General features: G+C 50.2%; 38 protein-coding genes and 2 tRNA genes. 17 read left to right on the forward strand and 23 right to left on the reverse strand.

Annotated elements, in window-relative coordinates:
• Positions 1-144: 144 nt before the first annotated feature.
• From DEF47_RS04365 to DEF47_RS04385, 5 genes are all read right to left on the reverse strand, one after another.
• Positions 145-220 (reverse strand) — tRNA-Thr (locus DEF47_RS04365).
• A 25-nt stretch (positions 221-245) separates the two neighbouring features.
• Positions 246-331: transfer RNA gene (locus tag DEF47_RS04370), tRNA-Tyr, on the reverse strand.
• A gap of 65 nt (positions 332-396) precedes the next feature.
• Positions 397-1,530, reverse strand: coding sequence for a pyridoxal phosphate-dependent aminotransferase (locus DEF47_RS04375; protein ID WP_012187677.1), 1,134 nt, complete (start codon positions 1,528-1,530; stop codon positions 397-399).
• Between the two features lie 11 nt (positions 1,531-1,541).
• On the reverse strand, positions 1,542-2,615 hold the full coding sequence (locus DEF47_RS04380; protein WP_012187676.1) for an STAS domain-containing protein: 1,074 nt from the start codon (positions 2,613-2,615) through the stop codon (positions 1,542-1,544).
• Positions 2,612-2,818: a hypothetical protein gene (locus DEF47_RS04385; protein ID WP_041303782.1), complete on the reverse strand. Its 207-nt coding sequence runs from the start codon at positions 2,816-2,818 to the stop codon at positions 2,612-2,614. The genes DEF47_RS04380 and DEF47_RS04385 overlap by 4 nt, the downstream gene beginning before the upstream one ends.
• A 432-nt stretch (positions 2,819-3,250) precedes the next feature.
• On the opposite strand from DEF47_RS04385, the gene DEF47_RS04390 reads away from it, so the two are divergent.
• Positions 3,251-4,756 (forward strand): carboxypeptidase M32, encoded by a 1,506-nt coding sequence (locus tag DEF47_RS04390; protein ID WP_012187675.1) that lies wholly within the window; start codon positions 3,251-3,253, stop codon positions 4,754-4,756.
• Between the two features lie 82 nt (positions 4,757-4,838).
• Positions 4,839-5,900, forward strand: a complete 1,062-nt coding sequence (locus tag DEF47_RS04395) for a TRM11 family SAM-dependent methyltransferase (protein WP_012187674.1) — start codon at positions 4,839-4,841, stop codon at positions 5,898-5,900.
• A 141-nt stretch (positions 5,901-6,041) separates the two neighbouring features.
• Here DEF47_RS04395 and DEF47_RS04400 read toward each other — a convergent pair whose 3' ends face one another.
• Positions 6,042-7,331 (reverse strand): DUF2087 domain-containing protein, encoded by a 1,290-nt coding sequence (locus DEF47_RS04400; RefSeq protein ID WP_012187673.1) that lies wholly within the window; start codon positions 7,329-7,331, stop codon positions 6,042-6,044.
• Between the two features lie 138 nt (positions 7,332-7,469).
• On the opposite strand from DEF47_RS04400, the gene DEF47_RS04405 reads away from it, so the two are divergent.
• From DEF47_RS04405 to DEF47_RS04420, 4 genes are all read left to right on the forward strand, one after another.
• Positions 7,470-7,829 carry an ArsR/SmtB family transcription factor gene (locus DEF47_RS04405; protein ID WP_012187672.1) on the forward strand — a complete coding sequence of 120 codons (360 nt, stop codon included), beginning with the start codon at positions 7,470-7,472 and terminating at the stop codon, positions 7,827-7,829.
• A gap of 55 nt (positions 7,830-7,884) precedes the next feature.
• Positions 7,885-8,307, forward strand: a complete 423-nt coding sequence (locus tag DEF47_RS04410; RefSeq protein ID WP_012187671.1) for a GNAT family N-acetyltransferase — start codon at positions 7,885-7,887, stop codon at positions 8,305-8,307.
• 45 nt (positions 8,308-8,352) lie between these two features.
• A complete protein-coding gene (gene arsM, locus DEF47_RS04415) occupies positions 8,353-9,177 on the forward strand; it encodes an arsenite methyltransferase (RefSeq protein ID WP_012187670.1) in 825 nt (274 codons plus the stop codon).
• Between the two features lie 86 nt (positions 9,178-9,263).
• Positions 9,264-11,084, forward strand: a complete 1,821-nt coding sequence (locus DEF47_RS04420) for a DUF8728 domain-containing protein (protein ID WP_012187669.1) — start codon at positions 9,264-9,266, stop codon at positions 11,082-11,084.
• A 48-nt stretch (positions 11,085-11,132) separates the two neighbouring features.
• Here DEF47_RS04420 and DEF47_RS04425 read toward each other — a convergent pair whose 3' ends face one another.
• The 5 genes from DEF47_RS04425 to coxB are packed head-to-tail and all read right to left on the reverse strand — an operon-like array spanning position 11,133 to position 15,931.
• On the reverse strand, positions 11,133-11,945 hold the full coding sequence (locus DEF47_RS04425; RefSeq protein ID WP_012187668.1) for a cytochrome c oxidase assembly protein: 813 nt from the start codon (positions 11,943-11,945) through the stop codon (positions 11,133-11,135).
• Between the two features lie 4 nt (positions 11,946-11,949).
• The gene (locus DEF47_RS04430; RefSeq protein WP_012187667.1) at positions 11,950-12,282 is read right to left on the reverse strand and encodes a cytochrome C oxidase subunit IV family protein; all 333 of its coding nucleotides are present in this window, start codon (positions 12,280-12,282) and stop codon (positions 11,950-11,952) included.
• A 25-nt stretch (positions 12,283-12,307) separates the two neighbouring features.
• The gene (locus DEF47_RS04435) at positions 12,308-12,934 is read right to left on the reverse strand and encodes a cytochrome c oxidase subunit 3 (protein WP_012187666.1); all 627 of its coding nucleotides are present in this window, start codon (positions 12,932-12,934) and stop codon (positions 12,308-12,310) included.
• Positions 12,935-12,994: 60 nt separating this feature from the next.
• Positions 12,995-14,842, reverse strand: a complete 1,848-nt coding sequence (gene ctaD / locus DEF47_RS04440) for a cytochrome c oxidase subunit I (RefSeq protein WP_012187665.1) — start codon at positions 14,840-14,842, stop codon at positions 12,995-12,997.
• A 9-nt stretch (positions 14,843-14,851) separates the two neighbouring features.
• On the reverse strand, positions 14,852-15,931 hold the full coding sequence (gene coxB, locus DEF47_RS04445; protein ID WP_012187664.1) for a cytochrome c oxidase subunit II: 1,080 nt from the start codon (positions 15,929-15,931) through the stop codon (positions 14,852-14,854).
• An 871-nt stretch (positions 15,932-16,802) separates the two neighbouring features.
• Here coxB and DEF47_RS04450 point away from each other — a divergent pair.
• From DEF47_RS04450 to gatB, 7 genes are all read left to right on the forward strand, one after another.
• Positions 16,803-20,432, forward strand: coding sequence for a WD40 domain-containing protein (locus DEF47_RS04450; RefSeq protein WP_012187663.1), 3,630 nt, complete (start codon positions 16,803-16,805; stop codon positions 20,430-20,432).
• A gap of 227 nt (positions 20,433-20,659) precedes the next feature.
• Positions 20,660-20,896: a hypothetical protein gene (locus tag DEF47_RS04455; protein WP_012187662.1), complete on the forward strand. Its 237-nt coding sequence runs from the start codon at positions 20,660-20,662 to the stop codon at positions 20,894-20,896.
• A 170-nt stretch (positions 20,897-21,066) separates the two neighbouring features.
• Positions 21,067-21,612 (forward strand): helix-hairpin-helix domain-containing protein, encoded by a 546-nt coding sequence (locus DEF47_RS04460; protein WP_012187661.1) that lies wholly within the window; start codon positions 21,067-21,069, stop codon positions 21,610-21,612.
• A gap of 8 nt (positions 21,613-21,620) precedes the next feature.
• The gene (locus DEF47_RS04465) at positions 21,621-22,943 is read left to right on the forward strand and encodes a DEAD/DEAH box helicase (protein WP_012187660.1); all 1,323 of its coding nucleotides are present in this window, start codon (positions 21,621-21,623) and stop codon (positions 22,941-22,943) included.
• Positions 22,944-23,253: 310 nt separating this feature from the next.
• Positions 23,254-24,756 (forward strand): DUF790 family protein, encoded by a 1,503-nt coding sequence (locus DEF47_RS04470; protein ID WP_012187659.1) that lies wholly within the window; start codon positions 23,254-23,256, stop codon positions 24,754-24,756.
• A gap of 247 nt (positions 24,757-25,003) precedes the next feature.
• Positions 25,004-25,975 carry a BtrH N-terminal domain-containing protein gene (locus DEF47_RS04475; protein WP_012187658.1) on the forward strand — a complete coding sequence of 324 codons (972 nt, stop codon included), beginning with the start codon at positions 25,004-25,006 and terminating at the stop codon, positions 25,973-25,975.
• 67 nt (positions 25,976-26,042) lie between these two features.
• Positions 26,043-27,494, forward strand: coding sequence for an Asp-tRNA(Asn)/Glu-tRNA(Gln) amidotransferase subunit GatB (gene gatB / locus DEF47_RS04480; RefSeq protein ID WP_012187657.1), 1,452 nt, complete (start codon positions 26,043-26,045; stop codon positions 27,492-27,494).
• 59 nt (positions 27,495-27,553) lie between these two features.
• On the opposite strand, the gene pulA is transcribed toward gatB, so the two are convergent.
• Complete coding sequence (gene pulA / locus DEF47_RS04485; RefSeq protein WP_012187656.1) at positions 27,554-30,229, reverse strand: pullulanase-type alpha-1,6-glucosidase; 2,676 nt, start codon at positions 30,227-30,229, stop codon at positions 27,554-27,556.
• Between the two features lie 68 nt (positions 30,230-30,297).
• Positions 30,298-31,044 carry a response regulator transcription factor gene (locus DEF47_RS04490; RefSeq protein ID WP_012187655.1) on the reverse strand — a complete coding sequence of 249 codons (747 nt, stop codon included), beginning with the start codon at positions 31,042-31,044 and terminating at the stop codon, positions 30,298-30,300.
• Positions 31,045-31,284: 240 nt separating this feature from the next.
• On the opposite strand from DEF47_RS04490, the gene DEF47_RS04495 reads away from it, so the two are divergent.
• The gene (locus DEF47_RS04495) at positions 31,285-32,313 is read left to right on the forward strand and encodes an N-acetylmuramoyl-L-alanine amidase (RefSeq protein ID WP_012187654.1); all 1,029 of its coding nucleotides are present in this window, start codon (positions 31,285-31,287) and stop codon (positions 32,311-32,313) included.
• A 253-nt stretch (positions 32,314-32,566) separates the two neighbouring features.
• On the opposite strand, the gene DEF47_RS04500 is transcribed toward DEF47_RS04495, so the two are convergent.
• From DEF47_RS04500 to DEF47_RS04525, 6 genes are all read right to left on the reverse strand, one after another.
• Positions 32,567-32,878, reverse strand: coding sequence for an AzlD domain-containing protein (locus tag DEF47_RS04500; protein ID WP_012187653.1), 312 nt, complete (start codon positions 32,876-32,878; stop codon positions 32,567-32,569).
• Complete coding sequence (locus DEF47_RS04505) at positions 32,875-33,561, reverse strand: AzlC family ABC transporter permease (RefSeq protein ID WP_012187652.1); 687 nt, start codon at positions 33,559-33,561, stop codon at positions 32,875-32,877. The genes DEF47_RS04500 and DEF47_RS04505 overlap by 4 nt, the downstream gene beginning before the upstream one ends.
• Before the next feature lie 82 nt (positions 33,562-33,643).
• Positions 33,644-34,480, reverse strand: a complete 837-nt coding sequence (locus DEF47_RS04510) for an AraC family transcriptional regulator (RefSeq protein WP_012187651.1) — start codon at positions 34,478-34,480, stop codon at positions 33,644-33,646.
• A gap of 98 nt (positions 34,481-34,578) precedes the next feature.
• Entirely contained in the window at positions 34,579-37,851 is a 3,273-nt protein-coding gene (locus tag DEF47_RS04515) for a tetratricopeptide repeat protein (protein WP_012187650.1), read from the reverse strand.
• Between the two features lie 103 nt (positions 37,852-37,954).
• Entirely contained in the window at positions 37,955-38,653 is a 699-nt protein-coding gene (locus DEF47_RS04520) for an ATP-binding protein (protein ID WP_287044992.1), read from the reverse strand.
• The gene (locus tag DEF47_RS04525; protein WP_012187648.1) at positions 38,628-39,353 is read right to left on the reverse strand and encodes a DnaD domain-containing protein; all 726 of its coding nucleotides are present in this window, start codon (positions 39,351-39,353) and stop codon (positions 38,628-38,630) included. The genes DEF47_RS04520 and DEF47_RS04525 overlap by 26 nt, the downstream gene beginning before the upstream one ends.
• Positions 39,354-39,668: 315 nt before the next feature.
• Between DEF47_RS04525 and DEF47_RS04530 the strand changes: the two genes are divergently transcribed.
• The 3 genes from DEF47_RS04530 (at position 39,669) to DEF47_RS04540 (ending at position 41,959) form a co-directional block, all read left to right on the forward strand.
• Entirely contained in the window at positions 39,669-40,400 is a 732-nt protein-coding gene (locus DEF47_RS04530; protein WP_012187647.1) for a hypothetical protein, read from the forward strand.
• Between the two features lie 12 nt (positions 40,401-40,412).
• Entirely contained in the window at positions 40,413-41,105 is a 693-nt protein-coding gene (locus DEF47_RS04535) for a hypothetical protein (RefSeq protein WP_012187646.1), read from the forward strand.
• 245 nt (positions 41,106-41,350) lie between these two features.
• A complete protein-coding gene (locus DEF47_RS04540; protein WP_012187645.1) occupies positions 41,351-41,959 on the forward strand; it encodes an FFLEELY motif protein in 609 nt (202 codons plus the stop codon).
• Here DEF47_RS04540 and DEF47_RS04545 read toward each other — a convergent pair.
• The 4 genes from DEF47_RS04545 to DEF47_RS04560 form a co-directional block, all read right to left on the reverse strand.
• The gene (locus DEF47_RS04545) at positions 41,944-43,488 is read right to left on the reverse strand and encodes a UDP-N-acetylmuramoyl-L-alanyl-D-glutamate--2,6-diaminopimelate ligase (RefSeq protein ID WP_012187644.1); all 1,545 of its coding nucleotides are present in this window, start codon (positions 43,486-43,488) and stop codon (positions 41,944-41,946) included. The genes DEF47_RS04540 and DEF47_RS04545 overlap by 16 nt on opposite strands.
• Positions 43,489-43,497: 9 nt before the next feature.
• On the reverse strand, positions 43,498-44,562 hold the full coding sequence (locus tag DEF47_RS04550) for a lipid II:glycine glycyltransferase FemX (RefSeq protein ID WP_012187643.1): 1,065 nt from the start codon (positions 44,560-44,562) through the stop codon (positions 43,498-43,500).
• A complete protein-coding gene (locus DEF47_RS04555) occupies positions 44,559-45,296 on the reverse strand; it encodes a PIG-L family deacetylase (protein WP_287044993.1) in 738 nt (245 codons plus the stop codon). Before DEF47_RS04555 ends, DEF47_RS04550 begins: the two co-directional genes overlap by 4 nt.
• A 452-nt stretch (positions 45,297-45,748) precedes the next feature.
• Positions 45,749-46,753: a HEAT repeat domain-containing protein gene (locus tag DEF47_RS04560; protein ID WP_012187641.1), complete on the reverse strand. Its 1,005-nt coding sequence runs from the start codon at positions 46,751-46,753 to the stop codon at positions 45,749-45,751.
• Between the last annotated feature and the right edge of the window lie 167 nt (positions 46,754-46,920).

Consider the following 46,920-nt stretch of genomic DNA (forward strand, 5'->3'; position numbering starts at 1 on the left):
GTCCCAATGTTGATGTGGGGCTTGTTCCGCTCGAACTTTTGCTTAGCCATTGAGTGTTAGTCCTCCTACAATCCCAAATGGGGTTTTGTAAGTTTCAATGAAAACGACCCGCACAAAGTGTCGGATCGTTTTCCAGCATAGGTATGGAGCCCTTGACGGAACTCGAATCCGTGACCTCACCCTTACCAAGGGTGTGCTCTGCCAACTGAGCTACAAGGGCATTGTCTGTGACATGGAAAACAAATTGGTGGGCAGGGAGGGATTCGAACCCCCGTAGGCGTAAGCCAGCGGATTTACAGTCCGCCCCATTTGGCCACTCTGGTACCTACCCGCTTTTTTTGTAAACCTGCCGTATTCCGACAGCGCAGCTGATTATAGCCGAAGATTGATTGCTTGTCAAATTGTAAGAATCTGAGCCAATTTTTGGATACCTGCTTGCCATTGGTGCGGTTCGGTCAAGGCCGAGAGCATAATCCGACAATCATCGATCCAATCGAAAAAGAAGCCTGGATGCACCAACACCCCTTGTTCGATCAAACGCACGACCAAGGCTTCATCATCGAATTCATCGCGTACTTGCAAAAATAAATAATAGCCACCATCTGGCTCGCTCCAAATCAAGCGTGGGTGCTGGGCTAAATGCTCACGGGCATAGGCAATATTCGCTCGCACTCGCTCAAGCATCTGATCGATAAACGGCGGCGCAGCATGCAACAAATCGGGCAGCATCGTCTGAATTAATGTGCTACAACTCAAAAAGGTATCGTTGATCAGTTCTAAACGCTCTGCATAGCCTTGAGCCGCTTGATTCAGCGCAATCCAGCCTAGTTTGAGGTCGGGCAAGGCTAAGAGCTTAGAAATGCCATTCAATTGAAATACGGGTACGTCGGGATGCAGCCCGCCTAATGCTGGCACATGCGATTTGGCCAACGCAAACGGCGCAAACACTTCATCGCAAATCAATGGAATTCCTAGTTGATTTAATGCGGCGATTGGCTCGCTAATAATTGCCCCAGTTGGATTATGCGGTGAAATTAATAAAATCGCCCGTGTGTTCTGATCAGCAGCGGCCAGCAACGAAGCCTGATCGATCACCCAATTGTTAGCAGGATCAAGCTCGTAGGTACGCAACTCAACGTGATGCAAATCGGCCAAATATTCAAACAATGGATAGGTGACATTTGGCCCAAGAATATTATCGCCTGGTGCGGTGAGCAACGAGAACAACAAACTATAGGCCTCGCTGGTGCTGGCAGTAATAAAAATATCATCAAGCGTTAGCGCCAAAGCTGGCCTGCGCTGAGCATAATAATCAATAATTGCCTGCCGAGTTGGCTCCAAACCGCGTGGATTTGGCTCGTAGCACCGTTGTGACCAATATTTTTGGGCGGCTTGCTCCAGCACATCGGGCGGAAAAAGCAAATCTTGCTGCGTTGGGTTACTACTGGTCAGATCAATAAAATGACCCGTCGCAGCGCGACGAGCCATTTCAATCCGGTTGGGCGTTAAATCAGTATCATCAAAAACCACAAGCCAAATTCCTAAATTGCAATATTCTTTTCAGCGATAATTTTGGCAATTCCATCACGCAACGAGCCAGCGGTGCGCAGGCCTTCCCAAGTAATCCCCAGTGCCACCAAGGTGCTCGCAACATGAGCGCGAATCCCGGTAATCACACATTCAGCGCCCAGCAAACGAATTGCGCGGGCTAGTTGAATTAAGTGCTGAGCAGTAGCCGTATCAACCACTGAAACCGCTGTGATATCCAGCAACACCGTGTGGGCACGCTCTTGTGAAACTCGATTCAGCAGCAATTCGGTCAAATTTTCCAGCCGTTTGCTTTCGAGGTGACCAACGATTGGCAACACCAACACACCATCGAGCACTGGAATAACTGGCGTTTCGAGGTCGCGCACCAATTCAAGCAAACGAGCTTGTTCAGCTGCTTGACGCTCGACCTGAGCCAAAGTTTTAGCTTGGGCTGCTTGAGCTTCTTCGGCAATTCGGCGGCGCTCATTGGCCTCGTTGAGTGATTGACGCAGCGTGTTGCTCAAACCAAGCAGCAACAAGGCAATCATCACAATCCCGCCGCCAATAAAGGCCGGAACCAACACTTTTGAAATTAGCAGGTTGAGGTGTAAATCATTCAGCCATTTTGGCGGAGTTTGTTCAACTCCATTCAAAATCGCAAAAATAATCGTAAAAATCACGCCAATCACTGCCGACCATGTGATTAATTCGTGGCGATCAGCGGTAACTGCATAGATACTGACCACACTCGTGACCGAAATTGCAATCAAATAGCCATTTTGGAAGAAAAGTGCAATTTCAAGTAATGCGACCATCGAGCTAATCAAGGCTGCCCATAAACGCCATTGAACAGGCTTGCTATTGGTATACCACAAAATCCCCGTTGAGCCAATCGATGAGATCGATAAGATCAACATTTGGACCCAAGCACTGTTGCCGCTAAAGAAATTGAAGAGAAAGAGGAAAAACAAGCTTAATGCAGTTGAGCCATTGACAAATATCCACACCAAATGGATGCGATCAAGCAAGGTTTTGCGGGCAGGAGATAGTTCGTTATCGTCGATGGCGGCGGGTAGCAAACTCATTCAGAACGCCCTTTCTTTCGAATGGTATCTTCTATGTCGTGGGCGGTGAGCGATACCATTGCCACTATTGATAACACGACAAAACCGAGCAAAGCCAGTGGTGCGATGGTTAAGGCTCCTGCATAGAGCAAGATAATGCCTAAAATCAACGTTGCAAAGGCAGCTACGCCAAGCTGTTTTGCAGATGGTAGTGATCGTTGCATAGTGAAAGACCCGTTGGGAAAAATGGTTATTCTTGAGTATGACATACTCGGTCGCTTCGCGCAACTAGAAATAACAGGACTATAGGACTTGATTTATGGGTTACCTAGGCAGTTTCGCTACCATCAAGGGATGAGTTCGCACCCCCTAATAGTACCAAGGGGTATCATACGTTTGGCCTATTTGAATCAACTGCAACTACGCTCAATTCTTGGCTCAGATCATTAGATTTGCCGGCTAGGGCTAAATAGTTGCTCATTTTAGCTGCTCAGGCATTCACCCATTCTAGATACTTGACTACTCACAAGGTTGAGGGCGCTCCAGATGATCGCTGCAATGCGTCAAACTGGTTCTCAGCTAGCGCTGAATTGAATTATAATGACTGAGCGAGTGTGCGCCGTTGCACAAGCGTACCACCTGTGTAGGAGAACAGAATGCAAGAACAATTAGCTGATTTGAAGGAAAAAATTGGGGTTGCTCAAGATTTATCGTATGCTAGCGCTGTGTTAAATTGGGATCAAAGCACCTACATGCCCGCTGGCGGGGCCGAAGCTCGTGGTCGCCAAATGGCCACGCTCAGCCGCTTAGCCCACGAGCATTCCACCGCGCCCGAAGTTGGTCGCTTGCTTGAACAGCTCGTGCCGTGGGCCGAACAACAAGATCCTGAATCGGACGACGCAGCCTTGGTCTTGGTGACCAAGCGCGATTATGACCAAGCGGTGCGCGTGCCCAGCGAGTTTATTGCTGAATTGTATTCGCACGTCGCCAAAACCTATACCGCCTGGACCCAAGCTCGCCCCAACAACGACTTCGCTTCAGTCGCCCCATTACTCGAAAAAACCCTTGACCTCAGCCGCCGCTATGCTGAATTTTTCGGCCCCAGCGAACATATTGCCGATCCACTGATCGATATGGCTGATCAAGGCATGACGGTGGCAAAAATTCGTGAGATTTTTGGACCCTTGCGCGAACAACTCGTGCCATTGGTCAAAACCATCACCGAGCAACCTGCCGCTGACGATAGCTGTTTGTTGCAACACTACCCCGAAGCTGAGCAATTGGCCTTTGGTGAAAGCCTCATTCGCGAAATTGGCTACGACTTCGAGCGCGGTCGCCAAGATAAAACCCACCATCCCTTCATGACCAAGTTCTCGATTGGTGATGTGCGGATCACCACCCGCTTCCGTGAAAACGATTTGAGCGATGGCCTGTTTAGCACAATTCACGAAACTGGCCATGCCGTCTATGAGTTGGGCGTAAATCCAGCCTACGAAAATACCCCATTGGCAAGCGGAGCTTCGGCAGGAACCCACGAATCACAATCACGCTTGTGGGAAAATGTGGTTGGTCGCAGCCGCGCCTTCTGGCAATATGCCTATCCCAAAGCTCAGGCCGCTTTCCCCAATCAACTGGGCAAGGTCGATTTAGATACCTTCTATCGGGCGATTAACAAAGTGCAGCGCTCGTTGATTCGCACCGATTCAGACGAAGTGACCTACAACTTGCACGTTATGATTCGCTTCGATTTGGAATTGGCCTTGCTCGAAGGTAAATTGGCAATTCGCGATTTGCCTGAAGCTTGGCACGAACGCTATCGCAGCGATTTGGGCATTACCGCACCCGATAATCGCGATGGTGTGCTGCAAGATGTCCACTGGTATGGTGGGATTATCGGTGGCTCGTTCCAAGGCTACACGTTGGGCAATATCCTCAGCGCTCAAGTTTTTGATGCTGCTGTGCGAGCCAATCCCAATATACCAACTGAAATTAGCCAAGGCCAATTTGCCAACCTGCACAATTGGCTGAAATCGAATATGTACGTTCATGGCCGCAAATATAGCGTACCAACCTTGATCCGCAAGGTTACAGGCCAAGACCTCAGCATTGAGCCGTATATTCGCTATCTCCGCACCAAATACGGCGAACTCTATTCGTTGTAAAATAAGCGTCTCGCACAGTAAACGTTTGTCGGGGTTGGTTGCACAAACCAGCCCCGCTTGAGAATTGTTCATGGGTGATTGCATGGATCGGTTGCTTTGGTTTCGCAAACCACGTTTGCTCAATCTTCTGGCTGGTTGGCGTGATCTCACAGCCCTCGTCGCACTCCGCGCTAGTATTCTTGCTACGACCTCGCACTTAGCCGATTATGCCGATGGGATCGCTGATCAGGCTGAGAGTGTCGCGTTTGATTATGCTTTTTTGCTTGGTGAGTTGCAGCAAATTAGCGAGGCCCAGACCCTCGAACGAGCGCATTACTATATCGAGCGGCTGGCTCGGAGCATTGCCACCGTGCGCACCACCGCGATCAACGATATTAACCTCAATCGTTGGAAGGAATACGACGATATTAACACTGATAGCCTGTGGATGATCGATCGCCGCGATGGCTCGGGAGTGCATTCGGCGGGCTATTGGGGCAATTTTGTACCGCAAATTCCCAATCAGCTGATGCGGCGTTATACCAAACAGGGCGATTGGGTAATTGATACCTTTGCAGGCTCAGGCACAACGTTAATCGAAGCCCAACGCTTGGGTCGCAATGTGCTGGGCGTTGAGTTACAGCCGCATATGGTCGAGTATGCCAACCAAGCCGTCGAGCGCGAGCCAAATCCGCTGGCGATTGTGGCGCGTTCAGTCCATGGCGATTGCACTACAATCAATTGGCAAGCACTTTTAGCAGATTATGGTCAGTGCCATGTACAGTTGGCGATTATGCACCCGCCCTATTTCGATATTATCAACTTCAGCGACGATGAACGCGATTTATCCAATGCACCTTCAGTCGAGGATTTTCTGGGCCAAATGGCGGCGGCGGTGGCTCAGGTTAAGCCTGTTTTGCAACGCGGTCGGCATCTGGCGGTAATTATCGGCGATAAATATATGCATGGCGAGTGGGTGGCTCTTGGATTTCGCACCATGGAAGTTGTACAGCAGCAAGGCTTTCAACTCAAAAGCATCATCGTCAAAAATTTTGAAGATACCACTGGCAAGCGCCATCAAAAAGAGCTATGGCGCTATCGCGCCTTGGTCGGCGGCTTTTATATCTTCAAGCACGAATATATTTTTCTATTTCGCAAGAAGTAATCAAGAGGTCAACAGAACATAGCGCATAAAAGACAACAATCGATTCCAAATTTATTTTTTCACCACGAAGAACACGAAGAACACGAAGGAGTTAGATATTAACATTACTTAGCGCTCTTCGCGCTCTTCGCGGTTAACACTCTACTCTTCCTTTTTGCGCCAATAGCGCGAGCCAGTCCCATCGCGCTCGAACAGTTTGACATCGATCAAGTAGCGGCGCAGGTTGGCTACATCGCTGCCAGTGTGCGGCTTGAGCAGCTCGTTAATTTCGCGTTCGCTATATTCACGGCCAAACTCAAATTGCTGGGCAAAATACTCCAAAATCGGAATCCGATCGATGTGTTTGCTAGGCCAAGTAACCATGCGCCCTTCACGATTGAAAAAGCGTTGAATGCTGGTTGGCACTGCTGATGCTGATTGAGCTGAGCTACTTGGGCTTGCGCTTGGTTGATTGAGCGTTTGCTCAAGCGCCGCCAAGGTTGCCCCGATGTGGCTTGTGACCAAGCGATAGCTCTTGGTTGCGCCGCCCGCCCGCCGCTCCTGCACAAAGCCAGCATTGCGCAAAATATTCAAATGGCGCGAAACGCTCGATTGCGGTAGTTGGGTTTGGCTAATAATTGCTTGAGCCGACAATTCGCCCTGCGCCAAAAGCTCCATAATTTGAATCCGCGCGGCATCGGCTAGCGCTTGCAAGCGAAATAATAACTCGTTGCGACTCACCACCCGTGGCTGAAGCTCGTTACTGATGCCAAAACCAATGCCAACCCACAAACGCTGGCGATCAGCCAAAAACGTGGTTAGGCTGCCATTTTGGGTCGCGGCAAACAGTACAATTTGGCGTTGTCCCTGCAATTGCTGCCACTCTTGATTAACTGCATAGCCCAAGCTTTGGCGAAAACCTTTGAGTGCGGCTTCATTGGGAACTTGGGCTTGGAGCTGGCGATTGAGTTGGCTGATTGCAGTTTGGGCTTGTTGCCACTCAGCTTGCAAGCAAAGTTGCCACATATGCTCAAGGTGTTGGCAAACCCGCGCCAACAATTGATCTGGTTGTTGCATCGCCGCCAAAAGTTCTTGTTGGGTCGCAAGTTCGCTATAAATGCCAGCATTGCGCAAGGCCTGCCACAGCCGTTCGCTGGTGAGCGGCCCAGCGCTCGCGCTCAGTTCGAGCAGGTGTTGTTGGAGTTGAGCGACCCATTGATTTGGCTCGCTGCTGCCTAGTTCGGCCAAAAAATCATCCATGGGTTGGCTAGGGTTTTGCGGTAATAAACCAAAGCCCAAGCTTGCCACCAATTGATTATCGGCCAATTGCTTGGCGCTAAGTGCCTGCGCCGTCCGTTGAACCCAAGCTGAAGCCCCACGAATTGTCGCTGCCCGATTGAGCAATTGCAGCGTGTTAAGGCTATCAGTGACCGCTGATGATTGAAGTTGCATATTATTTCTCACTAATTTATTCAATAATTGGATAATTGAATAATAAAATATTGAATAACTATGTAAATCAGTCTTACGATGGATTTCAATATTGAATTAATTCGATAAGTGTGCTATAGTGCTAGTGGAGGCTGAATTATGACTGGCATTATTGAACTGATTGCCCAAACTACTGGCTGTTGTGCGCCCGCCAGCGCTGGCTTGAACGAAACTGAAGCCGAGGCGATTAGCGCCGATTTTCAGGTGTTCGCACATCCGGTACGGGTGCAATTGCTGACGCTGCTGACCAACTCAACTGACGATGTTTGCGTCTGCGATCTGGAGGCAGCGGTCGCGGTCAAGCAGCCAACTGTCTCGTATCATCTTAAGTTGCTGCGCGAAGCTGGCTTGGTCAGTTGCGAACGGCGTGGGCCGTGGGCCTATTATCGGGTTGAACGCGAACGCCTTGCCAGCCTCAAAGCCCGCATCAACCGCCACTTGGATACTTGGAATCGCTAGCCTCAGGCTAGCTTTTTTTTAGCTTTTGAATTGAATTTTTTCAATAGGATGGCCTATGCAACTTGAATTAATCACTTCAGATCAACAGCCAACATTCGAGCATTTATTGAGCACAGTCGGGTTGGGTAACGAAGGTTTAGCCACGGCCCAAGCTTATGGCTGGTGGCAAGACGGCAAGCTACAAGCTGGTGGCGCACTTGAAATCTACGGCGAGCTTGGCTTATTGCGCTCAGTCGCAGTTAGACCAGATCAACAAAACCAAGGCTTAGGCGCGGCTTTGTTGGATGCTTTGGAGCAACAAGCCCGACAACTTGGCTTGCAAACACTCTATCTTTTGACTACCAGCGCCGCCAAATTTTTTGCCGCCCACGGCTACCAGCCAATCGAGCGAGCCGAAGCCGATTCGCGCTTGCATGCCTCGGTGCAGTGGGGCAGCATTTGCAGCAGCGCGACCTTGATGGTCAAACACTTAGTTTAATTTTTTTGCTAGCAAGATTGAATTTTTTCAATGGAGAAGTGAATCATGAACGATCAATCGATTAAAGCCAGCGTCCAAGCCTATTATGGTGAATGGGCTGAGCAAGTGCAGCAGGAGCAGCCAAAAACTAGTTGTTGCAGCAGCCATGATATTTCGCTAAGCAGCACGCTCTACCGTGATACAACAACCGCCGATTTGCCCGCAACCGCCGTCAACAGCACCCGTGGTTGTGGCAATCCAGTTGTGCGGGCCGCCTTGCAACTAGGCCAGGTCGTGCTTGATCTTGGCTCTGGTGGCGGTTTGGATGTGTTGCTTGCTGCCAAACAAGTTGGACCAAGCGGCTTTGTCTATGGAGTTGATATGACCGATGCCATGCTCGATTTGGCCCGCCAGAATGCGCATAAAGCCCAGATTGAGAATGTGGCTTTTTTGAAAGGCGATATTGAGCAACTGCCACTTGAGAATGAGCAAGTCGATGTAATTATCTCCAATTGCGTGATTAACCTCGCTCCCGATAAGGGCATGGCCTTGCGCGAGGCCTATCGTGTGCTCAAAGTTGGCGGCTATATGGCGATCTCCGATATTGTGATCGACGGCAGTTTGGCTGATTTTCCTTTGCCTGAAGCCAGTTTACGCGCGGCCATGAACTGGGCTGGTTGTGTAGCGGGTGCGCCAACGCGTGAACAATATCAACAATTTTTGGCGCAAGCAGGCTTTCAAGCGATTAGTTTCGAGGTAACCCATCGCTATAGCTTCGAGGATATTGGCGGCAAGTTGCCCGAGGAATTAGCCGGATTAAGCGATTTGCAAGGCCAACAATTGGCTGAACGCTTTACATCGTGCTTGATTCGTGCCCATAAACAAATTTGAGTTTCACTTAAAATTGCCTATAATAAGCCAAAACTCGTACCATTTAAGATCAATCCATTAGATGTTTCAATGCATTGAAACATCTAATGGATTTTTATGCAAAGGCTTGTATGGGCACATTTAAATTAACATCAATCAAAGATCGGTATATTATTGTATTTGGAACATTTTGTATATTTCTATGCTATGCACTATTTATCTTCAATTCTGATGTGGCTTATTTAGCCTTTACTCAACCTCAAGATGATTCGTTTTATTATTTCCTACCGGCCTGGAATTTCAAAGCCTATGGATTTTATACCTTTGACGGTTTGAATGAAACATACGGCTTTCAGCCATTATGGATGGTTTTACTAACCATAATGGCTTTTTTTATATCAAGTAAAATTCTATTTTTCAAGCTTTCGCTTCTAGTGGGATGCCTGTTCTATCTCTTAACTGGCTTAATTATCTACAAAATCAGCAAGTTATTGATCAGGCAACGGCTACTAACATTTATTCCATGGTTTGTTTGGGTTAGCAATATCTACTTATTACGTATATTTGCTTCAGGTAAAGAAAATTCACTCTCAGTTTTTTTATATGCACTGATTGCTTTAAGCCTTCTCAATATCCATTTTAAAAATCGCCAACAATCAAGCCTGTATGGGTTAATCGATGCTAGCTTTATGCTGGTTCGGATCAACAATCTGATGTTTGTTGGGCCAATTCTGCTCTATCGGCTCTATCATAATCGTCAGCAAAAATCCCAGATTGGATTCTATTTAGCAACCTTTAGTTTAGTATTAAGTCTATGGTTTGGCTATAGCTATGCTGCATTTGGTACGCTTTTTCCCAATAGTGGCAGCTTAAAGACAGTTATTTCTAAACCTTCAATCGTCTATTGGCTTAATCAACAAACTGGCGTTGAGCTGGGTGGCATGCTTAGCTCACAGGAACAATTACTCTTACAGCATCCTGAATTTTTAGATGTTCCGCGGGCGAATTTCTTCTGGCAATATCTTAGTCAAATTGTGCCCCAAAAAGTTACAGATATTTATTTTGATCAAAAATTCTCGTCAATAACGCTTGTTTCAACGCTCAATCAAGTTCTTTTGCTGAGTATTGGGCTTGGATTAATTGGATTTTTAGGTGGATTATGGCAACGAAGCATTACCATCAATCAACAACTAATCAAATTATTAAGCTATTGTGGCATCATTGCCTTAGCAAATAGCGTGGTTAATTGGCTATTTTTTCAACGTTACCTCAGCTTTACGATTTGGTATCCAGTACCAGAATTATTTTGGTTTAGCTTGGTATTGGGTTTATTAGTGGTAGCAAGTATCATTGGTTGGCAACAATTAAGCCAAATCAAACCCATCATTAAGCCAGTGCAATACATAATGTTGCTAGCAATTGGCATATTTTTATTAAGCCCATTGAGTCGTTTTCCACAGGAGCTATTACCGCAAAAAACCAGTGAACATTATCGTGGAACCTATCGATTTTTCTCGTATATTTGGCAGGATGAAGCACTCAAAGCCACTAGTTGGGCCAACCAAGCATTAGCGCCAAATACGACTATTGGTTCGTGGAATGCAGGGATTGTTGGCTATTTTTATGAAAATGGTTCGACGATTAATTTAGATGGCTTAGCAAACAGCCCAGCGTTTGTCGATGAGGTTTTACGCCAGAATATTTTATTTACACGTGGCTTAGCAAACGAAAATGTGCTATGGAACTATATTCAACACCAGGATATTCGCTATATTATTGATTCATGGTATAGCGGGGAAATGGGCAAAAGCAGATTTATTAATAGTATTCCACCAGAGCATTATGAAATTATCTACGAGGGTGCGGTTACGTTTTCAGATGGGAATCGGCCTGATCGAAGAATGTATGTATTGAAATTGAAGTATTAACAATCAATGCGGCTAAACAAGCAATCGCTTAGCCGCATTCGCCCAAACTTACTGGCGAGCCGCCGCTTTTTGGTCGGCAATGCTCGGTAGGCTTTGTTCTTCATCCTCGCGGTTCATCCATTTGAAGAAAGCGATGGTGATTGCTAGGATAAAAATCGAGCCACCAGGAATCCACATAATCAACGCACCAATTTGTTGATCGGCAATCGCGCTGATGCCCCAAATCCGTGGCGCTAGCTCGTAGGTTGGGTACAACACGCTATCAGCAAAGGTGATCAAGGCACCCAAAATCGTTGGGATAATTGAATTCACAAAGTAATAGAGCATCTGCACCGGATACGACGAGCGTAATTCGGGCAACGGAATTAGCGATGGTGCCCACAATAAAATTGCGCTGCCCATCATCATTTGATGTTCGAGAATGTGCACCAGTTCGTTGCGCAAGGCCAAATCGTAGAATTGGGGAAAGTGCCAGCCATTGAAGGAAATATTAAAGGCACTAAATGCCACGATTGGGTTGACGGCAAAACGCACAATACTATAAACCCATGGCAATTGCACCAAAGGCCGCAGTAGCCATTCGGGGATGCCAATTAACAACATTGGGGCACAAAACATGGTCAAAATCATATGTTGAACCATGTGCATGGTAAAAAGATAGCGATCAGCCCAAATGCCAATTGGCGACATGATCGACAAACCAAGCGCCAACAAGCCGCTTAAGAAGGCAACAGCCTTCCCGACTGGGAAGGCTGCTGGCCCGCCTAGGCGCTTGCGAGCTGGGCCAACTGCCCAGAGATAGCCAACTGTTGCGGCGATTAAGCCAAAAAGCAGCGGCCAATCAAGCGTCCAGTCATTCATTTGCTTACCATAATTCTGGTTGGAACAGGGCAAAGAAGCCCAACATCATCAACAGCACACACACAATTGGGAAGACAAACAGCGTCCCAAACATGCGGCGATCGCCTTTAAGGTGCATATAGAACATCATCACAATTGCGCCTTTGATTGTCATCAATCCAAGCAACAATGCGACTTCTAATTGTTTGGCCATAATCTCAGCTTTGTTGATGATCGGTAGGGCAATTTCAATCCCCGTCATCACCAACAAGACAAAGAAGATGATCACATACAACTTAGCATGGCTGTGATGAGCTTCGTGTTCGGTTGGGGCGTGTTCATCATGACCGTGGGCCATTATGTACTCCTTGGATAAATAATGGTTAGATCAGATAGATCACCGTAAAGATCAAGACCCACACTAAGTCTACAAAGTGCCAATACAAGCCGCCTAGCTCGACAGCCATATAATTGCCAGCATTGTAGCGCTCAGGGTGGCGAATTGCCGAAACCAATAATGATGTGAGCCAAACCACCCCAACTGCAACGTGGGTTCCGTGGAAGCCGGTTACAAAGAAGAAAGTCGAGCCAAACATCATATTTTTAATCGTCACACCTTCGTGGACAATGTGATAGAACTCGTAAACCTGACCACCCAAGAAGACCAAACCACAGGCGATGGTTGCTCCCAACCAGAAGCGGAAACGCTTTTGGTTGTTGGTTTTAACCCCATCCAGTGCCAACACCATTGTCAAACTACTGGTCAACAAGATGAAGGCTAGAATCGAGGTCAGCACATTATCGCCAAACAAATTACGAACTGCCGCAACATCATAATTGGCTTTGCTTGATGATGGTGCTACAACCCCGCGCATTGAGAGGTGAGTAACCACCAAAGCTCCGAAGAAAAAGACTTCTGAGCCAAGGAACGTCCACATGCCCAGTTTGCGTAAATCGAGGCCACGCCCAGGATCATTTTTATCGATATCGCGCACGACTGCCTGTGCCATAGATTCTCCCAAATAACTGGGCTCGATGCCGATCATGCAATCGACACCGAGCAAGGTTGTTTACAGCACCGGATCTTGGGCAATTTCGCCGACCCAGCGGTTCATGCCAACGAAGGCAATTGCCAAGGCCACCAAGATCAATGGAATCCCAATCAATGGCGCAGAGGCGAGGTTGAGCATGCCATAAGCTAGCACAAACAAGCCAAACGAGAAGATGATTGGGGCAAACGATGGCGGTGGCAAGTGGGGATGGAAATCATAATTGATCGTCATGCCTCGACCTTCGCCGCTATATTTGTTATCCCACAAGGGGCGACGGCTATGCACAATGTATTCCACATCGAAGTTGTGGGCTGGTGGTGGCGAGGTGGTCGCCCATTCCAGGGTTGCGGCATCCCATGGGTCGTTGCCCGCAGGAGCGCCCTTGCGCAAGCTGATAATAAAGTTGACGATAAAGACCAACGTACCCAAGGCGATACAAAATGCCCCAATCGTTGAAAGCAAGTTGTAGAAATCCCAGCCTTGGTTTTGTTGATACGTCCAGACCCGCCGTGGCATACCTTGCAGCCCAAGCATATGTTGCGGGAAGAAGGTCAAATTAAAGCCCAGCATTAAAATCCAGAAGTGCCATTTGCCGATGCGTTCGCTCATCATCTTGCCAGTAATTTTGGGGAACCAATAGTATGATGCACCAAACAAGGCAAAGACAGCGCCACCAAACAGCACATAGTGGAAGTGAGCAACCACAAAGTAGCTATCGGTAACTTGTAAGTCGAACGGCGCAGCCGCCAACGAAACCCCGGAAATCCCGCCGATCACGAACATGGCGATAAAGCCAAGGCTGAACAGCATTGGGGTTTTGAAGCGCAACTCACCGCGCCACAAGGTTGCTAGCCAGTTGAAGATTTTGACCCCCGTCGGGACAGAAATCAACATCGAAGCGGCAGCAAAGAAGGTGTCGGCAATCACGCCCAAGTTGGTGGCAAACATGTGGTGTGCCCACACGGTGAAGCCCAACACCCCGATTGCAACCCCAGAGTAGGCCACAAACTCGTAACCGAAAATCGGCTTGCGTGAGAAAACTGGCAACATTTCTGAAACCACACCGAAGGCGGGCAGAATCATAATGTACACTTCGGGGTGACCGAAGAACCAGAACAAATGTTGCCACAACAGTGGGTCGCCGCCAGCAGCAGGCAAGAAGAAGTTGGTACCAAAGTTGCGGTCAAAGAACAGCAAGGTGATCCCAACCGTGATGCTTGGCAAGGCAAAAATCAACAAGAATGAGGTAACGAAGCTCATCCAAACGAACAGCGGCATCCGATTAAAGCGCATGCCAGGTGCTCGTAGCCTGATGATTGTTACGATGATGTTGACCGAGCCAGCCAGCGAGGAAACCCCCAGCAGCTGCAAACCTAGCACCCAATAATCCATCCCTCGGGTAACCGAGTAGGTGGTTGAGGTGAGTGGAGCATAAGCAAACCAGCCAGCATCGGGAGCGCCGCCGCCGAACACAAAGCTGGAATACATGACAATCCCGCCGAACAACAAGAGCCAATAGCTCATGGCGTTCATGCGCGGGTAGGCCATATCGCCTGCGCCAATCATCAAGGGCACAAAATAGTTCATAAACCCAGCGTTGACAGGCATAATCGCCATAAACACCATGGTTGTGCCGTGCATCGTAAAGACTTGGTTATAAGCTTCGGGTGTCAGCAGCGTATTTTGGGGCGTACCAAGCTGCAAACGGATGAGCAACGCCTCAAGCCCACCGATCACAAAGAATAAAAAGGCAGTCACAGCATACATGATGCCAATTTTTTTATGATCGACAGTGGTGATCCATTCCAACCAACCCCGCCGTTGCTTAGCTGGGGCGTGATGGAGGGTACTTACGTCAGTTGCCATACGGCCCTCCTACTGCTGACCTTTAACACTGGTGCCAGGATTGAGGCTTTCCAGATAATCGACTAACTCGGTAATTTCTGCTTCGGTCAGGGTATCGGCCTTGATCGCGGTGGTCATAATGTTGCCACGTTTGACTGCATCAGGGTCGTCTAACCAGGCATAGAGATGTTCACGGGTGTTATCGGTCGTGCCAGCGGCAATCGTCATGCGGCCACCGAAGTGGGTCAAGTCGGGGCCGGTAATACCAGCGGCGTTGGTGCCACGCACCACGTGACAACCGATACAATTTTTGGTAAACGATTCGGGCAAGGTGGTGTTAACCGCCACTTGGCTTTGCTCGCTTGACCATTTTTGGAAGTCGGCAGGGCTGGCCACAACCACGCGCATTTTCATATAAGCATGTTGGCCACCACAGTATTCGGCGCATTGACCCCAAAATACTGCTGGCGAACCATCGGCCACGTCATCGGCTTTAAACCACAAGCCACTCTCGCGATTGGGCATCACGTCGCGCTTGCCAGCCAAGCCAGGAATCCAGAAGTCGTGGATTACGTCAACCGAGGTCATTTTCACGTCGATATAGCTTCCTGATGGAATCCATAGCTCGTTAGCAGTGACCAAAGGCTTACCGCTGGCATCCTTAATATCAGGATACTGGAACTCCCACCACCACTGATGGCCGATAACCTTAACATTTAAGGTATTGCCAGCGGCTTCGTCGGGCATAAACTCGATTTTGCGAATCGTGTCGAAGGTAAAGACGAAAATGACAATCGCAATAATTGCTGGCACGATTGTCCAAGCAATTTCAACCTTCGTATTGCCATGGATCTGTGTGGGAATCTGCGAACTATCTTTTTGCCGATACTTGATGATCGAAACGATCAACCAGGTTTGTACGATCAAAAAGACCACAACGCCCAACCAAAACAACAATTCCGAGAGATTGTAAATTGCGCGGGTGCTCTCGCTTGCTGGGTTCAGGGTCGTCTGAGGGGTCTTCTGACCGCACGCTGCCAGTACAACGCTTCCAAGCAACAGGGTTGCCGTAGGGCGCAGCAGAGCCTTGGCAGGCGAACGATTGGGCATCCATGCCTCCTTGCTAAGACCGTGTTCTCCAAATCGTCGTTGGCACCGCGAACATCCGCCACCAAGTCGAACGATTGGCCTTTCCAATACTACTAAATCAGAGTCAACTCCACTCAAACCGCCCACGCGCAATCTCGTGGTGGCATGAACTTGGAGTTGGGGGAGTTACTGGTTCGCTATCACCCCAATTGTACACTGTTATCGAAAACTCTCAAGTTGACATATGGCTGCGTACAGGCAGTGATTGATCGCTCAATGAGATAGTATCAAATCTTGTTGCTCGTGTCTAAATCTTTTACCTGCAATTTTGAGCCAAATATGCATGGTTTGGACTATTGGATTGCCCGAACACGCATTTTCAGTCACAGATTGGCCAAGATTTTCACGATTATGTTCTCCCAGCCCATGGCCCATAGCCAAAAACCTTGCATGCTCTGCGCCGCTGCATTGAATTTCATCTCTCATCCTTCCCCCTTCTGTTCGTTGTTCTATGTTCTATGTGTAATGGTTTATTAGGTTGGCAACTGTTCTCCTGTGCCCTCACCCCCAGCCCCTCTCCCACGGCGGCGGGCGAGGGGAGCACTCCTGGAGCGGTTCCCCCTCGCCTGCTGGGCGGGAGAGGGGGCTAGGGGGTGAGGGCACGAGAATTGGTTGTTAATGGTATGAACCATTACATCGCTGTCCGCTGTTCTTCTTTTGCCTTTTGCCTTCTGCCTTCTGATTTCTGCCTTTATCCATTAAACCACCGTTAAAAATAGTACTTTGGCACTATCTTCGTGGCTCTTGAAGTTCTACGGGCTTGCCTCTATGATTCAGGCATAATTCGTTCGTACCGAACTTGATATTTTTCCTGCGCATCATGGGGTTTGTCATGACAAACGTTGTTTTATCGTTGCCTGTTTTTCATGCAACCGAAGGGCTTGGCGCATTTCTCGGCGATTTGCGTTCATGGGTTTTTCGTTCAAAAAATCGGGCCGCCCGCCACTTTGGCTTGGCGCATACCACAATTATGCGCTATGAAAATGACCAAATTTTGTGTCCGCTGGGCTATATCGCCGCCCTCGCGCAGTTGGTGATCGAGCAGTTGGATCTGCCGCCCTATCAGCGTGGGTTGGCCGAGCAGCAATTATTAGCCACGATTCAATATGCATTAACTGAGTATGCGATTGACCACACGCCGCTGGCAACGTGGCCTGAGTTAACAAATTTGGCCGCAGCTTACTTGGCTGAAGTGCAGCAGCAAAAGCAGGAGCAGGCTAAAACTGGTCCATTGATGGGCGTTTTGCACGATTGGGGCGATGCGCCCGATGTACAGAATTTTGTCGGTCGCGAGGACGAAACTGCTACCCTTGTTAAATGGTTACAGCTCGATCGTTGCCGTTTGGTGGCGATTATTGGGTTGGGCGGTATGGGCAAAACCAGCCTTGCCACCCGCGTTGCCCAACAAGCCCAAGATGATTTTAAGGTGATCGTCTGGCGTTCGCTGCAACAAGGTCAACAGGCCAATGATTTTCTGTTGGAATGTTTGCACCGGATTATGCCCAGTCCCAATTCGGCCTATCCAAGTCAATTTGAGCACCGCCTAAGTGTGTTGATCGATTATTTGCGTACCACCCGCTGCTTGTTAATTCTCGACAATATCGAGGCTATTTTGCAGCCGCAATATCCAGCTGGCCGCTACCGCGAGGGCTATGAGCAATATGCCCAACTGTTTCAAGCAATCAGCGAGCGTTCCCACGAAAGCTGTTTGATTCTGACGAGCCGCGAAAAACCCTATGAATTCAATCGACTCGAAGGTGTGCATACCCGTTCGATGGTTTTGACGGGACTTATGCGCGATGATGCTCAAATGTTGCTCGATAATCAAGAGTTGTATGGCACGCCGCAACTGTGGCAGGAGCTCATCAAGCACTATACTGGCAATCCTTTGGCCTTAAAATTAGTTGCCCAAGTGATCAAAACCATGTTTTTTGGCCAAATTGCTGAATTTTTGCAGCACGAAGAATTAATTTTTGGCGATGTGCGCACAATTTTGGCTCAGCAATTTGAACGTTTATCCGACCAAGAGCAAGAATTATTGTATTGGCTCGCAATCGAACGCCACACGGTCAAATTAGCTGAGCTTAAGCATGACCTGGTGCGTTCAAAATATCAACATATGCTGCTCGAAACCCTTGAATCGTTGCTGCGCCGTTCGTTGGTGGAGCGGCATCAAGATGGGTTTATGTTGCATAATGTGGTGCTCGAATATACAACCGACCGTTTGATCGACCAAATTGCCCAAGAATTACTCGATGGGACGCAGGGTTTGCTCTATCGCCATGCCTTGATCAAAGCCAACAGCTTGGATAGCATTCGCGAACACCAAAGTCGGGCAATTTTGCGGCCATTGCTGCACCGGATTTTCGTTGAGCTTGGTCAAGAGCGTTTGCTGGCAAGCCTACGTCAATTATTGCAAACCATGCAGCCCTTGAGCGCATTGGAAATGGGCTATGCGCCAGGTAATATTTTTAATTTATTGGTTGAACTCAAGGCCGATTTGAGCCAATTTGATTTTCGGCATAAACCGCTGTGGCACGCCAACCTACGTGGCATCAACCCCAAACAGCTTGATTTGAGCCATAGCGACCTTTCGCGCAGTGTGTTTAGCGAACAATTTGGCGCATTGATTGCCCTAGCCCGCGATCCAGCTGATCGTTTTTTGGCCGTAGCAACCGCTGATGATCAATTGATTGTTTGGCAAAACTTAGATCTGAAAAAACTTTGGCAAGTACCCAGTAACCACGATGGCATTCGGGCAATCTGTTTTAGCGGCGATGGGCGCTACTTGATCAGCGCTGGTAACGATGGACTCATTCGGCTGTGGGAGACCAGTCAAGGCCAGAACCCACGTATTTTAGCAGGCCATACCCGACCAGTAATTGGCGTGGCGATTGCGCCCCAAAGTCAACAATTAATCAGTGCCAGCCTTGATGGTGAGGTTCGCCTGTGGGATCGGCTCAGTGGCAAGTGTTTGCATCGTTTTAATGCGCATGCCGACGGTTTAAGCAGCATCGGGCTAAGTGCCAATGGTCAATACTTAGCAACGGCAGGGCTTGATCGTCAGATTAAACTTTGGCACGGCCCACAGTTAAATTATCAGACCACTATCACGACCCATCACGAGCCAATCGAAATTCTAGCGTTTAGCCCCAATCCAACGATTTTAGCGGGCACTGGACTAGATGGCGATGTCTACTTGTGGGATTTACAAGCCAACCAGTTAATCACCAGTTTGCCCAACGAAGATCGCGTGTTTGATCTGCAATTTAGCCCTGATGGAGCTAATCTCGCCACCGCTGGCCTTGATCAATGTATTCGGATCTGGCAGGTAGAAACCGCTCACCTGACGCATATGCTCTACGGCCATGCCCATTGGGTACGGGCTTTACACTACAATCGCGATGGTTCACGGCTCTACTCGGTCAGTAGCGATCAAAGTTTGCGCATCTGGGAGCAAGCTAGTGGCCGCTTGCTGCATACACTCCAAGGCTATCGCGGCGGTGTACGCAGTTTGGCTTTGAGCAACAACGCTGATTTATTATTTAACGCTGGTGAGGCTCAAGCCGTCACATTATGGCAACTAGCCGAGCCATTCTATCGCCTGAATCTACCGCAAGCAACCAACAATGGCCGCGAATTAGCCTATCATCAAGCCAGCCAACTACTGGCAATCAGCCAAGAGCAAGTAATTCAACTCTGGGATTGCCAACGTTTGCAATTAGCAACGATCTTGACTGGTCACCAAGCTTTGATTCGGGCGATCGCCTTTCGCCCTGATGGCAGCATGTTGGCAAGTTGCAGCGAAGATCATACTGTTCATGTTTGGTCGATGCCTCATGGTCAGATTGTCCAAGTCTTTGGCTGTCACGATGATTTAGTTACCACCCTCGCTTGGAGCCAGAACGGCAGTTTATTGGCAACTGGCAGCGCTGATCGCACGATTCGGATTTGGGGCGTAGCTGAACATAGTTGTTTAAGCTTGTTGGCGGGGCATAGCGCGGGCATTATCAGCCTAGCCTTCAGCCCCGATCAACGCCATTTGGTCAGTGCTGGAGCCGATCAACAGGTGCGCATTTGGGATCTGAGCAACCAGTGCTATGAAATTGTGCTCTTGCATAAACCTGGCTTGCTCAAAGCGGTGCAATGGTCGGCTGATGGGCGCTGGATTGTGATTGCGGCTGGCTCGCTAGCCCTGATTTGGGATTGGCAAAACCAACAATTGGTTCAGCGGTTTGAGCATCAAGCAGCCGTCGATAGCATCTGCCTCAGTAGCGATGGCCACATGCTGATTACTGGCGATCAACAAGGGGCAATCGCCATCTGGCAACTCGCCACTGGTAAATTGCTCAAAAAACTGCACAGCGATCGTCCTTATCAAGGGCTGATCATCAACCAAGCCATTGGTTTAAATGCAGCCGAGCAGGCCAGCTTGCTCAATTTAGGCGCATTGATCAATTAAAACGCTCACTCCCTTCAAGGGTAGATTTTGTAGTCGATTGGCAGTCCCTCACCCCTAGCCCCTCTCCCGCCCGCGAGGCGAGGGGGACTCACGAAACCAAACGCCCCTCGCCTACCGCAGTGGGAGAGGGGTTGGGGGTGAGGGAAAATCTCAACATCAATCCAGCAAATTCTGGTACAATCGGCGGCGTTGCAAAAAATGAACCAAATTCATGAAAGGAACCAGCAATGCCGGATTATCTCTACGATCTCGAAGCCCAAGAGCTTGCCAACGGCGATTGGGCTTTGGTGATTCATTGCGAGGCGGCCTATGCCCAAACGGTCAATATTGCCACACCTAATTTTGCGATTGAACGGCGTTTCGATGCAACTGGTTACGCTGCGGTGACGATTCCACGTCAGCAGTTTAATGGCATTAACGCCAGTGATTTACAGATTCAAATTCAGACCAAAATCAATGTGTGATCGTTTTTGACACAACCAAATGCTATGCTAGGGCTAGGTTAACAAACTCTATGAAACGCCCAAATCAACATAATCACGCTTGCGATTTCGCTTAAATGTAGTACAATTAGCACAGATGTTTCATCACAGACACAGTACGTTTGAACCAGTAGAAAGCTTTGGTGATAGCCATGAACAATCGCGCAATTGCCCAAATTCTGTTTAACATTGCCACGTTGCTGAAGCGCCAAAACGCCAATCCCTATCGGGTGCGGCGCTATCGCGAAGTAGCTCGCGCCATTCTCCGCCTGCGCCATTCCCTCACCGAACGCGCCTTAGCTGGCAAAGCCTTAGGCATCAACAAACTTGGGGCCAGCCTCACGCGCAAAATCACCGTGCTAGCTGCCCAAGGCCAACTCGATTTTTACGACGATTTGTGTGCCTTGCTGCCACCCAGCCAACAACGCTTGCTGAAAATCGCGGGCATTGGGCCAATTTTGGCCGAACGCATTAGCCAAGAGCTAGGCGATGTCGAGCTAGCAACCTTGCTACGTGAAGCTGCCTACCAACGTTTGACCGCGATCTGGGGGGTTGGGCCACAACGCGCCGATCTGATTGTCTCGAATATGTTTCCCGATGATCCGCCACCGCCAGCCAATGCTGCTCACAGTGCCCGCAAAAGCAACATCATCTACACCCAACCAACCTTATGGGAGTATGGGCAAAAAGCCGCCTAGGAGGATGCATGACCCGACCTGCCACCCAAGCCGAGCAGCCAGAGCAAGAACAATGGCTGCTCGACGAGGCAAGTTTGCTCGATGCAAGCCTGCTTGATGAACCCGACGAGGATTTGCCAGAGGTTGATGCCCGTTTACAAGGCGGCTTCAAAGCCAAATTACAATTCGCCCCGCGTCCCTATCAAACCGAGGCCGTCGCTGCTTGGACGGCCAACGAAGGACACGGGGTGATTGTGCTGCCCACTGGAGCAGGCAAAACGATCACAGCGATGTTGGCAATTGCCAAGCTTGGGCTGCGCACGCTGATTGTCGTGCCAACGATTGAATTACTCTATCAATGGCGCGACACCGTGGTCCAAACCCTCGCGCTCGATCCAAAATTAGTCGGCGTGGTTGGTGATGGCCAGCGTGAATGGCGACCAATCACCGTGATTACCTATGCTTCGGCGGCCATGCCCGATGCACCACTTGAAAATTTGGGCTTGCTCATTTGTGATGAAGTGCATCATTTGCCTTCACCAGCCTATAGCACGATTGCCCTGCGCAGCCGCACGCCCTATCGCCTAGGCTTAACCGCCACACCCGAACGCAGCGATGGCTCGCATACCGCGCTTGATCGCTTGGTTGGCAAAGTGGTTTATCAGCGTGCGCCTGCCGATTTAGCCGAAGAAGGCCATATCGCCAAGTTTCGCGAAAAACGGATTTTGGTCGATCTAACTGCCGATGAGTTGGTGCGCTACGAAACCTTGATGACCACATGGCGCTGGTTTTTGGCCAAACATCGGCATAAATTGGCCAGCGGCGGCGATTTCTTCGGCGAACTCATTCGCCGTTCTGGTAGCGACCCCCAAGCTCGCAATGCGCTCCAAGCTCAGCATCAAGCGCGAATGATTGCGCTCAACGCCGAGAAAAAGCTTGAGCATGTTGGCCAACTGCTCAGCCAACATCCCAACGATAAAATCATCATCTTTTCGGAATACAACGCCTTGGTCAATACGATCAGCCGTCAGTTTGCCATACCCAGCATTACCTATCGCACAGCTGCTGATGAACGTAAATCAATTTTGGATGGCTTTCGGTCTGGACGCTATTCCAAGTTGGTGACGGGGCGGGTGCTGAACGAGGGCGTTGATGTTCCCGATGCCAATGTCGCGATTGTGGTCAGTGGTTCAGCCACGGCCCGCGAATATATTCAGCGTTTGGGGCGGGTGCTGCGCAAAAAGCCCGATGAAGCCTTGCTTTACGAGTTGGTCACGCGCAATACCAGCGAAGTTCAAACCGCCCGCCGTCGTAAAAAAGCCGTGGCCGCCCATAATCTGCAGGCGAAGTAGAACATAGAACAAAGAGCATAGAACATAACCCTTGGGATAAACCTCGGTTTTGAGCATAACAGAATAATCAAAACAATCTGTGGCTAAAAACGTATCTTCGTGCTCTTCGTGGATCAAGGCTTTAACGGAGAGCCGCAGAGCGATGGAAGGATGAAGGATGAATCTACGGTTAGAGATCAGAAGGATCATTAGGGCAATTCGTGACTAAAAACATCCTTCGTGTTCTTCGTGTTCTTCGCGGTTTCAACCCTTCGTGCTCTTCGTGTCCTTCGTGGATCAACCGCCGAATCTTTAGAGTATCGGAATCATTATGTCATTTACACCAGCCGATTTCAAATATACCAGCCGCACCGGTGAGCTTGGCCGCCAACTCTACCCGCATCAATTGCGCGATGATCGCTATTTGGCAGCGATTGACTATGCGATTGGCTATTACGAGCAGATGCTTGGCCGTGCGCGGCGTGAATTTGAAGCCGCTACCTTGCTGGAGTTTTTTGGCGATCCCAAGTTGGCACGCGGCTTGGTAGCCTGTTTAAGCCAAACCTATCGCTGGCATCAACCGCAACTAGCCGAAGTGCTCGATCAACCTACCTATGCCCAATTGGTTGAACGCGGCTTACGCAATTCAGCCGATTTTCGGGCCTTGCTGTATGCCCATGCCAATCAAACTCATGGCTTCATTTTGCCAAGCGAACGCTGGCCTGCGGTAAGCCAACTAGCCGCTGAATTGGGATTAACGCCCAGCCAATTTGAGCGGGTGCTCTACCTTGATGATGAGCAAGAAGCATTGTTGGTGCGCAGCGCCGAACGCCCAGAACCAAGCGCAATCGTGGCTTTATACAATTTTCATTCGCTCGAAACTGGTTTGCGCAACTGTCGTTCGTTGCAACTACGGCTTGATGGCGATATTAATGCCTTGGCCGTTTCAGCCCATAATTTAGCCCAACGCTATAACCTGCGCTACGAATTAAGCGAACCAGAAGATTGCATAGCGACGTTCGTAACCCTGACCTTGCATGGAGCCAAGGATGCGCTAGGCAATTGGACGCGCACAGGCCGCCGAATTGCCCGTTGTGCCTTGCGTCTACTAGCGGCCCATCCCAATGCGGCCAGTGAAGGCCTAATTCAGGTGCATATGCAGGGCAAAAATAGCCTAATCAAGCTGGCAAAACGCGAGTTGACGGTGCTTGGTGGCACTGCTCGTCAGCAACCAGACAACCTTGGCGATAGCTGGGAAACCACGCTTGAACAGCAATTTAGTCAAGCCTGGAGCCGCTTGGTTAGCAAAAGCCAAAATGCAGGCTGGCGCATTCGACGTGATCCTGTGCCATTTAGTTTGGCTCATCGGTTACTTGTCCCCGATTTCATTGCCCAACGCGGCAGCGAACGTATTCCGATCTTTGTGCCTGCGACCGAAGCGATGGCAGCGAGTTTGGCGCAGCGCTTGGTTGGTCAACCGAAGGTCTTGGTCGTAATTGCCAAAAGCTATCAAAACCTCTTGCGCAATTGCCAGGTTGCCAAAGTTATGTATCAAACCACGCCCGATATGCTGACGGTGCTTGCGCAACTCGAACAACTTACCCCAGCCCAAGCACCATTAGATCGCTGGAGTCGCCTAGCGTTGCGCTTCGATCAAGCTGGATTTGTGGCCGAAACCGAGCTTTTAGAAATTTTGGAATGCCGTAATCCTGTTGAAATTAGCTTAGCGCTGCGTGGTTGGCGCGAAGGCACAGCCCAGTATGTGCCAAATCTTGGCCTATTTACGCCGCAAAAACTGCGTGAATTAGGTAGTATGCTTGGCAAAGCCGCCTAGGAATTCCTCTCACCCCCAACCCTTCACCTCGCTCGGCGGTAGAGCTTTCAAGGGTAGGTTTCTGTTGCGAACCACAGATAGGCTGGTTCATCGCTGGATGGATGACGACCCTGATTGTGATTGAGGGGGTGCAGGGGGATTAAAGCCCCCGCGTCTCCCACCTTGAGGCGGGACGGAAGGGTGGTGATCACCATAAATCTACAAAATGTACTAATAACCCGATAAACCCTAAAAATAACGAGGATTTATGCTGGCAATCAAACCATTTATTGGCCAACATTGTGAAACTACCACCAGCGGAACCTTGCTCTATCAACAAGGCATCGAGCTTTCTGAGCCGTTGCTGTTTGGATTGGGCGAAGGCCTAAGTTTCATCTTTTGGCACATGAACTCAATGCCGATGCCCTTTATCGGCGGACGCGTCAAGCCCGATCAACTAACCGAAACCCTTGCCAAACAACTCAACCTCAAACTTGAGCGCCAAGAAACCAGCTCGTCAACCAAGGCTTGGGCGATCGTCAAAGATTTGCTTGATCAAGGTCAAGTCGTTGGCTTGAAACTTGATTGTTTTTATCTCGAATATTTTAGCAATCCAATTCATTTTGCTGGTCATTATGTGGCGATCTATGGCTATGATCACGATCACGCTTATTTGGTTGATACCCATCAACAGGGTAGCATTGTGCAAACATCATTAGCAAGTTTGGCCCAAGCGCGGGCGGCCAAAGGCTCGATGGCCTCAAAAAGCATGGCTTATACCCTAAAACCACAGGGCAGTTACGATTTGGCTCAAGCAGTGCGCCAAGCAATCATCAATAATGCCCAAGCCTATCTCAACCCACCAATTACCAACGTAAACTACAAAGGCATTCGTAAAGCGAGCGCCGCCTTACAGCCATGGTTTGAAGCAAGCGCCAATATTGAGTATGATTTTTGCACCACCGCCCTGTTAATGGAACGAGCCGGAACGGGCGGCTCGCTGTTTCGCAAGCTGTATCGTGATTTTTTGGCCGAGGCCAGTACAATCATCGCTGCTCCACAGTTACGTCAAGCTGAACCAACTTTCACCACGATTAGCGAGAACTGGCAAGAAGTCGCAAATTTGCTCGATCAAGCGGGCAAACAGCACGATCTTGGGGCAATTCAAAAGGCCAGTCGGCTGATGAACCAAATCGCCGAACAAGAATATACAGCGATGCATCTGCTGGCAACGCTATAACAGCTTGCATAATCAGCCATGATCGGGCACAATCAGCGGGAGATTGTGCTGTTGCCTCGGAGTTGCTATGAAATATACTGCCACGATTGGGCTAGAAGTGCATGCCCAAATTCTTACCAAATCGAAAATGTTCAGCGGTTGTAACGCGGCCTATGCCAGCGCTCCCGCCAATAGCTGTATCGATGAAGTCAGCATTGGCTTACCTGGCACCTTGCCAGTTGTCAATCAGGAAGCAATTCGCAAGGCGGCGCTGCTTGGTTTGGCGCTCAATTGCGAAATTCCTGAGTATTGCGAGTTTTCACGTAAATCGTATACCTACCCCGATTTGCCCAAAGCATGGCAAATTACCATGTACGATAAGCCAATTTGTATCAATGGTGAGCTAGAAATTACCCTTGGCAATGGCGAAACCAAGCGAGTTGGCATCACCCGTGCCCACCTCGAAGAAGATACGGGCATGTTGCAACATGGCGATGAAACCCACTCGCTGGTCGATTACAATCGCTCTGGCGTGCCGTTGCTCGAAATCGTCAGCGAGCCTGATATGACCACGCCCGAAGAAGCCCGCTTGTATGCCACCAAATTGCGCCAAATTTTGGTCTTTTTGGGGGTCAACAGCGGCAACCTCGAAGAAGGCGCGTTGCGGGTTGATGCCAATGTTTCAATTCGCCCTGAAGGCCAAAAAGAATTTGGCACCAAGGTCGAGATCAAAAATATGAACTCGTTCCGCAATCTTGAGCGGGCTTTGGTCTATGAACTGGAACGCCAAGAAAAAGTTTTGCGCGAAGGTGGCACGATTATTCAAGAAACTCGTGGTTGGGACGATGCCGCAGGGATCACCTTGAGCCAACGCTCCAAGGAACATGCCCACGATTATCGCTACTTCCCTGAGCCAGATTTGCCGCCGCTGGAGTTGAGCCGCGAGTGGGTTGCTGAGCGCCGCGCCGAGTTGCCTGAATTGCCCGATGCCAAATTTGCTCGATATCTTAGCGAATTTGGCTTATCCAAGCAGGATGCCGCCTTGTTGAGCGGCGAACGTGAAACCGCCGACTATTTTGAAACCATCGTGGCCACCGCTGGCGCAGCCAATGCAAAGCCCGTTGCCAACTGGATTACCGGCGAGTTATTCCGTTTGATCAAAGATGGCGCAGAAACCCTCGCCGAGGTCGCCAAACGGGTTACGCCTGCCAACCTCACCAGTTTGATCGACGTGGTTGCCAAAGGCGAAATCGGCAGCACTGTCGCCAAGCAAGTCTTTGAAGAAATGTATCGGACTGGCGAAACGCCAACTGCGATTATCAACGCCAAAGGCTTGCGCCAAATTAGCGATAGCAGCGTTTTGACCCAAGCTGCCCGCGATGCGATCGCCGCTAATCCCAAAGTGGTCGCCGACTACAAGAGTGGCAAATTGCCAGCGATCAAGTTCTTGGTTGGTCAGGTGATGCGGGCAACCAAAGGTCAAGCCAATCCACAAGTCGTCGAAGAAGCGCTCAAAACCGAGCTTGATGCCACCAATTAATCGGATTAAATCGAAAAGGCGGCGCAACGCTTGAACGTGTTGCGCCGCCTTTGGTTTAATTAGCGATATTCGACCCACACCACACAGCTAAACCCCGGCACGCTGATGCTGCCAAGGTTGCGATCAAAGCTCGCCTGCGCCAGCACTGGATCATAGCCATTTGCCAGTAAGGGGTGCAGTTGCAAATTGTAATGACCAAAACTGGCATCGCTATAACTTAAATCATGGTGCGAGCCATTGAAAGCCACCACAATGCGGCTAAATTGCTGATCGCACTGCTCGCCTACACCATCATCAAGCACCATCAGCACCAAACCAACCACTTGATCAGGCCCAGTATTGGGAAACCAGACTTTTTGCTTGATCAATTCAGCACTGTTCAACCGAAACAAGCCTGAGCTACGCCGAATTTGTAGCATCGTTTGAAAATGCGCATAGCTAAATGCCATATCCTCAGGGGTTGGCTTGAGTGCAGGGTTGGCTAACAACGGCCCGACCGTGGCCCAATGTTCATGGTTATCCGCCGAGGGCGGCAAGCCCGAACCCCAAGTATTCTGCTGGCCCGTCCAATCGATGCGATTAAACCAATCGCTGGAGTTGTAGCTGTTGCGATCCAGCGATTTCGAGCGCAGCAACTCATCGCCAGCATGAAAAAATGGAATTCCTTGGGCTAAGGCCACTAAACTCAAGGCCAAATTGTGCATACGCACCCGCTCGGCGATTGGCGATTCGAGCGGGGCTTTGACTTGCACTCCATCAAATAAGGTTTCATTATCGTGGGCTGAAACATAGGCAATATGATCATCAGGACGTAAACCATAGGCTGCTGGTTTGCCATTGATATACAAGTGGCCGCCCAAAGTTTGTTGGCCTTCGCAACTGAGGATTGGATACTCAGCCAAATTGCCCGCCAAACTCAGCCGCACCACATCGCTGAGCACCGCAACTTGATAATGGCGCTCAACAAACGCCCGCTGTTCGTACACATTAGGCCGATCAAGCAAGCCTGTGGCAAAGCCCTGCACTTGAAAACCAACAAAGGGGCCGCCACCCCGCGCCGCATCGCGCAGACGATCGCTGAAGGTGCCAATGCCCGTACCAGCCATGGCATATTGCGAGGCATTTTCGCCGCGTGCACCGTCGGCAACTTCGCCAAAATTCCAGCCCTCGCCATACACATAGATCGCTTTACCATCAACGCCATGCTCAGCCAACGTCAAACTATCGAGCATGGCGCGAATCGCCAACATATTACGCTTCAGATGATGGCCCATCAAATCGAAGCGAAAGCCATCAACTTTATAATCGACGGCCCATGTGCGCAGCGAATCGAGCATTAATTTTTCCATCATATGCTGTTCGCTAGCGGTGTTGGCGCAGCAGGTGCTGTTGCAAACATTGCCATCAGCATCCAAGCGATGATAGTAGCCTGGCACAATTCGGTCGAGCACGGCGCAACTGGCTTGACCACTCGAATGGGTATGATTGTAAACCACATCCATCACCACCCGCAGCCCAATCTGATTCAGCGCTTGAACCATCTCGCGAAACTCGTAGATTCGCGTTGAACCATCAGGATCGGTGCTATACGAGCCTTCGGGCGTGGTGTAATGGCGAGGGTCATAGCCCCAATTGAAGCCATCACGATCGCGAATTGGAAAAAGATAGGCTTGCTGCTCAGTCGAATCAGCAGGCAAACTGGCTAAATAGTCAAAATCAATCCGCGTGCGATCAGGCCGATGTTCTTCAATGGTGGCAATATCAAAGACTGGCAGCAAGTGCACATGGCTCACCCCGGCCTTAGCCAGTCGCTGCAAATGTTGCATGCCATTCGATTCAACTTGGCTAAAGGCTTTATAGGTGCCACGTAACTCAGCTGACACACTCGAATCGGTGATCGAAAAATCACGCACATGCAGTTCGTAGAGCACAATATCGGTGGGCTGGGTTAGGCTGGGCTTGGCGAGTTTGCTCCAACCTTTGGGTTTAAGGCGTTGGCTTTGCAGATCAACAATTTGCGAATGTTGGCTATTGGTCGATAAACTCAGCGAATAGGGATCAGTGACGCTATTTTGCTCAAATTGGCCAGTGCTCGGCACAAACACATCGACCAAAAATCGATAAAACTGGTTCTTCCAACTGGGCTTGCCAACGATGCTCCAAACTCCAGTCTGAGGGTCAAACATCATCCCACTGCGAATCGCGCGAGTTCCCTTAGCCGAATCAGCGTAGAGCAACAGACTAACTGAGCGAGCGGTTGGTGCCCACAAGCGCAAAATCGGGCGTTTCTGCTCATCGAAACTCACCCCAAGCTCGCCAGTGTAATGATACAAATCATCAAGCACCCCAGGAATTTGCAACGCCGTCGCATCGATCAAACTCTGATCATCAGCGTGATAGGCCTGCACCGCCACTTGGCCACGCAAGATTGTGGCAACCAAGTCGTGGTGTTCAGGGGCGAGGCGCAAGACTGGCAAGCCCTGCAAATGCGGAAAAGCCGCTGCCAACGTCGAATCTAAGCCCAAGGGATCACGTTCGAGCGGCAAAACCGTGCCATGCTGAATTCCCTGCGGCGTTAGCTCCAACGAACCATCAAGCGAATAATGCAACTCATAGCGAGCATTGGGGAGCGCATGAATATTCCAAACAATCGTATCGCGACGCACCCAATACGCCCGCAGCCGGTCAAGCTGCCCGACGCTGGGCTGCTCTTCAACAACAGATTGATCAAGCATCTTAATCTCCCATCACATGGGTAAACTCGTATGTATAGCACATTATATGCAACAAATTGGCAATTTGCTTAATCGTTCCAGCGTGCTTGCCACTGACCATCGGGCATATAGGCCCGCCCGCGTCCTTCTTCATCCCAGACAATCAGTTGGCGCTCGTGAAAAATAATCGTTGCCCGAGTACGCGCTACTTTTTCATCGGTTGTATTTTCATTCAAACCCCAGGCCGTGTAAATTTGGCCATTGATGCGGCTGACTGCACGGGCATCACGAAAACCCAAGCGCTGGGCAATTTGATCGTTGGTAAAGCCATGGGCCACCAAGGTCATCACTTCGCGCTCGGCAGGCTCAAGCAAATCAAGCGCCGATTGCTCATCACGGTGGCGAACTTCTTGCACCCGACTAGCAATATCGGGGTCGATAAAAGCCCGACCTTGAAAGGCATCGCGCAGCAGTGGGGCAACCATCGCTGGTAGTAAATAATTGCTTTTGCGCACATACGCATAGTGACTTAGAATGCCCGAACGCTGGAAATCGCGATAATAGGCATCATCATCTTGGATCGAATAAAACACCACTGGAATCCGCGGATGCTCACGGCGAATAATCACTGCTGCTTGAATGCCATTAAGTTCACTGGCCAAGGCCACATCCATCAAAATAGCTTGCGGCGTATGTTGAGCACACCATTCAATTGCATCCTCGCCGCTACCAGCCTCGCCAATCACGGTTATCTCTTTGGTAGCCTGCAACCCAGCAACCATCGCCGCCCGCAATGCCGGATGATCTTCAACCACCAATGTTTGGATTGTCTGCATGGGAGAATCCTTAGCCAATTATCATCAAATATATGCTCAACCTTAATCTTTGTGTCAAGCAATTAAGTGCAAAGCCATGTTAATCTTTTAATTATTGGGGATCGGGAGTCAGGGTTCGGGGTTCGGAAGGTTTTATAGACGTTAAGGCAGATGATGGTTAAAAACATGGCTCATGCAATATACAGATAACTAATCCCCGACCCCCAACAACCAACCCCTACCCATACAAGGAACCACCCGATGAAACGCTGGTCTTTGATTGTTGGCACTTTGTTCGTTGTAGGCTGTAGCGATGCTGCTATGCTTGTTGAAGCTCCCAAACCTGCTGCGGTGCAGCAAATCGCGATCGCCACCAGTGCCCCGACCAGGGTTGTGCCGACAGCGACTCCAGCACCAAGTGCGACCCCAGCCCCGCCAACTGAAACACCCGTGCCCCAACCACCACGGGTCGGAATTCAAGTTGGCCATTGGCAAACCGAAGATTTACCTGATGATTTGGCTAAATTTCGCACTTCAACTGGGGCATTTGTCAATGGGATTACCGAATCGGATGTGAACTTGCCAGTTGCTGAGCAAGTAAAAGCCTTGCTTGAAGCCGAGGGGATTACGGTCGATCTGTTGCCTGCGACCGTGCCAGTCGCCTACAAAGCCGATGCTTTTATCTCGATTCATGCCGATGGTTCGACCAGCACCAGCAGTCGCGGCTTCAAAATGGCCACCCCATGGCGAGCCTCTGAAGCCAGTTTATTATTGCTCGATAGTTTAGTTAGCGAATATGCCGCTGGCACTGATATGCCTCAAGATTCGGCGATTACCGCCAATATGCGCGGCTACTATGCCTTTAGTTGGCGGCGACATCGCAATGCCATCGCCCCAACCACCCCAGCCGTGATCGTTGAAATGGGCTTTTTGACTAATCCCACGGATCGGGCGTTTATGCTCAATCAATCAGATGTAATTGCTCAGAGCATCGCCAATGGCTTGCTGCGCTACCTCGAAGTGCGCGATCCCAATGATTTAGAAGCGCTGCGGGTAATTGAATATGCGATTCAGCGCCCCAAAACTGCCGACGTGACCGTGCATTCAGCACCCGATGCTGAGTCGCGGGTGTTACATACGCTGGAAGAAGATCAACGTTTTATGCCATTTCGCCAGCGTGATGGCTGGTACGAGGGTTTTGTGCGTGGTAGCTCGAATATTGTTGGCTGGGTGCAAGTCAGCAATATGCAGGGCACAAGCGACCAACTACCACCACCAACCGATCGCTGAGAGTCCCTCACCTCCTAGCCATCCTTCCAAGAGTGGGTTTTTAACAGTGGTTGGGTGGAATTCGCCGTAGATGTTCATGCCCTCACCCCCTGACCCCCTCTCCCGCCAAGCGAGCGAGGGGGAACCACCACATTATGACGGTTGGGCCTCCCTTCTCCCGCCGCAGTGGGAGAAGGGTTGGGGATGAGGGATCTTAAAACCCAGCCTTGGAAGCTAGCTGCCACCATCGTGAGAGAAGGGAGCGAGGGAAATGCTACAAGCTTTGCAACAGCCACAACAAACCCATGCCAGTTCCAATCGTCAGCAGCACATTATTGGTTTTCCAAGCAACCAAGGCCGCTACCAAGCCCGCAATCAAGCGCTCATTATTGTTGAGCAATTGATAACGATGCTGTTGATAGATTAAATCAGGCACAATAATTGCCATCAGCACGGCAATCGGCACAAATTGCAAACAGCGTTGCAACCATTGAGGCATGCTGGTTTTACCCGCAACGCTAATAAACGAGAGCCGCAGCAAAAATGTCACGCAGCCCATGCCAATAATCAGCAGTAAAATCATCATGCCTGCCGCCCCTCAAGATACAAACCAAGCCCAACCCCCGCCAATACACTCAACACCAAGCCCAATTTATAGGGCAGCATGACCGTGGCTCCCGCCATAATCGCGGCGCAAAGGGCCACCGCCGCCAAGCGTCGATTTTTGATCGCAGGCATGGCCAAGGCAATAAAGGTCAGTGGAATTGTAAAATCGAGTTGCCAACTAGCCGGAAATTGCTGGCCAACGAGCATCCCAACTACCGCCCCAATTTGCCAAGTAATCCACATACTGATTGCCGCGCCAAGGTAAAACCATGGTTTGTAGTGCATATGGGGCTTGCGCTGATATAGGCTAATCGCCAAAGCATAAGCCTGATCGGTCAGCAAATAGGCACTAAGCCACTTCCAGCGCTGCTTCAATTGAGCAAAGTGGTCAGCCAATGAGGCGCTATACATCACAAAGCGCAAGTTAATAATCACGGTCGTCAGGATGATCAAGAGCATCGGGGTATGCTCAGCCAAGAGCTGCATCGCCACCAACTGAGCCGAGCCAGCAAACACAATCATCGACATGGCAATAGCTTGGGGAATCGATAAACCAACACTCATCGCGGCAATGCCCGAAATCAAGGCAAATGGGATAATCCCCACGGCAATCGGCAAAAACGCGCGAATTCCAGCGCGAAAGGTAGCAGAAATTGAGTGCATGGCGCTGCTCCAAAGCTTGTAAACTACGATTTAATTGAGCATAGCTTGATCCAAGATTAATTGCTTGGATGATCTTGCTAATTTAGCCTTGGCGACGATATTGCAGTGGTGTAACGCCTAAAACCCGCTTGAAATGACGGTTCAAATGACTTTGGTCGCTAAATCCGGTTTGCACGGCTACCTCGGCCAAGGGCAACTGCGTATGTAACAGCTGTTTCGCTTGATTGATTCGCAATTGAATGAGGTAGCCATGGGGTGGCAAACCAGTTGCTTGACGAAACATCCGCAGTGTATGAAACGGACTTAAATTGACCAATTGGGCCAGTTGCTCAAGCGAAATTGAATCAGCATAGTGCACCGCCAAATATTCACGAATCGTCGTTACCGCTTTGGGGTGCAGTTGCTGGGCGCTAAGCGCTGGTTTGCTTTGAGCATGGCGAATAATGAGTTGTGCCATCGTCCAGAGCAAGCGCGATTCGCGTTCGAGCGCAGTGGTGCTGGGGTCTTCCAACAATTGATGAAGTTGAAGCAGGCGCTGCATCAAAAATGGATCATGAATCACTGGCTGAGGAAAAAATGGGGTTGCTTGATTGCGCCCAGCTAATTGACTAGCAGCTTGCTGCAAGATTTGCGCTGGTGGATAAAACATACGATAGACCCAGCCTTGGGGCGTAGCCGCATGGCCAGTATGCACCACCTGCGGATTAATCACCGCAATACTGCCAGCAGGCATAAGCCACTCCGAGCGCCGCTGATAGGTAAAGGCCTGGCCACCAGCCTCAATCACCCCAATCGCAAATTCTTCATGGCTATGCGGAGCAAAACGCTGGGTAATATAGTGGGCATGCAACAACTCCAAGTTATTCAGCACCCGATCTTGCCAAAAATGCACGGTTTCACGATTAAGCGGCGCTTGCATAGCCAACCTGCTCCTTGATTGTCTCAAACCATTAACCAAAACAGCGCCGAGCACAAGGCTTCAGCGCTGCTTTGAATTTTGCGAAGTTTAGGAGAATGCTAGCCTTTGGCCACCTGTTGCTGATCAAGCATGCGTTGGGCGGCGCTTTGCAAAGCTTCGACCCGATCATCATCGGGCAACAATTTCGCCAATTGTTTATAGGTACGCACGGCCTGACCATACTCTTGTGCTCGCATCAGCACATCGGCCAATTGCTCGTAGGCATCGGCATCTTTTTGATCGAGCGCAATCACTTGGTGATAGGAAGCAATCGCTTCTTCGTAGTTGCGTTGCTGAATTGAGAGCCGTGCAATTTCACGCAACTGGATAATTGCATCCTTGGTGCGCAACGAAAGAATGTTAAAGCTGACCAAGTGTTGACGAGCTTCGGTGTCGTTGGGCGCGATCTGCACAATTCGGTTGTACATCTCGGCAGCTTTATCAACCTTGCCCAACGTCCAATACACATCAGCGACTTGCTGAATGCTCGCCACTGCATCCTTGACCAAGCCTTGTTTGCGCTGCAACTCAGCCAATTCATCCAAGCCTACCAAGCCCTCATCAAGATAGCCGCGCCGCATCATCAGCTGGGCATGGCGCGATTTGATTGGGATATTCTTGGGTGCTAATTGCAAGCCCGTGGCCAAAATCTCCAAGGCACGGTCAAGCTGGCTTTGGCTTTCGTAGTAAGTTGCCAACTCATCAAGTTGGGTCAAGGCTTCGTTTAGGCGGCCTTGGCGGAAGTAGATATCAGCCAATTTGGTGTAAGCTTGGCGGTCGTAGGGCAACAATTGCTTGACCCGTTGCAAGGCCTGAATTGCGCCTTCGAAATTCTCATTAGCGGCATAGGCTTCGGCCAAACGCCGTTGCAACTCACCCTCGTTGAAGGGTTGGGCAAAGGCATGCTTGGTGCTCATGGCTGGCACAGTGCCAGTCACCAAAATCGCCTCGATTTTGCGCAACTGTTCGATTGAGCCAGCAGCATTACCCTCGGCAATGTAGCTATCGGCAATCGCTTGATAGACCAGCACTGGCGGAACCAAGGGATCAGCATCAATTTCGAGCAATTCGAGCGCTTGATTGAATGAGTGCATCGCCGCCGGATGTTGCTTGGTTGATTGCTGAATCAAGCCCAAGAGAAACTGAATAATCGCCCGATCAGTAATCAGGGTGACGGCGCGATATTCGGCTTGCACATCGTTAAGCTGTTGCGGATTGCTAGCCAGCTTTTGAATCAAGGCTGCGACTGAATCCCAAATCGCATCGGGGAATTCGCCCATCATGGCCAGGGCAATATTGGCTTGGGCCATCACCACCAAATCATCGGGTTTTTGCACGATAACTCGGCGGAATTCTTCCAAGGCTGCTTCCCAACGTTCGAGTTTGAGCAACACTTGGCCATATTGAGCACGTAAATTGACGCTATCAGGTGCCCATTCCAACAACTTGCGAAATTGCTCCAAGGCTTTGACGGTTTGGCCTTGGCGGAATTGTTGGTTGGCAACATAGGCCAACTGCTCAGCGGCCTCATCGCTACGGCCTTGTTTGCGTAGCACCTCAGCCAATTCAGCCCGAATGATCGTGCTATCAGCCGAAAGATCGATCAGTTTGTGATAGACCCCAATCGCCTTGTGGGTTTCGCCCCGCGCTTTGTAGGTTTCGATCAACAAATTGAGTTTGGCGAGCGCTTGATCCATACGCCCCAAACGTTCGAGAATTTCAGCCATCCGCAGGTGAATAGCATAAAACTCCAGATCGTAGCGAATAATTTCATGACAGGCATCAAGCGCCGCATACAAGAAATTTTGCTCGGCAAACGATTCGCTGGCCTCAACCAAACGCTGAATCCGCTCGCTACGGCCTTCGGTATCAATTGGCGTGAGCGGCGCAAAATGTACTTCGCCAGCAGGTGGCAAATTGGCGGCCAGCACATCAAGCGGATCAATATCGGTAAGCATCGTTTGGGGTGCTGGGCCGGTATTAGCGCTAAGCAAGGCCTCAAGGCTGGCCATATCATCGACTGGGCTGGCTTCGACGCGACTTTTGGGACTGAGGAAATCGGTGATCGAGGGCATCTTGCCCCAAGTTTCGGTCTGTGGTTCAGGCACAGCCTCTTCAGGTGGCGGCGCATTCAAAATACCCGTGCCAAGCATGCGCAATTTCGACATCATGCTGCGGTCGGTCAGCTCTTTAGCCTTGGCATTGTATTGCGCCGCTTGTTCCGCGCCCCAACGTTTGCCCTGCAAAAAGCCTGCCAAGGTTGAATACAACGAGGCTGCCCGCGCCACATCGCCTAGTTCAAGATAAATCGCCGAGGTCGCTTCGTACATATCGATCAAATCGTTGGCTTCTTCTTTGCCGATCGATTGCAAATCGACATAGCGAATCGCTTGCTCAAACTCTTGGGCAGCACGTTCCATTTGGCCCAGCTTTTGGTAGATCGTACCAATTGCAAAGTGGGCAGAGAGGGCGTATTCATCGTTATGGCTGGCAATTTCGAGCACCCGCAAGGCATCTTTATGCCGCTCAAGCTCATCGTAAATCAAGCCCAAGCTATACTGCATGTCGGCGCGTTCGGGCAGCACTTCAACCACCCGTTCATACATTTGGGCGGCTTGCTCCAGCAACCCATTATTTTGATACTCAATCGCCTCATTGACCGCGCGTTCGATTTGTTCTTTGGTTTGCAAACGACCTTGATCGGGCAATTGATCGCCTGTGGCAGCAGTGATTAAGGCCTGCCGTGCCAAATCAACTTTCTTCTTGAATTCTTGGGCCGAGAGGCTAGCAGGGTCAACATTGAGGGCTTCGACGGCGGCTTCATCAGCAGCATCGTATTGTTCAGCATCATAAAATTGCTGACCCAAATGCAAATATTCACGGATTGCGCCAGGCTTATCGCCCGATTCAGCCAGTACCATCGCCAAGCGCACGCGGGCTTCTTCGTGGCTGGGGTGAATATCCAAAATATCGCGATAAGCTCGCACTGCCTTCAAAGGCAATTTTTGGGCGATCAAGCGTTCAGCCAATTGCATAAACAACTCGATCGCTTGGTCGGTATCGCCTTGGGCGCGATAAATCTTGGCAATATATTCGGTAAAAATCGGATTATCAGGATTGCGCTTGAGCAACTCCTGCCACAATTGCAGCGCTTGTGGAAGCTTATTGGTATGAAACAACGCGGTGGCGACAGCAATCCGAGCCTGCTCGTGAGTCGGAAATTCGGTCATGGCCCGAGCAGCTTCGGTTAAAGCTTTGTTCCAATCGCCAGCACGTGAGGCAAGCTGATATTGTTCTAACGCACGGTCAAAAATTGCTTGGTTCCCTGCCATCCGAACCCCCACAGACACAAGGATGAAGAACTTCGTTGGATGAGTAGCAGATCAACAGCCAGATACTTGGACTGACGAAATGTCACTCGGCCCGTTGGCGATCTTACTTGTATCGAATGTTATTGTTACGTGTTGTTTGTCGATAGTCTTTCGCTTGGATTACGGTTTGTCTACAGAGTTCCACATCTAATAAACGAGAGGCAATCCGTGGATCAAGCTTATCTAAATCGACATTAGTTGTAAAAACCGTTGGTAAGTGATTATTATAACGGTGATTGATAATTTGGAACAATTTTTCGCGTGCCCAAGCAGTTGAACTTTCTGCACCCAAATCATCAAGTACCAAGAGTTGAATACTGCGAATCTTGTCGAAACGCTCATCGTAGGCTACTTCGGAGTTTGGGCCAAAGGTCGAGCGCAAGTAATCGAGCAAATCGGGCACGACCATAAAGATCGTCTGATACTCGCGGCGCACTGCTTCGTTGGCGATGGCAGCTGCAAGATGGGTTTTGCCACAGCCATACCCTCCAACTAAAAGCAACCAACCTTTAGGTGCTTGAGCAAACGCCTTGGCTCGGGCAAAGGATTCGTTAACCCCAACGATATGCGAGTTAAAGGTATCAAAGTTTTTGGTTTCAAAGGCCTGCAAATTACTTTGTTGCCATAGTTTATCACGTTGGCGGCCTTCTTTTTCGGCAAGTTTACATTGGCAGGTAATCAAATGGCCAAAGTTCGGGTCGTTAATCGGCACATCCATGCAGAAATAGCCAGCGCCCTTACAAATCGGACAAGTCTCCTCCATCGGAATCGCCGCTTCTTCCGAAGAGGGCGGCATATTTGCCCGTGGTATATTTGCTGAGATCGAAAAGCTGCTCGGATCGATGCGACGTAGATTCTTTTCCATCGGTTTCCCACCGTTCTAGAATGCGCCGAATGTAGCGCCAATTGCGCACATTGGCTTCAACCGCTTTGGCAATGGCTTCTTCGAGCCATACAGCGGGATATTTGGCACTAGCCTCGTGCAATTGCTCAATCAGCAGTGGCGTGAGCAGGCCAATATTTTGTTCGTAAAGCCCAAAAATGGTTGGCTGCGCCGTCGGGCTAGCCTCGGGTGCAAGCACACGCTGGCCTGCTTGGCGCTCGACCCAATGCCGATTGGCTTGGGTATTGACCAAATACCAACTAACCACGCGGCCAGGTTCGGGGCTGATTAAGTGCAGTAATGTGCCCCGCTCAACCGCCAAACCCAAGGCTTCTTCTAAAACATCGCTAGTTGGGCGCAACTGCGAGACGGCCCGCAACGATTGCGCCAGGGCACTATCGCTGCTCAGTGCATCCCACGAAACGCGTTTGGCGCGGCCACGTTGCTGGCTAACCAACCAAAAGACATGCAGGGTTACTTTGAGTTCAGCCAAGTTGCTGATTGAAGGGAGAACATCGCTAAAGAATTCTGCCGGTAGCGGCACGAGATTCTCAGTTGAGAAGCCATGAAACGCCGCCACGGGTTGCCTCCAAAAGTAGCACTGCGCGATTTATCTAGCATCAATGATACCACATGCCGCAACGCTTGCGACCACCCATCCAAGTTGATCTTCCCTCACCCCCTAGCCCCCTCTCCCGCACGCGAGGCGAGGGGGAAACCCTTGATCATGATCACGGGATCGCCCCTCGCCCGCTGCCGTGGGAGAGGGGGCGGGGTGAGGGCATGTCAATCGCACGAGCACTAAGGAACTTCTTAGGCCCAGCCAACGTTATGGCTTTAAGCAAACCTTTACTATGCAACAAATTAAGCTAGTTTTATTTGAATGGAGTGTGTCATGCGTTGGATGTTTGGTTTTTTCGCGACCTGTCTAGCTCTCTGGCAAATCTCGCCAGCCGCCGCCTGTAAAATGATCGAACCGACTCTCGATAGCGTAACCCAACAATCTGAACTGGTGGTTATCGCCACCGTTACCAAGATTGAAGGCAGCCAAGCAACATTTAGCGTCGAGGCTCCGATCAAAGGGAATTTGCCGCAAAATGATCTCGATGTGCTCAATCATCAAATTAACAATGGAGCCGATTGCCAACCAACCTTGGGCGATGGCGAGCGCTTTGCTGAAGGCAGCCGCTGGGTATTGTTCCTTGTGCCAACCACACTCGACCCTGATATCACTTGGCAAACGGCTAGTTTCGGCGATTATGGGGCGCTCAAAGTTGAGCAAGATCAAGTCAGCTATACCGAACAAGGCACGCCGCAGCAAATTTCATTACCTGATATGGTCGAAACCTTGAGCAATTATGCCAGCCTCGCCCCCAACGAATTGGTCGATCCACTACCTGGCGGCGGGGCAGCAGCACCAGCAGTTGAGCCACAAATTTTGCCGGCCCCAGCCCCTGAGTTGATCGATACCGATCCGAATGCCAACCCAGTTGCCCAAGTTGATGTTGCACCAACTATTGCACCAACTGCTGCTGCTCCAAGCTGGCTGCCGTGGGTTTTGGTTGGCGTAGGTGTGGTTGCCGCCATCGGCGCATTGATTGGCTGGCAACGCAGTCGTCGTGCCTAAGGAGTAATCTGTATGCGTTGGATTTGGGGATGTTTGATCATATTAATCGTGCTGCTGCCTGCAACTCCTGCCGCTGCTTGCTCGATGATCGAGCCAACCCTTGATAGCTTGACCCAACAAGCTGATCTGGTGGTCGTTGCTACGGTCAGCAATATCGACGGCGATCAGGCTTTTTTCACCATCGATACAGCGATCAAAGGCTCGGTCGCCAATGAACCATTAAGCGTACTCAACTATACAATTGGTATAGATCCGTCCTGTAGGTCAGAGCTAGGATCAGGCAATCATTTTGCTGAAGGCAGCAAATGGGTTTTGTTTTTAGGTCCAAATCAATTCGATGGTTCAGCTGTTTGGCAAACCATTAGTTTTGGCGATTATGGAGCACTCAAGGTGGAGCAAGATCAGGTGCGTTATCACGAGCACAGCCAAGAACAAACTCAAGCATTGGCTGATTTGGTTGGTACACTAACCAATTACAGTATGGCTGGAATGGCCACCGCTACCATTTTACCAGCAGGCCAAACCGCTGAACCAAACGCACCCAAACCCATGCCAACCGCAACATTTGATGTTGTACCAATCGCCAACCCACCGCAAACAACCGAGCCGCCAGCCAAGCAACCGAGCAACATAGCTTGGGTATTAGTTGGGATTGGTGTGTTAGCCGGAGTTGGCGCATTGATCGGCTGGCGACGAAGCCAATAAAAGGCAAAAATAGGGGTCAGGATTCAGTGGCTAGGTGATTAGGTTTTGATCCACGAAGGGCACGAAGGGTGTAGGATTAGATAGTCAAATATATTGGTGACTAAAATATAACCTTCGCGATCTTAGTGCTCTTTGTGGTTTCGTTCGGCGTACCCTTTGTCCAGCAAAAAAGTATATTTCGATCCAATGACACAGCGTGCTACAATGGTTGCTATGACAGAATTCAAGCAACGGTGCTTCGCTATATGCCATCAACCAAGTATTATGCCTATCTCCAAACTTTTCAGGTCAAACGCTTGGAACGCGATTACAAATATCTCCTCGCCGAGCCGCAATATCATGGTTTAGCCCAATTTTTCCTTGAAGATATGTATGGGCCTTATGATTTTCATGCTCGCGATACCCAAGCCCGTCGTTTGCACCAATTTATTCACTTGGCTCCTGGCCTGAGCATCGAAGATATTGAGGTAACCCTCGATTTGCTGAACTTGACGGTCAGGCTTGATCAACAAGTCGCTGATTGGCTTGAACATAATAACTTCACGATTCCGTTTACCGAGGCTCAATACGAAGAGGCCTATTATCGGGTCAACAGTTTTGAGCCAAGGGTGCGCCAAATCGAGCTCATTAACGAATCACTACGGCGAGTGCATCGTTTATCAAAAATTAGCCTGCTTGGCGCTGCCCTCAACAATACCAAAACCTTTGCCAAATTAATGGGTATGGGCGAGTTGCATCGCTTTTTACGCCGTGGCTATCACGCCCTTTTACCAGTTCAGGATCTTAAGCCGTTCCTGACAGAAGTGACCCACACCGAACTCGATCGGCTCAAACGAATTTATCGTTTGATGTAGCCCAAGCCTTGCAATGCGCGTTCAGCCTCGGCATGCTCGTTCCATTCGATATCGCCGCTGGCATAAATGATGTTGCCTTCGTGGCCTTTGCCTAGCAACAGCACCACATCGCCAGCTTGGGCGGTTGCCAGCGCTTGCTCGATGGCCGTTCGCCGATCGGGAATCAGCCAGCAATTTTGATCGATAATTTTGCCCTCAGCCTTTGCGCCAGCAGCAATTTCCTGCAAAATCTGTAGCGAATCCTCGGCTCGGGGATCTTCATCGGTCAGATAGAGCAGATCGCACCATTTGGCCGCAATTTGGCCTTGAATCGGGCGCTTGGCAAGATCGCGCTCGCCTGCTGAACCAAATACCGCAATCAAACGGCCTTGGGTCAATGGCCGCAGCATACTCATCACTTGCTCAAACGAATCGGGGTTATGGGCATAATCGACTAGCACACTAAATGGCTGGCCAAGCTCAACTTGCTCCATGCGACCGTTGATGCCTGGAATTGCCTCAAGCCGCTGAATCGCCGCCGCCAGATCAACGCCTCGCGCCAAACAGACACTGAGCGCTGCTAACACGTTGTAAACATAAAATGTGCCAACCAATTGCAAATTGAGCGCAAAGTTACCTTGCGGCGTAATTGCGGTAAACCGCAAGCCCTTGCTAGTTGAGACAATTTCGGTAGCCCGAAGATCAGCCTCAGCATGAATTGCATAGCTCAAATGCCGCACTTGCTCGCCAGCCGCTGCCCGAAATTGGGCCGCATGGGGATCATCGGCATTAACGATTGCGACTTTTTCGACTGGCGTTGGTTGGCCAAGAATCGATTTTTGGCTGGGGCTAGTGGCGAGCAACTGAAATAATTGAGCTTTATCAGCACGATATTGCTCAACGGTGCCATGATAATCAAGGTGTTCGTGGGTAACGTTGGTAATCAAGGCCACATCATAGGCACAATCGCCCAGCCGATTCCAACGGGGCGAGAGGCCATGCGACGTGCTTTCGACCACAGCATAGCGACAACCAGCCTCGACCATCTCGCGCAACATGGCCTGAATTTCCAAGGCTTCGGGGGTCGATTGGCGGGTTTTGTTGGCCCATTGGCGCTGGCCAATTTTAAAATCGACAGTGCTCATAAAGCCCACCAACTCGCCGCTAGCTTCTAGGGCGGCTGCGGTTAAAAAGGTGGTGGTGGTTTTGCCCTTTGAGCCGGTAATGCCTACCACTTCTAATTGCTGGGCGGGGTAATCGTAAAAGGCGGCGGCAATCGGCGAAAGCGCAACCTTGGCATCGGCAACCAAAGCCGAGGGAATAGTGGCAGGCGGCGCTTGATGAGGATCATCATAGACCACTGCCACCGCGCCTTGCTCCAAGGCCGTTGCAATATAACGATGACCATCAACATGTACCCCTTTGATCGCCACAAACAGCGCTCCAGGTGTAACTTTGCGCGAATCGTAAGCTACATTGCTAATTGCAACGTGGTGATCGCCAGAAGCTTGATGGGTAACATGCAGCAAAAGTTCAGCGAACGATTTCATTGATTGTTCCTATTCAGAGCGGCGACGCTGCCAAAGCCAATACGCCGGACGCAAGAAAACGCGATCATAGGCTGGCAGATAGCGGACTGGTTGACCGCCCCAGCCTTTTTTAAAGCGATAGACTCCCGCCATGCCCGTCGCTTGGGCCGCTTGATCCAAGCGTTCACGTTCCGCTGGGTCAGTCGTGGCTTCAAGCGCTAAAAAGGCCTCGGGAATACCCCAAAAATCGTAGAGCGTGCAGCCACGTTGCTTCGCCCAAGTAATCGCCGCCCATTGCAAAGCATGGCTGGCGGCAAATTTCAAGCCTTCTTCATTGGTGCCGCTATACATATATTGCGCTTCAGTGCCTTGGGCAAACACCAAAAAGCTGCCAATCACCCGACCTTCGCGCTCAGCAATTAGCAAACGTGCCGCGCCATCAGCCTGATCACCGCCAAACAAGCGCCAAGCCTGCGCATAATACTCGCGGCTGTGAATGCCAAAATTAGCGCGTTGGCTGGTCGCTTGCATAATCGCATAAAACTGATCGAGATCGGCTTCGGTTGTGCCAACTCGAATGCTTACGCCCTGTCGCTCAGCGCGGCGCACATCGGCGCGATGGCCTTTGCTACATTGGGCTTGCAAGCTCGCCAACTCTGGCTGGAGATCGAGGTGAATTGAGGCGCTTGGCTGCATACTCCGCGATTGCTCGTAGCCCGCCAGCAACAACTCAGAATGCAGTTGATCAGCGGCTCCAGCATCGAGCAAATTTGGCTCCAAGCGCAAAAAGGCTGCCCAACGTTTGCGAGCCAAACGCTCTAAGCTTTGCAACAACAACCGATTAGCGGCCTGATCAGCCGACCAAACTGGGCCACGCGGCACATAGGCCACCCGCAAACCATATTGCGAACGCCACAACACTTGTGCTCCGGCGCAAAAGCCATGCTGATTGTAGATTGCGATGCGTTGCGGTTGCCAGCCAAATTGGGCTTTGAGTTGGCCCCATTCAGCGCGTTGCAAAAGATGCACAGCGGGATTGGCTGCTAGTTCTGCCGACCATTGAGCGGCATCAAGCTCGCGTAGCGCAAAACTCACACCAGGCCTCCCCGCCATAAGCGTTCAGCAAAACCTTGTTCGGCAACACTCGCTGCATACGTGCTCAGCTCTTGCTCCATCGCCGCAACTGTGCCAAATAATTCAAAGATTTGGCTGGCATAATCGGCAACTGAGGCCAATTTGATCGCCAAGGTTTGATCGATCGCAATCACTTGATCGAGAGTTGGTTGGACTTGGGCTAAGCGTTGGTCACGAGCATTATTGCGGGCCGAATAGGGCAAATCTTCATACCAGCGCACATTTGAAAGCACCTTGGCTGCCACGCCATGGGTAATTTGATGATCGACATGATTGCCAACCGCCAAGGGTGCATACCAAATCGCGTCGGGATATTGCTGGACGAGAGCCTGAAGTTGGGTGGTGAGACTAGCCCAGAGCAAATCGTCGGCGATCGGTGTGCCAAAAATAGCGGCGGCTGAATCATAGCCAGCATGGCGATAAATTGCATCGTGTTGCTCAAGAAACAGCAAATCGGCTCCGAGGCGATTGGCGGCGGCTTGATCTTCAGCGCGACGAATCGCAATTGGGTCACTGGCAGCACCCCAACGTTCGTGCAGATACGCTGCAAATTGATTGAGTTCGCCACTGGGCGGAGCGCTACAAATGGTGACGATCAAACAACGTTCGCCAGCAGCATGCCAACCAGCCAATGCTCCGCCCAGCGAGAGCGCCGCATCATCGAAATGCGGTGATAAACAAATGTGTTGATACATAAGAACATAGAACATAGAACATAGAGCATCGCTGCCTTATGAGTATGTTCGGCTCCTTATTACTAGATGGGGGTCGGGGGCTAGGAATCGGTACAGAGGCAAAGAGCTTTGTTTTAAGCCACGAATTGCACGAATTTCACTAATTATTCTTCTATACCTATAGCCGATCCCTAGCCCTTAACAACCAGCCTCCACATTAAAACCACAAAGGAGACAAAGAGTACAAAGCATAATTGTATGTTCTATGCTCTATGTGTAATGGATTATGAGGTTAACAACGGCCAGCATGCCTTCACCCCCTAGCCCTCTCTCCCGCCGCAGTGGGAGAGGGGCTGGGGGTGAGGGCACGTTACATATGTTCTTCACATCCTCTGCGCTAAAAATCTCATCCCCAATTCCTAACTACCGAACCTCCAATTTTGCCTTTTGATTTTTGCCTTCTGACTTTATGCTTACTCGTCCTCGTCATCGCCATACCAATATTCGTCCTCGTCCTCATCGTCGTCGAGGGGCAAGGATTGTATGGGATCGTCGAAGAATTGCAATTCTTTGAGTGCTTCGGCAGCGGCTTCACGCCGAACACCCTCTGAATCGTTGACTAATTGTTCGAGAAAGCGTCGCGCAGCAGCGCCACCAATTTGGCCCAATGCCCAAATCGCAGTTGTAGCAACTTCAACATCACCATCAGCAGTAGCCCGCGCCACGTGGTTGACAATCGATTCGGCTAAATCGCCAAGCTCACCAGCGGCCCGCACTGCCTCAAAACGTAACAATGGCTCATGGGAACGCAAACTAGCTGTAATTGTTGGCAACCATTGATCTAAGCCAGTGCGACCCATGGCACAAAGCGCGGCGGCCTGCCAACCATCATCAAGTCGTTGGTGAGCTGCCCCAATTTCCTGATTGACTCGTGGATCGCTATCGGCCAAGTAGCCCAAGGTTTCCAACAAGCGTTGGCGTACCAAGGTCGAGGTTTGGCGATCATCAAAAACGGCCCAGAGCGTTTGCAATAATTCATTACTGGTACGCTGATCGAGATTGCCTTCGCCTGCGCGTAAAGCCCAAGCACCAAGCGTGATCGCCGCATTAGCTCGCACCCCATCATCGGGATCGGTTGTAAGCAATTCGCTTAAACGGCGCAAACTTGAGCGGCGGGTATCTTCGGCCATACCTTTGACTGCTGCAATGCGAATTGCAGGATCTTGGTCGGTCAGCAAAATGCTAAATACGGCGCGAAAATCAAGCTCAAGGCTGGCCTCACCAACCTCTTGCATCGCTTGAGCCAAATTACGCCGATGACTTGGCTCGATGCGCAGCCATTCAATTTCAAAAATCTCAGTTTCATCTTGGTCAAGGTCGTTAAAAACTTTGAGTTCACTCAAGACAATTGGGCGATTATGGTCGCCAATTTCGGCCAAGGCTTCCTCAATATCGCGTTCATTTTGTTCTTCAGTCATAGGTCACCTTCGTGATAGCATTGCGTTTAAGTCTACCACGGATACTGTTTGCTCAGCCCGCTTCCACGTTGTGGACGAGACGTACAGGAGGTGGTTTTTAAACAAATTATTAGCAGAATTCAAGGATGGTACTCACCACCCTTCCGTCCCGCCTCAAGGCGGGAGAC

Source organism: Herpetosiphon sp. (assembly GCF_003512625.1).
In the GTDB taxonomy this organism is placed as follows: domain Bacteria; phylum Chloroflexota; class Chloroflexia; order Chloroflexales; family Herpetosiphonaceae; genus Herpetosiphon; species Herpetosiphon aurantiacus.

Bases quoted from the DNA above. Each gene is read 5' to 3' on its own strand.
- DEF47_RS04380 (WP_012187676.1), bottom strand. From the start codon at position 2,615: ATGAGTTTGCTACCCGCCGCCATCGACGATAACGAACTATCTCCTGCC.
- DEF47_RS04385 (WP_041303782.1), bottom strand. From the start codon at position 2,818: ATGCAACGATCACTACCATCTGCAAAACAGCTTGGCGTAGCTGCCTTT.
- DEF47_RS04390 (WP_012187675.1), top strand. From the start codon at position 3,251: ATGCAAGAACAATTAGCTGATTTGAAGGAAAAAATTGGGGTTGCTCAA.
- DEF47_RS04395 (WP_012187674.1), top strand. From the start codon at position 4,839: ATGGATCGGTTGCTTTGGTTTCGCAAACCACGTTTGCTCAATCTTCTG.
- DEF47_RS04400 (WP_012187673.1), bottom strand. From the start codon at position 7,331: ATGCAACTTCAATCATCAGCGGTCACTGATAGCCTTAACACGCTGCAA.
- DEF47_RS04405 (WP_012187672.1), top strand. From the start codon at position 7,470: ATGACTGGCATTATTGAACTGATTGCCCAAACTACTGGCTGTTGTGCG.
- DEF47_RS04410 (WP_012187671.1), top strand. From the start codon at position 7,885: ATGCAACTTGAATTAATCACTTCAGATCAACAGCCAACATTCGAGCAT.
- arsM (WP_012187670.1), top strand. From the start codon at position 8,353: ATGAACGATCAATCGATTAAAGCCAGCGTCCAAGCCTATTATGGTGAA.
- DEF47_RS04420 (WP_012187669.1), top strand. From the start codon at position 9,264: ATGGATTTTTATGCAAAGGCTTGTATGGGCACATTTAAATTAACATCA.
- DEF47_RS04425 (WP_012187668.1), bottom strand. From the start codon at position 11,945: ATGAATGACTGGACGCTTGATTGGCCGCTGCTTTTTGGCTTAATCGCC.
- DEF47_RS04430 (WP_012187667.1), bottom strand. From the start codon at position 12,282: ATGGCCCACGGTCATGATGAACACGCCCCAACCGAACACGAAGCTCAT.
- DEF47_RS04435 (WP_012187666.1), bottom strand. From the start codon at position 12,934: ATGGCACAGGCAGTCGTGCGCGATATCGATAAAAATGATCCTGGGCGT.
- ctaD (WP_012187665.1), bottom strand. From the start codon at position 14,842: ATGGCAACTGACGTAAGTACCCTCCATCACGCCCCAGCTAAGCAACGG.
- coxB (WP_012187664.1), bottom strand. From the start codon at position 15,931: ATGCCCAATCGTTCGCCTGCCAAGGCTCTGCTGCGCCCTACGGCAACC.
- DEF47_RS04450 (WP_012187663.1), top strand. From the start codon at position 16,803: ATGACAAACGTTGTTTTATCGTTGCCTGTTTTTCATGCAACCGAAGGG.
- DEF47_RS04455 (WP_012187662.1), top strand. From the start codon at position 20,660: ATGCCGGATTATCTCTACGATCTCGAAGCCCAAGAGCTTGCCAACGGC.
- DEF47_RS04460 (WP_012187661.1), top strand. From the start codon at position 21,067: ATGAACAATCGCGCAATTGCCCAAATTCTGTTTAACATTGCCACGTTG.
- DEF47_RS04465 (WP_012187660.1), top strand. From the start codon at position 21,621: ATGACCCGACCTGCCACCCAAGCCGAGCAGCCAGAGCAAGAACAATGG.
- DEF47_RS04470 (WP_012187659.1), top strand. From the start codon at position 23,254: ATGTCATTTACACCAGCCGATTTCAAATATACCAGCCGCACCGGTGAG.
- DEF47_RS04475 (WP_012187658.1), top strand. From the start codon at position 25,004: ATGCTGGCAATCAAACCATTTATTGGCCAACATTGTGAAACTACCACC.
- gatB (WP_012187657.1), top strand. From the start codon at position 26,043: ATGAAATATACTGCCACGATTGGGCTAGAAGTGCATGCCCAAATTCTT.
- pulA (WP_012187656.1), bottom strand. From the start codon at position 30,229: ATGCTTGATCAATCTGTTGTTGAAGAGCAGCCCAGCGTCGGGCAGCTT.
- DEF47_RS04490 (WP_012187655.1), bottom strand. From the start codon at position 31,044: ATGCAGACAATCCAAACATTGGTGGTTGAAGATCATCCGGCATTGCGG.
- DEF47_RS04495 (WP_012187654.1), top strand. From the start codon at position 31,285: ATGAAACGCTGGTCTTTGATTGTTGGCACTTTGTTCGTTGTAGGCTGT.
- DEF47_RS04500 (WP_012187653.1), bottom strand. From the start codon at position 32,878: ATGATGATTTTACTGCTGATTATTGGCATGGGCTGCGTGACATTTTTG.
- DEF47_RS04505 (WP_012187652.1), bottom strand. From the start codon at position 33,561: ATGCACTCAATTTCTGCTACCTTTCGCGCTGGAATTCGCGCGTTTTTG.
- DEF47_RS04510 (WP_012187651.1), bottom strand. From the start codon at position 34,480: ATGCAAGCGCCGCTTAATCGTGAAACCGTGCATTTTTGGCAAGATCGG.
- DEF47_RS04515 (WP_012187650.1), bottom strand. From the start codon at position 37,851: ATGGCAGGGAACCAAGCAATTTTTGACCGTGCGTTAGAACAATATCAG.
- DEF47_RS04520 (WP_287044992.1), bottom strand. From the start codon at position 38,653: ATGGAGGAGACTTGTCCGATTTGTAAGGGCGCTGGCTATTTCTGCATG.
- DEF47_RS04530 (WP_012187647.1), top strand. From the start codon at position 39,669: ATGCGTTGGATGTTTGGTTTTTTCGCGACCTGTCTAGCTCTCTGGCAA.
- DEF47_RS04535 (WP_012187646.1), top strand. From the start codon at position 40,413: ATGCGTTGGATTTGGGGATGTTTGATCATATTAATCGTGCTGCTGCCT.
- DEF47_RS04540 (WP_012187645.1), top strand. From the start codon at position 41,351: ATGCCATCAACCAAGTATTATGCCTATCTCCAAACTTTTCAGGTCAAA.
- DEF47_RS04545 (WP_012187644.1), bottom strand. From the start codon at position 43,488: ATGAAATCGTTCGCTGAACTTTTGCTGCATGTTACCCATCAAGCTTCT.
- DEF47_RS04555 (WP_287044993.1), bottom strand. From the start codon at position 45,296: ATGTATCAACACATTTGTTTATCACCGCATTTCGATGATGCGGCGCTC.
- DEF47_RS04560 (WP_012187641.1), bottom strand. From the start codon at position 46,753: ATGACTGAAGAACAAAATGAACGCGATATTGAGGAAGCCTTGGCCGAA.